The 55,487-nt window shown below is 71.3% G+C and carries 56 protein-coding genes (1 of these 56 running past the window's edge); 21 read left to right on the forward strand and 35 right to left on the reverse strand.

Annotated elements, in window-relative coordinates:
* Positions 1-208: 208 nt before the first annotated feature.
* Positions 209-1,984, forward strand: a complete 1,776-nt coding sequence (locus EIY87_RS12440) for an ATP-binding protein (protein ID WP_125307874.1) — start codon at positions 209-211, stop codon at positions 1,982-1,984.
* On the opposite strand, the gene EIY87_RS12445 is transcribed toward EIY87_RS12440, so the two are convergent.
* From EIY87_RS12445 to EIY87_RS12460, 4 genes are all read right to left on the reverse strand, one after another.
* Positions 1,964-2,485 (reverse strand): DUF4231 domain-containing protein, encoded by a 522-nt coding sequence (locus EIY87_RS12445; RefSeq protein WP_125307875.1) that lies wholly within the window; start codon positions 2,483-2,485, stop codon positions 1,964-1,966. The genes EIY87_RS12440 and EIY87_RS12445 overlap by 21 nt on opposite strands.
* Before the next feature lie 39 nt (positions 2,486-2,524).
* Entirely contained in the window at positions 2,525-3,583 is a 1,059-nt protein-coding gene (locus tag EIY87_RS12450; protein WP_125309669.1) for a glycosyltransferase family 4 protein, read from the reverse strand.
* Between the two features lie 83 nt (positions 3,584-3,666).
* Positions 3,667-5,133 (reverse strand): serine/threonine-protein kinase, encoded by a 1,467-nt coding sequence (locus tag EIY87_RS12455; RefSeq protein WP_125307876.1) that lies wholly within the window; start codon positions 5,131-5,133, stop codon positions 3,667-3,669.
* Positions 5,134-5,270: 137 nt separating this feature from the next.
* A complete protein-coding gene (locus EIY87_RS12460; protein ID WP_125307877.1) occupies positions 5,271-6,071 on the reverse strand; it encodes an inositol monophosphatase family protein in 801 nt (266 codons plus the stop codon).
* A gap of 29 nt (positions 6,072-6,100) precedes the next feature.
* On the opposite strand from EIY87_RS12460, the gene EIY87_RS12465 reads away from it, so the two are divergent.
* On the forward strand, positions 6,101-6,799 hold the full coding sequence (locus EIY87_RS12465) for a creatininase family protein (protein ID WP_125307878.1): 699 nt from the start codon (positions 6,101-6,103) through the stop codon (positions 6,797-6,799).
* Here EIY87_RS12465 and ribA read toward each other — a convergent pair.
* From ribA to EIY87_RS12495, 6 genes are read right to left on the reverse strand one after another with little or no spacing between them, the layout of a single operon-like run.
* A complete protein-coding gene (gene ribA / locus EIY87_RS12470; protein WP_191984068.1) occupies positions 6,788-7,420 on the reverse strand; it encodes a GTP cyclohydrolase II in 633 nt (210 codons plus the stop codon). The genes EIY87_RS12465 and ribA overlap by 12 nt on opposite strands.
* A 13-nt stretch (positions 7,421-7,433) precedes the next feature.
* The gene (locus tag EIY87_RS12475; protein WP_125307879.1) at positions 7,434-8,432 is read right to left on the reverse strand and encodes a lysylphosphatidylglycerol synthase transmembrane domain-containing protein; all 999 of its coding nucleotides are present in this window, start codon (positions 8,430-8,432) and stop codon (positions 7,434-7,436) included.
* A complete protein-coding gene (locus EIY87_RS12480; RefSeq protein ID WP_125307880.1) occupies positions 8,429-9,256 on the reverse strand; it encodes a class I SAM-dependent methyltransferase in 828 nt (275 codons plus the stop codon). Before EIY87_RS12480 ends, EIY87_RS12475 begins: the two co-directional genes overlap by 4 nt.
* A complete protein-coding gene (locus EIY87_RS12485; RefSeq protein WP_125307881.1) occupies positions 9,253-10,320 on the reverse strand; it encodes a glycosyltransferase family 4 protein in 1,068 nt (355 codons plus the stop codon). The genes EIY87_RS12480 and EIY87_RS12485 overlap by 4 nt, the downstream gene beginning before the upstream one ends.
* The gene (locus tag EIY87_RS12490) at positions 10,317-10,715 is read right to left on the reverse strand and encodes a 6-pyruvoyl trahydropterin synthase family protein (protein ID WP_125307882.1); all 399 of its coding nucleotides are present in this window, start codon (positions 10,713-10,715) and stop codon (positions 10,317-10,319) included. The genes EIY87_RS12485 and EIY87_RS12490 overlap by 4 nt, the downstream gene beginning before the upstream one ends.
* Before the next feature lie 31 nt (positions 10,716-10,746).
* Positions 10,747-11,709 carry a zinc-dependent alcohol dehydrogenase gene (locus tag EIY87_RS12495; protein WP_125307883.1) on the reverse strand — a complete coding sequence of 321 codons (963 nt, stop codon included), beginning with the start codon at positions 11,707-11,709 and terminating at the stop codon, positions 10,747-10,749.
* Between the two features lie 67 nt (positions 11,710-11,776).
* Here EIY87_RS12495 and EIY87_RS12500 point away from each other — a divergent pair, with 67 nt between their 5' ends.
* Entirely contained in the window at positions 11,777-12,520 is a 744-nt protein-coding gene (locus EIY87_RS12500; RefSeq protein WP_125307884.1) for a CDP-alcohol phosphatidyltransferase family protein, read from the forward strand.
* 181 nt (positions 12,521-12,701) lie between these two features.
* Here EIY87_RS12500 and EIY87_RS12505 read toward each other — a convergent pair whose 3' ends face one another.
* From EIY87_RS12505 to EIY87_RS12520, 4 genes are read right to left on the reverse strand one after another with little or no spacing between them, the layout of a single operon-like run.
* Positions 12,702-13,658 carry a DNA polymerase domain-containing protein gene (locus EIY87_RS12505; RefSeq protein WP_125307885.1) on the reverse strand — a complete coding sequence of 319 codons (957 nt, stop codon included), beginning with the start codon at positions 13,656-13,658 and terminating at the stop codon, positions 12,702-12,704.
* Positions 13,659-13,695: 37 nt separating this feature from the next.
* The gene (locus EIY87_RS12510; protein WP_225439846.1) at positions 13,696-15,270 is read right to left on the reverse strand and encodes a hypothetical protein; all 1,575 of its coding nucleotides are present in this window, start codon (positions 15,268-15,270) and stop codon (positions 13,696-13,698) included.
* Between the two features lie 49 nt (positions 15,271-15,319).
* On the reverse strand, positions 15,320-16,117 hold the full coding sequence (locus tag EIY87_RS12515; protein WP_125307886.1) for an oxygenase MpaB family protein: 798 nt from the start codon (positions 16,115-16,117) through the stop codon (positions 15,320-15,322).
* A 31-nt stretch (positions 16,118-16,148) separates the two neighbouring features.
* Entirely contained in the window at positions 16,149-17,030 is an 882-nt protein-coding gene (locus EIY87_RS12520) for a LysR family transcriptional regulator (RefSeq protein WP_125307887.1), read from the reverse strand.
* A gap of 90 nt (positions 17,031-17,120) precedes the next feature.
* On the opposite strand from EIY87_RS12520, the gene EIY87_RS12525 reads away from it, so the two are divergent.
* Positions 17,121-18,425 carry an FAD-binding oxidoreductase gene (locus tag EIY87_RS12525; RefSeq protein ID WP_125307888.1) on the forward strand — a complete coding sequence of 435 codons (1,305 nt, stop codon included), beginning with the start codon at positions 17,121-17,123 and terminating at the stop codon, positions 18,423-18,425.
* 58 nt (positions 18,426-18,483) lie between these two features.
* Positions 18,484-19,662 (forward strand): acyltransferase family protein, encoded by a 1,179-nt coding sequence (locus tag EIY87_RS12530; protein ID WP_191984153.1) that lies wholly within the window; start codon positions 18,484-18,486, stop codon positions 19,660-19,662.
* On the opposite strand, the gene EIY87_RS12535 is transcribed toward EIY87_RS12530, so the two are convergent.
* Complete coding sequence (locus EIY87_RS12535; protein WP_125307890.1) at positions 19,659-20,081, reverse strand: nitroreductase family deazaflavin-dependent oxidoreductase; 423 nt, start codon at positions 20,079-20,081, stop codon at positions 19,659-19,661. The two genes, EIY87_RS12530 and EIY87_RS12535, sit on opposite strands and share 4 nt — an antisense overlap.
* Positions 20,082-20,181: 100 nt before the next feature.
* Between EIY87_RS12535 and EIY87_RS12540 the strand changes: the two genes are divergently transcribed.
* Positions 20,182-20,646 carry a MarR family winged helix-turn-helix transcriptional regulator gene (locus tag EIY87_RS12540; protein WP_125307891.1) on the forward strand — a complete coding sequence of 155 codons (465 nt, stop codon included), beginning with the start codon at positions 20,182-20,184 and terminating at the stop codon, positions 20,644-20,646.
* 260 nt (positions 20,647-20,906) lie between these two features.
* On the opposite strand, the gene EIY87_RS12545 is transcribed toward EIY87_RS12540, so the two are convergent.
* From EIY87_RS12545 to EIY87_RS12555, 3 genes are read right to left on the reverse strand one after another with little or no spacing between them, the layout of a single operon-like run.
* Positions 20,907-21,263: a PLDc N-terminal domain-containing protein gene (locus EIY87_RS12545; protein WP_125307892.1), complete on the reverse strand. Its 357-nt coding sequence runs from the start codon at positions 21,261-21,263 to the stop codon at positions 20,907-20,909.
* A gap of 60 nt (positions 21,264-21,323) precedes the next feature.
* Positions 21,324-22,055 (reverse strand): hypothetical protein, encoded by a 732-nt coding sequence (locus EIY87_RS12550; protein ID WP_318531885.1) that lies wholly within the window; start codon positions 22,053-22,055, stop codon positions 21,324-21,326.
* Positions 22,056-22,098: 43 nt separating this feature from the next.
* Positions 22,099-22,773: a GNAT family N-acetyltransferase gene (locus EIY87_RS12555; protein ID WP_125307893.1), complete on the reverse strand. Its 675-nt coding sequence runs from the start codon at positions 22,771-22,773 to the stop codon at positions 22,099-22,101.
* 51 nt (positions 22,774-22,824) lie between these two features.
* On the opposite strand from EIY87_RS12555, the gene EIY87_RS12560 reads away from it, so the two are divergent.
* A complete protein-coding gene (locus EIY87_RS12560) occupies positions 22,825-23,679 on the forward strand; it encodes a PaaX family transcriptional regulator (RefSeq protein WP_125307894.1) in 855 nt (284 codons plus the stop codon).
* On the opposite strand, the gene EIY87_RS12565 is transcribed toward EIY87_RS12560, so the two are convergent.
* Positions 23,666-24,061 (reverse strand): RidA family protein, encoded by a 396-nt coding sequence (locus EIY87_RS12565; protein ID WP_125307895.1) that lies wholly within the window; start codon positions 24,059-24,061, stop codon positions 23,666-23,668. The genes EIY87_RS12560 and EIY87_RS12565 overlap by 14 nt on opposite strands.
* A gap of 66 nt (positions 24,062-24,127) precedes the next feature.
* On the opposite strand from EIY87_RS12565, the gene EIY87_RS12570 reads away from it, so the two are divergent.
* Together EIY87_RS12570 and EIY87_RS12575 are read left to right on the forward strand one after the other, a co-directional pair.
* Entirely contained in the window at positions 24,128-26,470 is a 2,343-nt protein-coding gene (locus EIY87_RS12570) for a bifunctional salicylyl-CoA 5-hydroxylase/oxidoreductase (RefSeq protein ID WP_125307896.1), read from the forward strand.
* Complete coding sequence (locus EIY87_RS12575; protein ID WP_125307897.1) at positions 26,467-27,633, forward strand: acyl-CoA dehydrogenase family protein; 1,167 nt, start codon at positions 26,467-26,469, stop codon at positions 27,631-27,633. The genes EIY87_RS12570 and EIY87_RS12575 overlap by 4 nt, the downstream gene beginning before the upstream one ends.
* On the opposite strand, the gene EIY87_RS12580 is transcribed toward EIY87_RS12575, so the two are convergent.
* The 8 genes from EIY87_RS12580 to EIY87_RS12615 form a co-directional block, all read right to left on the reverse strand.
* Positions 27,581-28,204 carry a DUF2306 domain-containing protein gene (locus EIY87_RS12580; RefSeq protein WP_125309677.1) on the reverse strand — a complete coding sequence of 208 codons (624 nt, stop codon included), beginning with the start codon at positions 28,202-28,204 and terminating at the stop codon, positions 27,581-27,583. The genes EIY87_RS12575 and EIY87_RS12580 overlap by 53 nt on opposite strands.
* Before the next feature lie 233 nt (positions 28,205-28,437).
* Positions 28,438-29,841: a GH1 family beta-glucosidase gene (locus EIY87_RS12585; RefSeq protein ID WP_125307898.1), complete on the reverse strand. Its 1,404-nt coding sequence runs from the start codon at positions 29,839-29,841 to the stop codon at positions 28,438-28,440.
* A gap of 31 nt (positions 29,842-29,872) precedes the next feature.
* Positions 29,873-30,865 carry an ABC transporter ATP-binding protein gene (locus EIY87_RS12590; RefSeq protein ID WP_125307899.1) on the reverse strand — a complete coding sequence of 331 codons (993 nt, stop codon included), beginning with the start codon at positions 30,863-30,865 and terminating at the stop codon, positions 29,873-29,875.
* Positions 30,862-31,845, reverse strand: coding sequence for an ABC transporter permease (locus EIY87_RS12595; RefSeq protein WP_125307900.1), 984 nt, complete (start codon positions 31,843-31,845; stop codon positions 30,862-30,864). The genes EIY87_RS12590 and EIY87_RS12595 overlap by 4 nt, the downstream gene beginning before the upstream one ends.
* A 1-nt stretch (position 31,846) precedes the next feature.
* The gene (locus tag EIY87_RS12600) at positions 31,847-32,827 is read right to left on the reverse strand and encodes an ABC transporter permease (protein ID WP_125307901.1); all 981 of its coding nucleotides are present in this window, start codon (positions 32,825-32,827) and stop codon (positions 31,847-31,849) included.
* Positions 32,824-33,930, reverse strand: a complete 1,107-nt coding sequence (locus EIY87_RS12605) for an ABC transporter ATP-binding protein (protein WP_125307902.1) — start codon at positions 33,928-33,930, stop codon at positions 32,824-32,826. The genes EIY87_RS12600 and EIY87_RS12605 overlap by 4 nt, the downstream gene beginning before the upstream one ends.
* 18 nt (positions 33,931-33,948) lie before the next feature.
* Positions 33,949-35,619 (reverse strand): ABC transporter substrate-binding protein, encoded by a 1,671-nt coding sequence (locus tag EIY87_RS12610; RefSeq protein ID WP_191984069.1) that lies wholly within the window; start codon positions 35,617-35,619, stop codon positions 33,949-33,951.
* A gap of 203 nt (positions 35,620-35,822) precedes the next feature.
* Complete coding sequence (locus EIY87_RS12615; RefSeq protein ID WP_125307903.1) at positions 35,823-37,010, reverse strand: ROK family transcriptional regulator; 1,188 nt, start codon at positions 37,008-37,010, stop codon at positions 35,823-35,825.
* A gap of 132 nt (positions 37,011-37,142) precedes the next feature.
* On the opposite strand from EIY87_RS12615, the gene EIY87_RS12620 reads away from it, so the two are divergent.
* From EIY87_RS12620 to EIY87_RS12645, 6 genes are all read left to right on the forward strand, one after another.
* Positions 37,143-38,387, forward strand: a complete 1,245-nt coding sequence (locus tag EIY87_RS12620) for an ROK family transcriptional regulator (RefSeq protein WP_125307904.1) — start codon at positions 37,143-37,145, stop codon at positions 38,385-38,387.
* Between the two features lie 712 nt (positions 38,388-39,099).
* On the forward strand, positions 39,100-40,314 hold the full coding sequence (locus EIY87_RS12625) for a glycoside hydrolase family 16 protein (protein WP_125307905.1): 1,215 nt from the start codon (positions 39,100-39,102) through the stop codon (positions 40,312-40,314).
* 24 nt (positions 40,315-40,338) lie between these two features.
* A complete protein-coding gene (locus EIY87_RS12630; protein ID WP_225439848.1) occupies positions 40,339-41,403 on the forward strand; it encodes a glycoside hydrolase family 75 protein in 1,065 nt (354 codons plus the stop codon).
* Positions 41,400-43,244 carry a ricin-type beta-trefoil lectin domain protein gene (locus EIY87_RS12635; protein ID WP_191984070.1) on the forward strand — a complete coding sequence of 615 codons (1,845 nt, stop codon included), beginning with the start codon at positions 41,400-41,402 and terminating at the stop codon, positions 43,242-43,244. The genes EIY87_RS12630 and EIY87_RS12635 overlap by 4 nt, the downstream gene beginning before the upstream one ends.
* Positions 43,241-44,593 carry a chitinase gene (locus EIY87_RS12640; protein WP_125307906.1) on the forward strand — a complete coding sequence of 451 codons (1,353 nt, stop codon included), beginning with the start codon at positions 43,241-43,243 and terminating at the stop codon, positions 44,591-44,593. Before EIY87_RS12635 ends, EIY87_RS12640 begins: the two co-directional genes overlap by 4 nt.
* Before the next feature lie 252 nt (positions 44,594-44,845).
* Positions 44,846-45,499, forward strand: coding sequence for a DNA alkylation repair protein (locus EIY87_RS12645; protein WP_125307907.1), 654 nt, complete (start codon positions 44,846-44,848; stop codon positions 45,497-45,499).
* Here the strand turns inward: EIY87_RS12645 and EIY87_RS12650 are convergent, their stop codons facing one another.
* The gene (locus EIY87_RS12650; protein WP_125307908.1) at positions 45,500-46,222 is read right to left on the reverse strand and encodes a GntR family transcriptional regulator; all 723 of its coding nucleotides are present in this window, start codon (positions 46,220-46,222) and stop codon (positions 45,500-45,502) included.
* 115 nt (positions 46,223-46,337) lie between these two features.
* Between EIY87_RS12650 and EIY87_RS12655 the strand changes: the two genes are divergently transcribed.
* The 5 genes from EIY87_RS12655 to EIY87_RS12675 are packed head-to-tail and all read left to right on the forward strand — an operon-like array spanning position 46,338 to position 50,579.
* Positions 46,338-47,582 (forward strand): MFS transporter, encoded by a 1,245-nt coding sequence (locus tag EIY87_RS12655; RefSeq protein ID WP_125307909.1) that lies wholly within the window; start codon positions 46,338-46,340, stop codon positions 47,580-47,582.
* Positions 47,583-47,592: 10 nt separating this feature from the next.
* Entirely contained in the window at positions 47,593-48,387 is a 795-nt protein-coding gene (locus EIY87_RS12660) for a putative hydro-lyase (protein ID WP_125307910.1), read from the forward strand.
* Position 48,388: 1 nt separating this feature from the next.
* Positions 48,389-49,138 (forward strand): LamB/YcsF family protein, encoded by a 750-nt coding sequence (locus tag EIY87_RS12665; protein WP_125307911.1) that lies wholly within the window; start codon positions 48,389-48,391, stop codon positions 49,136-49,138.
* Positions 49,135-49,746 carry a 5-oxoprolinase subunit B family protein gene (locus EIY87_RS12670; protein ID WP_125307912.1) on the forward strand — a complete coding sequence of 204 codons (612 nt, stop codon included), beginning with the start codon at positions 49,135-49,137 and terminating at the stop codon, positions 49,744-49,746. The genes EIY87_RS12665 and EIY87_RS12670 overlap by 4 nt, the downstream gene beginning before the upstream one ends.
* Positions 49,743-50,579 carry a 5-oxoprolinase subunit C family protein gene (locus tag EIY87_RS12675; RefSeq protein WP_125307913.1) on the forward strand — a complete coding sequence of 279 codons (837 nt, stop codon included), beginning with the start codon at positions 49,743-49,745 and terminating at the stop codon, positions 50,577-50,579. The genes EIY87_RS12670 and EIY87_RS12675 overlap by 4 nt, the downstream gene beginning before the upstream one ends.
* Here EIY87_RS12675 and EIY87_RS12680 read toward each other — a convergent pair.
* Both EIY87_RS12680 and EIY87_RS12685 read right to left on the reverse strand, forming a co-directional pair.
* A complete protein-coding gene (locus EIY87_RS12680; protein WP_125307914.1) occupies positions 50,576-50,749 on the reverse strand; it encodes a hypothetical protein in 174 nt (57 codons plus the stop codon). The two genes, EIY87_RS12675 and EIY87_RS12680, sit on opposite strands and share 4 nt — an antisense overlap.
* On the reverse strand, positions 50,742-51,098 hold the full coding sequence (locus EIY87_RS12685) for a hypothetical protein (protein WP_125307915.1): 357 nt from the start codon (positions 51,096-51,098) through the stop codon (positions 50,742-50,744). The genes EIY87_RS12680 and EIY87_RS12685 overlap by 8 nt, the downstream gene beginning before the upstream one ends.
* 78 nt (positions 51,099-51,176) lie before the next feature.
* On the opposite strand from EIY87_RS12685, the gene EIY87_RS12690 reads away from it, so the two are divergent.
* Positions 51,177-51,743, forward strand: coding sequence for an ArsR/SmtB family transcription factor (locus EIY87_RS12690; protein ID WP_125307916.1), 567 nt, complete (start codon positions 51,177-51,179; stop codon positions 51,741-51,743).
* On the opposite strand, the gene EIY87_RS12695 is transcribed toward EIY87_RS12690, so the two are convergent.
* From EIY87_RS12695 to EIY87_RS12715, 5 genes are all read right to left on the reverse strand, one after another.
* Positions 51,740-52,360, reverse strand: coding sequence for an alpha-ketoglutarate-dependent dioxygenase AlkB family protein (locus EIY87_RS12695; RefSeq protein WP_191984071.1), 621 nt, complete (start codon positions 52,358-52,360; stop codon positions 51,740-51,742). The genes EIY87_RS12690 and EIY87_RS12695 overlap by 4 nt on opposite strands.
* A gap of 249 nt (positions 52,361-52,609) precedes the next feature.
* The gene (locus EIY87_RS12700; RefSeq protein WP_125307918.1) at positions 52,610-53,668 is read right to left on the reverse strand and encodes a zinc-binding dehydrogenase; all 1,059 of its coding nucleotides are present in this window, start codon (positions 53,666-53,668) and stop codon (positions 52,610-52,612) included.
* Positions 53,669-53,693: 25 nt separating this feature from the next.
* Positions 53,694-54,038, reverse strand: a complete 345-nt coding sequence (locus tag EIY87_RS12705; protein ID WP_166640026.1) for a transcriptional regulator — start codon at positions 54,036-54,038, stop codon at positions 53,694-53,696.
* 72 nt (positions 54,039-54,110) lie between these two features.
* Positions 54,111-54,929: an LLM class flavin-dependent oxidoreductase gene (locus EIY87_RS12710; protein ID WP_125307919.1), complete on the reverse strand. Its 819-nt coding sequence runs from the start codon at positions 54,927-54,929 to the stop codon at positions 54,111-54,113.
* A 136-nt stretch (positions 54,930-55,065) separates the two neighbouring features.
* On the reverse strand, positions 55,066-55,487 hold the 3' portion of the coding sequence (locus EIY87_RS12715; RefSeq protein WP_086860186.1) for a metal-dependent transcriptional regulator. It continues 262 nt past the right edge of the window; only the last 422 of its 684 coding nucleotides appear in the window; the start codon falls outside the window, past its right edge; its stop codon occupies positions 55,066-55,068.

Genomic DNA, 55,487 nt, shown 5'->3' on the forward strand with positions numbered 1-55,487 from the left:
CTCGACAGGTCAGTACGCTACCAACGCCTCACCAACCACAAACTGTCCGAGAAGTCCTGAGACACATCTGTCCGTGAGGTCCTGAGACAGCACATCGGGTTAGAACCCGGCTGAACACTCACGACCACTTTCTGTACTCGTTCATCACGTGGCGTAGCATGCTAACTAGCATGTCAACTAGCATGCTGCCGACGCGATGGAGCACCGGGTGCAGGATGAAGAGCTCGCCGAGATCGTCGAGAACCTTCGGCTGCTCGGCAGCGACGTGACCGACGTCGAGGTCAAACGCGCGGAGGGCGGGCTGCCACGCTCGGCGCGCGACACCGTCGTGGCGTTCGCGAACACCCGCGGCGGCACGTTGATCCTCGGCCTGGACGAGCGTTCGGGCTTCACGGCGACCGGACTGGCCGACCCGGCGAAGATGTCGTCGGACCTGGCCGCCATGTGCGCGGCCGACGTGGAACCGCCGGTGCGGCCGCACATCGGCATCCACGACTTCGAAGGCACCCGTGTCCTGGTCGCCGAGGTTCCGGAACTGCCGCCGCACCTCAAACCGTGCTTCAGCCGAGGCGCGGGAATGAGCCAAGGGAGCTTCGTCCGAGTCGGCGACGGGGACCGCAAGCTCACCAGCTACGAGGTCCAGCTCCTGGTGTCGAACCGGGGCCAGCCGCGCGAAGACGAGGCCCCGGTTCCCGGCACCGGCCTCGCCGACCTCGACCCGGCACTGGTGACAGCGTTCCTGACCAGGCTGCGGACCCGCCGGCCCTACGCGTTCGGCGAACTCGACGACGTCCCCGCGCTCAAGCGGGCCAAGGCTTTGGTCGTCGACGACGACGGCGCCGCGGTCGCCAGCGTCGGTGGTCTGCTCGCGCTCGGCAGCTACCCGCAGGAGCACTTCCCCCAGCTGATGCTGACCTTCGTCCACTACCCGACCCCCGATGGCTCCGACACCGCGACCGGCGAACGCTTCGTCGACAACGTCGTCGCCGAGGGACCGATCCCGGTGATCGTTCGCGACGCGCTCCTCGCCGTGCGAAAGAACATGACCCGGCGGTCGGTTGTGCGCGGAGCCGGCCGCGCGGACGTCTGGCAGTACCCCGAGGCGGCAGTGCGCGAAGCCGTCGTGAACGCGCTCGTCCACCGCGACCTCTCACCCGCGGCGCGGGGTACGCAGGTGCAGATCGAGATGTACCCGGATCGGCTCACCATCCGGAATCCCGGCGGGCTCTTCGGACCGGTGACCGAAGACCGGCTGGGCGAGGAGGGCGTCTCGTCGGCGAGGAACGCCAGTCTCCTGCGCGTCCTCGAAGACGTGCCGCTGCCCGGAAGTACGCACGCGGTCTGCGAGAACCGCGGCTCGGGGATCCGGACGATGATCAACGCCCTGCGCGCGGCACGGATGAGCTTGCCCGAGTTCAAGAACCGCGTGAGCACGTTCAGCGTCACGTTCCCGAACCACACGCTCCTCGGCGAAGAAACCGTCGACTGGCTCAGCTCGCTGGGCGAGCACGGGCTGACCGAGAGCCAGTGCGTCGGCCTCGCGATCCTGCGGGACGGCGGCCACCTCGACAACCAGACCTACCGGACGGAGACCCGCGTCGACTCGCGCGTCGCGACCCAGGAGCTGCGTGATCTGATCGCTCGCGAGCTGGTGGTGCAGACCGGGAACCGGCGCTGGGCGCGCGACCGGCTCGCGCCGGCCCTGCTGCCGTCGTCCGGCCCCGGCTCTGCTTCGCCGGCACGGCGGGCAGATCGCCGTCAGGAGATCTTGGACGCGTTGAGCCGCGGCGAGCGATCGCGGCTGGAACTCGCCGTGGCCACCGGCCTCACCGACCAGACCGTGGCGCGGTGGCTTCGGATCCTCCGGAGCGAAGGTCTCGTGGAAACGACGGAGGAAAACGTGCGGAACCCGGCCACGCGGTATCGCCGCACCGGCAAGATCGCGCTGGGGGAAGCGCCCGCCTCACGACCGGATCTCGGGTGACTGCGGTGGCCGGTCCAGCCGCCGGAACTCGACCCACTGGCGGCTCGCGTCGGCCCACGTCACCTGGTGGCGGTCGAAGAACTCCTGCAGCCGCGTGCGGCTCAGCTCGGCTGTCGGCGTTCCCACGAGGTAGTAGTCCAGCTCGTCGCGGATCCGGTTGAGGTTGTAGCGGGTCTCCTCCATCAGCACCCACCGCGACCGCCAGTTGAAGAACGTCTCCAGCCCGCCGAGCACGGTGACCAGCGCGACCATCGGCAGGGCGATCGACGCGCGGGCCGGGATCTCCTGGATGCCGAGCACCACCGTCGACGCCGCCGTGAGCAGGAGCGCGGCCACTCGGACGACCGACGCGCGGCGGCGGAAACGGCGTTTGCGGGAATCCGCCCAGTCCATGTCGGCCGAGACGAGGTCGCGGAAGCCCAGGAGCTGGTCGCGCAGCGGGCGGTCCGGCTCTCGCCCGGCTACTTCGAGGAAGCCGCGTTCGGAATCAAGGGACGACATCGCGTCAGGTTGGCGGAGGGCCGCCCGCGGCGGCAAGCGTCAGACGACGATGCGGGGTTCGGACGCCAGCCGCGAGAGCACGTGCGTCAGCCGGCGCGCGGCGACGTCCCACTCCTCCAGCGCGCTGCCGCGGCCCAGGGCCGCCGTGCGCAGGGAGCGCCGGAGCTCCGGGTCGGCGTACCAGCGGTGCAGCGCGTCCGCGAGCGAGAACGGGTCGTCCGGCGCCACCAGCAGGCCGGGGACCTCGCCGTCCGCGTCGACGCCGAGTGCGTCGTACACGCCGCCGACCTCGGTCGCCAGCACCGGGATGCCCCGGGCCAGCGCCTGGGCGACGGACATGCCGGACGTCGCCGCGCGGGACGGGATGACCAGGAGGTCCGCCGCGTTGTAGGCGGCGCCGAGGTCGACCGCGTCGCCGGCCAGGGTGATCCGGCCGCCGAGGCCGAGGCGCTCGATCGACCAGTGCAGCTCGTCGACGTACGCCGGGTCCGCCGCCAGCGAGCCGGCGAAAACGCACGAGAGCGCGAGGTGGTCGATCTCGCCGAGGGCCTGGACCAGCACGTCCTGGCCGTTGCGGCGGGTCACGTCGCCGACGCAGAGCAGCCGGGACACGCCGTCGGCGCCCGCCGCGAGCGGGGCCGCGTCGGTGCCGGGCTTGGCGACGTAGACGCGGCCGGGGTCCAGGTCGTGGCGGTCGATCAGCAGCCGGGCGAGCCACGGGCTGGTCGCGACGACCATCCCGGCCATCCGCAGCGTCTCGCGCTCGCACGCGTCGAGCTCCGCGGCGTGCGCCGGGTCGAGGCCGGGCTCGTCGGCCAGCGCCTGGTGCACCAGCACGGCCAGCCGCAGCCGCCGCGCGTGCGGGACGACGATCTCCGGGACGCCCGAGGCGATCATGCCGTCGAGCAGCACCACCGTGCGATCGGGCAACGCCGCCAGCGACCGCGCGAGCCGGCGTCTCGACATCGCGTCGGGCTCCGGCCAGTCGCCGGTGATCGGCAGTTCGAGCACCGGCTGCCCGACGGCGGGCAGGTTCTGGCACATGCGCTTGTCGTACGTGTCGGAGCCCGGTGGGGCGGCCGGGAGGATGAACACCATCGGGTCGGCAGGCCTCATCGCGCAACCTCCAGCGTGGATCGACGGACGCCTCATCCGTCACACGCGGCCGGAGCCGGGAAGGTTCAGCTCTGGGCGTCGATCTTCCAGACGCCGTTCTCCTGGACCAGGGTGAACGTGTCGGTCTCCCCCTTGCCGCCGTCGTAGAGGACGTGCGCGGTGACCCGGCCGGGACCGATCTCCTTCACGCTTTCCGCCTTCACCGACTTGTACTGGCCCCAGAAGTTCTGGTACGTCGCCAGCGTCTGCTTGCGCGACGCCTTGAAGCGGTCCGTGAGCAGGTTCCACGCTTCCGCTGTGTTGTTCGGGAGCAACGCGTAGTAGGCGGCGAGGGCGTCGGCGGCGGTCTTCGACGAAGCCACGCTCGACACCGGCGGCGAGGTCGGCGGGGCCGACGTCGTGGGTGTCTCCGACGCGGACGACGGTGCCGGGGGCGGTGCCGCCGACTGCGTGACCGAAGCCGACGGCGACGAAGACGCGGGCGGGGCGGCGTTGTCGGTCGGTGGCTTCTGGCGGACGACCAGCAGGATCGCCACCACGACCGCGACGCACAGCAGCGCCGCGCCCGCCCCGACGGCGATCAGGCCCTTGCGCGCGCCCGGCGACACCGCGGCGACCTCGCCCACGGGCACGGTGACCGCGGCGGGCACCGGCGGCAGCGCGGGCGGTTCGGTCTCGGGGAGCGTCGCCGCGAGCACCGACTCGCCCGGCTCGGCGTCCGGCAGCAGCGCGACCAGCTCCCGCTCGACCTCGTCCATCGACGGCCGCTCGGCCGGGTCGGTGGCGAGCATCCGCAGCAGCAGCGGCGTCAGCCTGCCCGACTTCTCCGGCGGCTCGATCTCGCCGCTGGACGCCTTGTAGAGCAAGGCGATCGGGTTGTCCGCCGTGCCGTACGGCGGCTTCCCCTCGACCGCCGCGTACAGCGTCGCACCGAGGGAGAAGACGTCGGCGGCGAAGCTCGCGTCCTCCCCGCGGGCCACTTCCGGCGCGAGGTACGCGGGCGTGCCGGCGATCTCGCCGGTGGCCGTCAGCTTGACGTCACCGATCGCGCGGGAAATGCCGAAGTCGGTGATCTTCGCCGTGCCGTCCTCGGAGACCAGGATGTTGGCCGGCTTCACGTCGCGGTGCACGACCCCGGCGCGGTGCGCGCCGGCCAGCGCGGAACTGATCTGCGCGCCGACGCGGATGGCGTCGTCCACCGTCGTCGGCTCCTCGCGGACCAGGACGGCGAAACTCTTCGACGGCAGGTATTCCATGATCAACCACGGCCGGTCCTCCTCTTCGAGGACGGCGAACACGGTGATCGCGTGGGAATGCTGCAACCGAGCGGCGATCCGCGCCTCGCGCATCGCGCGGTTCTTCGCTTCTTCCGTGCGGTGCTCGTCGTGGTCGTGAGGCAGCAGGAGTTCCTTGATCGCCACGGTGCGGTCGAGCTTTTCGTCCTGGGCCCGCCACACCGTGCCCATCGCGCCGCCGCCGATCGGCTCGAGCAGCCGGTACCGATCGCGGATCCGGCGACTTTCCACGAGCATCCACCATTCTCCGAAGTGGCCGAGAGATCCGGTCAGCATGCCAGCCGCGGCGGCCGACCGGTACCAACCTAACCGAAAACCTTGCGCGGGCAGTGCAATCGCGCGCTGTGGCGCCGCCCACCCGGATACCCCGAATACTAACGAACAACCCCGAACGCGCGATCAAGTGCGTCCACGATCTCCTTGCGCAGCCCGGCGCCGACGGCGATCGTCGCCGCGGAACCGACCGTGTGCTCGCTGCCGTCGCGGTCGACGACGGCGCCGCCGGCCTCGCGCACGAGCAGCACACCGGCCATGGTGTCCCACGGGTTGTTGGACAGGATCAGTGCGGCGTCGAGCTTTCCGTCCGCCACCCACGAGAGGTCGACCGCCGCGGTGCCCAGCATCCGGATCTTCTGCGCCCGCGCGCCGAGGTCGGTCAGCAGCGTCAGCCGCGCGCGGTTCTTCTCTTCGGCGAGTTCGCCGATCGCGAAGTCACCCACCGCGATCATCGCGTCGGACATTTCCGTCGCCGTCGACGCGGCGACCCGCTCCCCGTTCGCGAAAGCACCTTCGCCGCGCGCGGCGGTGTAGGTGACACCGAGGTACGGCAGGGCGATCGCGGCGACCGTGCTGTGCTCGCCGTCCACGAGTGCCAGGGAAATCCCGCAGAGCGGAATCCCGCGGGCGAAGTTCGCCGTCCCGTCGATCGGGTCGAGCGCCCACCAGCGCCCGCCCGCCGCGCCGCTGCGGCCGCGCTCCTCGCCGAGGAACCCGAATTCCGGGGTTTCGGCGGCGAGGAACTCCCGCAGCGCGTCCTCGACGGCGGTGTCGACGTCGGTCACCAGGTCGCGATCGCCTTTCGCGGAAACGGAAAAGGTCGGGCGCGACCGGACGATCCCGGTCGCCTTCGCCACGGCTTCGCGCGCGACGGCCAACAGTGCGGCATGCTCGGTCATGCCACCCAACATAGAGAAGGGCCGCGCTCATGACCGATCTGTTCCCGCTCTCGACCACCGCCGACGAGCAGGCGCGGCGGGCGTCGGTCGCGGTGCTGCCGGTCGGCAGCTTCGAGCAGCACGGCGCGCACCTCCCCCTGGCCACCGACGCGGTGATCGCGGCGACCCTCGCGACCGCCGTCGCCGCCGCGTACCCGGTGCTCCACCTGCCGCCGATCACGATCTCGTGCTCGCACGAACACGCGGGGTGGGCCGGCACGGTGAGCATTTCGGCGCGCACGCTGCACGCCGTGGTCACCGACGTCGCCGAGTCGCTTCGCGCGTCGGGCGTGCACCGGCTCGTGCTGGTCAACGGGCACGGCGGCAACTACGTACTGTCCAATGTGGTCCAGGAGTCCGGCGGCGCGATGGCGCTGTTCCCCGGCGTCGCGGACTGGCAGGCGGCGCACACCGCGGCCGGCCTGCGGACCTCGCTGGACGACGACATGCACGCGGGCGAGCTGGAGACGTCCATCCTGCTGCACGCGCACCCGCACCTCGTCCGGCCCGGCTACGAGGCGGCCGACCACCTGACCGACCGGGAGCACCTGCTGACGCGGGGCCTGCGGGCGTACACGGAGTCGGGGGTCGTCGGCCGTCCCTCGCTGGCGACCGCGGCCAAGGGGCACGTCCTGCTGGACACGCTGGTCCAGCGCTTCGCCGGGGTGCTCGACGCGTTAGGCGCCTGAGAACGCGCCGTCCAGGTGCGGGAGCAGGTGGGCCATCCGCTCGGCCTTGGTGCGCAGGTAGCGCAGGCTCTCCGGGTTCGGCGGAACCAGCAGCGGGACCCGCTCCCTGATCCGGATTCCGTAGCGCGTCAGCTGTTCGACCTTCGCCGGGTTGTTCGACAGCAGCCGCACCGACCGGACCCCCAGGTCCTGCAGGATGCCCGCCGCCGCGTGGTAGTCGCGGGCGTCGATCGGCAGGCCGAGCGCGACGTTCGCGTCGACCGTGTCGAGGCCTTCGTCCTGCAGCCGCATCGCCTTCAGCTTCGCGAGCAGGCCGATCCCGCGGCCCTCGTGGCCCTGGACGTAGACCAGCACGCCCGAGCCCTCCTCGACGATCCGGTCCAGCGCCGCCGCCAGCTGGTCGCCGCACTCGCAGTGCGTCGAGGCGAAGACGTCGCCGGTCAGGCACTCGCTGTGCACGCGGGTCAGCGTCCCCAGCTCGCTGATCTCGCCGTACACCAGCGCGACCTGCTCGGTGCCCGCCCGGTCGAGGTACCCGACCGCGCGGAACGTCCCGTGCCGGGTCGGCAGCCGGGTCTCGACGACCCGCTCGACCACGGCCCGGTGCGTGCTTGCTGTCATCGTCTCCACCTCTCTATCCCCGCACTTTCACGTGAAAGTGCGGGGTTGTTCGTGCGGCACTTTCACGTGAAAGTGCCGTCCGGCGCACCCCGGCGACGCTCCGGACGAGCAGGACGCCGGCGCCGGGCAGGCTCGCGAAGAGCGTGAGCACGCCGTAGACGACAGCGACGGTGACACCTTGGGCGGCGCCAAGGCCGGCCGCGCCGAAGAGCAGGGCGCAGACGCCCTCGCGCGGGCCGAAGCCACCGATGTTGAGCGGGAGACCCATCGCGAGCAGCGCGAGGATCATCAGCGGCACGAGCTGCCCGGCCGGCGCGGTCACGCCGGCGACGCGGGCGGCGACGACGAACAGCGCCAGGTGCCCGGCCAGCGTCGCGATCGACAGGAAGCCCACGCCGGGCCAGGTCTCGCGGGTGAACAGGCCGAGCCGCAGGTCGGCGAGGGTGACGGCGAAGCCGCGCCGGACCTTCGACGGGCTGTGGATCCAGCGCCCGCCGAACAGCCGTCCGGCGACGACCGCGGCGACGGCGGCCAGCACGACGACCACGCCGGTGGCCGTCACGACCTCGCGGAACGCCTCGGGCACGACATCCGGGACGAAGAGCACGACACCCACGGCGGACGCGATCAGCACGAGCTGGCCCGCCGTGCGCTCCAGGACGACGGCGCGCACGCCGCGCGGCACGTCCCGCGACTCGCGGCCGTGCTGCACCGCGCGGTGGACGTCGCCGAGGACACCCGCGGGGAGCACGCCGTTGAGGAACAGTGCGCGGTAGTAGTCGGCGACCGCGGCGCGCAGCGAAAGCCGCAGGCCGAGCCGGGTGGCGACGATCTGCCAGCGGCCCGCGCTGAACACCGTCGTCGCGAAGCCGATGGCCAGCGCGGCGAGCACGCCGGGCGTGCTGATCCGGCCGAGGCCGTCGAGGAAGGCGGCGCTGCCGAGCTGCCAGACGAGGACCGCGAGGATGCCGGCCGCGCCGAGGACGCGCAGCCACGCGAACAGGCGCTTCACGCCGCCGCCCCCAGGCTCGGCGGCAGGACCAGCAGGTCGCCGTGGTGGACCACCGCGTGCAGCTCGCCGGCCGCGGCCATTTCGACCCGGCGCTGCAGGTAGACGTCGGAGACCGGACGCAGCTCGGGCAGCTGCTCGACGGCGGCGCCGACCCAGCCTTCGAGCCATTGCCGCTGCAGTTCCGCCTGGTCCGGCCCGAGCCGCCACGCGCTCTCCGCGCGGACGACCGTGGCGCCGAGCCTGCCGAACGCCGTCGCGGCGACGTCCACCGCGGTCGGGCCGAGCAGCCGCCGTCCGCCGGTGAGCCGCCGCTGGTGGGCGTTGAACGCGGCCGAGAGCGCCGGGTCAAGCGGGTCGGCGGGCGAGAGCTCCACCTTGCCGGTGACCGACAGCATCAGCAGCGCCGCGCAGCCCGCTTCGGCGATGGCCGTGGCCAGCGCCGTGACCTCGGCCTTGGTCAGCAGGTCGAGCAGCGCGGACGCGGTGACCAGCGACGTCCCGGCGAGGTCGGCCGCGCGCAGGGCGGTGACGTCCCCCTGCTCGGCTTCCACGGCGACCGGGCTCCCGTCGAGTGCCGCCGACGGCAGCGAGGTGCGGGCGCGTTCGAGCAGCCCGGCGTCGCTGTCGTGCAGGATCCAGCGCTGGGCGCCGGGCAGCCGGCCGGCCAGCCAGCGGCCGAGCGAGCCGGTGCCGCAGCCGAGGTCGCGGACGACGAGGTCGCCGCCGGGCAGGTGCGCGCGCAGCGTGTCGACGAGGTCGGCGGCGCGGGCCGCGGCGTCGGCGGGTTCCCGCAGGGCGAGCCAGTCCGGGGCGAACGCGGTCATGCCGCCGCCTCCTGCCGCTGCACGATGTCGGCGATCCGGCGGGCGGTGTCGTCCCAGCCGGTCAGGGTCTCGCGGCGCAGCTTCGCCGCGGCCCGCAGCCGCGTCCGCAGCTCGGGCTCGGTGAGCCAGCGGCGCAGCGCGGCCCCGAGCGCTTCGACGTCGTCGCCGGGGACGAGCATCCCGGGCACCGAGCCGTCGGGCGCGACGCCGAGCGTGTCCGGCAGCGCGTCGACGTCGGTGGTGAGCACCGGCACGCCGCGGGCGAGGGCTTCGGTGACCACCATGCCGTACGTCTCGGCGCGCGAAGGCAGCACGAGCAGGTCGGCGGTGTGGTAGGTCGCGTCCAGCGCCGCGCCGGTCCGGGGGCCGGTGAGGGTGAAGCGGGCGCCGAGCCGGTGCTCGCGCAGCCGCTCGACGTACTTGGTCTCCCGCCGGATGCCGCCGACGCATTCGCAGGTCCAGCGCAGGTCGGCGACGGTTTCCAGGGCCTGGGCGAGCACGCCCTGGCCCTTGCGCGGGGTCACGTTCGCGACGCAGACCAGCCGGGACACGCCGTCGGTGCCGATGGCCGGCGGCGCCGGGTCGACGCCCGGCGGCACGGCGTGCACGCGGTGCGGCGCCAGCCCGTGGTGGCCGATCAGCCGGCGCGCGGCCCACTCGCTGGTCGCGACGACCGAGCTCGCGGCCCGCAGCGTCTCGCGCTCCAGCGCGTCGAGCTCGGCGGCGAGCGCGGGCGGCAGGCCGGTCTCGTCGGCCAGCGGCAGGTGCACCAGCACCGAGAGCGAAAGGCGCCGGGCCTGCGGCACGACGACCTCGGGCACGCCGCACGCGACCAGGCCGTCGAGCAGCACGGCGGACCCGGTGGGCAGCGCGGCGAGCAGGTGGCCGAGGACCGCGCGGGCCTCGGTGTCCGGCCGCGGCCAGGCACCGGCGACGGCGATCTCGTGCACGTCGATCCCGGCGGCGGCGAGCCGGTCGCACAGCCGGCGGTCGTAGGTGTTGCCCCCGCTGGGCACGGACGCGTCGTCGACGTCCCCGGGCAGGACCACGTAAACGCTGGTCACAGCGCACGCTCGTAACTCGCCCAGGCGACGTGCGACTCCTTCAGCGAGACGGTGATGCCTTCGAGGCCGCGCGCGCCTTCGCCGAGGCGTCCGGCGTGGACGGCGTCGGCGAGGCGGTCGGCGACGACCTTCGCGAGGAACTCGGTGGAGGTGTTGACGCCCTTGAACTCCGGCTCGTCGTCGAGGTTGCGGTAGTTCAGGTCGCTCAGCACCGCCTTGAGCTCTTCCGTGGCCTTGCCGATGTCGACGACGATGTTGTCCTCGTCGAGCTCGGCGCGGCGGAAAGTCGCGTCCACCACGAAGGTCGCGCCGTGCAGGCGTTGCGCGGGACCGAAGACTTCCCCGCGGAAGCTGTGGGCGACCATCATGTGGTCACGGACGGTGATGCTGAACACCAAGACCTCCGATGCGTTCGGGTGGACGTGGTCACTGCGGCTGATACACAACACGGAGGCACAGCGCGGAAAGTTCATTCCCGGCCAACCGGGGTAGCACGGACGGCAGATCTTCAAACGCGCACTCGCCGCTGACCAGTGCTTCGAACGCCGGATCGGCCAGCAGCTCCAGCGCGACGGCCATCCGCTGGGCGTAGCTGCGGTCCGGCCGCGCGACCGTCCCGACCTGGCTGCCGCGGATGGCCAGGCGCCGCGAATGGAAGTGCTCGCCGAGCGGGACGCTCACCTTCCGGTCGCCGTACCAGGACATCTCGACGACCTCGCCTTCCGGCGCGAGCAGCTCCAGCGCGCGGGTGAGCCCGGCTTCGCTCGCGCTGGCGTGCACGACGAGGTCGCAGTCGCCGTGGGCGCGCTCCGGGGTCGAGAAGTCGACACCGAGCGCTTCGGCGACGTCCGCGCGCGACGGGTCGACGTCGACGAGCTGCACCCGCGTCGCCGGGAAGCCGCTGAGGAGCTTCGCGACGCTGGCACCGACCATCCCGGCGCCGATGACGGCGATCCGGTCGCCGAGCCGCGGCCGCGCGTCCCACACGGCGTTGACGGCGGTCTCGACGGTGCCGGCCAGGACCGCCCGGCCGGGTGGGACGTTGTCGGGCACCGGCGTCACGGCGCTCGCAGGGACGACGTAGGCGGTCTGGTGCGGGTAGAGGCAGAAGACGATCCGGCCCGCGAGGTGGGCCGGGCCGCGTTCGACGACGCCGACGTTGAGGTACCCGTACTTGACCGGGCCGGGGAAGCCGCCGTCCTGGAAGGGCGCGCGCATGACGTCGTGCTGGCTCGCCGGGACCCCGCCGCGGAAGACGAGCGCTTCGGTGCCGCGGCTGACGCCGGAGCAGAGCGTGCGGACGAGCACGTCGTCCGGTCCGGGCTCGGGCAGCACCACCTCCCGCAGCTCGCCGACACCGGGCCGTTGAACCCAGAAAGCCTGTTCCACGTGTTTCTCCTCAGCGGGCGACCGGAGGCTGGTGTCGCCACCCTATGAGCAATTCGCGGAGTCGACGATGATCAAACAGGACCTTCTCCTGCGCGCGGTGGTGCCGGCGTGGGTGCTCGCCGCGGGGGTCGTCGCGGGGCTGTCCCCCCTCGCCTGGGCCACCGGGCTCACGTTCGGGACCGCCCTCGTGCTGCTGACGGAGTGGGGCCTGCGCCGCGCCGGCCGCGCCGCCTTCGGCCCGGCGGACTGGATCACGTTCGCCCGCGCGACGCTCGTCGGGTGCGCCGCGGAACTCATCGCCGACGGCGGCCTGTCCGTCGCGTGGCTGGTCGGGCTGACCGGCGTCGCGCTCCTGCTGGACGGCCTCGACGGCCAGGTGGCCCGCCGCACCGGCACGACGTCGGAGTTCGGCGCGCGCTTCGACATGGAGGTCGACGCGTTCCTGATCCTCCTGCTGTGCGTCCAGGTGTCCCGGACGCTGGGGCTGTGGGTGCTGGCGATCGGCCTGATGCGGTACGTGTTCGTCGCGGCGTCGTGGGCGATGCCGTGGCTGACCGCGCCGCTGTACCCGAGCATGGCGCGCAAGACGGTGGCCGCGGTGCAGGGCGTGGTGCTGGTGGTCGCGGTGTCCGGTCTGCTGCCGGCGGCGGCTTCACTGGTGCTGGTGGCTCTCGCGCTGGGCACGCTGACGTGGTCGTTCGGCCGCGACGTCGTGTGGCTGGCCCGGCACCGGGTGGCCGAGCCGAGCCGGATCGTCCAGTTCCCGCGGCCGTTCCAGGCGCCGGCTTGGCGCGGCGACCAGGCGGCCTGAGACGACATGAAAGGGTCTTTCACCTCGTCGGACGACATGAACGACCCTTTCATGACATCCCTGCGGCGCCGGGCACCCGCTCGCCGACGTCTTGAATGAGTCATTCAGGTCTTCGGAGGTCCTGAATGACTCATTCAAGACACCACAGGCCGCCCGGCGCGGCGGCCAGGCGGCTTGAGCCTCAGCTCGATTCGCGAGCCGCCCGCGCCCGCCGTTTGCCCTCGTGCATCGCCACCACCCGGGCGATCGGGATCGTGTGCCCCTCCGCCACCAAGTCCTCGGGCAGCACGAACGGCTCCGGCATCTCCGCCGTCCACGGATCACCGGCGTCGAGCAGCCCCGGCGCCGTGCGCACCGTGAAGTCGCCGGGCTTGACGCCGTCGAGATCGCCCCACGCGACCGGGAACGACACCGGCACCCCCGGCCGATGCCGGGGGCTGTAGACGGAGATGACCGTCGCCCCTCCCGCCCGCGTCGAATCCAGGAACACCTTGCCTTCCCGCCGTTCGCGCACGAACTCCGTGGTGCCGAGCGCCGGGTCGAGCCGCTCGGCCCGCGCCGCGACCGCGCGCGTGGCCGCGGCGATGTCCTCCGTCGACTGCCCGGGCGCCAGCGGCACGAAGACGTGCACGCCCTTGGAGCCGCTCGTCTTCACCGCGCCGTCGAGGCCGTCGTTGCGCAATGCCTCCCGCACCAGCTTCGCGGCGCCGATGGCCAGCGAGAACGGGCCGTCCTCGGGCGGGTCGAGGTCGAGGATCAGGTGCGTCGGGCCGTGCTCGGGGCCGCCGCGGTAGAGCGACGTGTGGTACTCGATGGCCCGCTGGTTGCCGAACCAGATCAGCGTGCGGAGGTCGTTGCACAGCGCGTAGGAGACGTCCCGCTTGGACGTCTCGGCCCACACCGACACCCGCTCGACCCAGTCCGGCGTGTACTTCGGCAGGTTCTTCTGCATGAACGGCCCCTGCCCGCGCAGCACCCGCAGCACGGTCAGCAGCCGGTCGCGCAACTCGGGCAGCATCCGCTCGGACACGGCTTCGAGGTAGTCGAGCAGTTCCCGCTTGGTCACCCCGGCGTCCGGGAAGACCTCCTGGTCGAGACTGCTCAGCTTGACGCCGTGCCGTACTTCGTCGCCGCTCATCGGCCTACCCTCGCGGTCGGACGCGAGGTGGTCAACCTCAGAACGGCAGCTGCGAGCGGAGCCGGTCGAGCCAGCGGTCGACGGTGTCCTCGGCGCGGTCGTAGTCGTTGGCCTTGCGGGCCGCGTCCGCGCGCTGCTGGACGTGCTGGCCGATCGTCGCCGCGTACTGCGGCAGCGCGTAGACGTTCTGCCAGTACCCGGCGCGCATCTCGACCGTGGACACCTTCTCGTAGCCCGCGGTCGCCTTCGCGAAGTCGAAGCCGTAGCGCGTCCCGGACGGGTCCGGGCCGTTCGCCGTCACGACGATCACCGTCGGCCGCGCCTTCATGACGACCTCGGTCGGGTCGGCGCCGCGGGCGATGGCCGCGTCGTTGAGCCCGATGTAGTCGATCGAGTTCCAGCCGCTGTAGTACGGGATGGCGCCCGCGTCGGTGACGGCGAGGGTGCGCGCGGCCGGCGGGACGTCGGCCTCGGCCAGGCCCTTGCCGATCGCGACGTGCGCGCGCTGCAGGTCCGGGCCGTAGTTCGCGATCACGCCGAGGTCGGGCGCGGTCGCGCCACCGACGGCCGACCAGCCGACCGCCACCAGCCCGAGCAGCGCGCCCACGAGACGCGGCTTCAGCGTCCCGGCCGCGATCCCGGCGCCCAGGCAGAGGACGGGGATCGCGTGGTCGGCGAAGCGGTCGAGGTAGTCCATGGTCGGGCCGGACACCGCGTACGTCACGTACGTGACCGCGACGGTGACCACCAGCAGCACGCCCATCCCGCGCGTCGCCTTGCGGACGACCAGCGACAACGTCAGCAGCAGGAGCGGGAGCAGCAGGACCGCCGTGTGCTTGGTCCACAGCCAGCCGGAGTCGAGGTGGCCGAACTTGACGTAGAAGGTGTTCGGCAGCAGCTGGCCGTAGAACCGCCAGCGCCAGACGAAGTAGCCCGCGCCGACGACGACCGCGGCCCCGCTCCACAGCCAGCGCGCCCGCCCCTCCGACCGGACGAACCAGAGCAGGAACACCGGCAGCGCGGCCAGCACGCCCTCGGGCCGCAGCATGCCGAGCAGGAGCAGCAGCACCGGCGGTTCCCAGGTCCGGACCCGCTCGTTCGCCAGCACGCGCACGCCGAGCACGACGATCCGCAGCAGCACGGCGGCGAAGGCGGCCGTCTCGAGGCCGGCGGTGATGTGGAAGTACGTCGGCAGGAACACGACGTACGCGCCCGCGCCGACCAGCACGCCGGTGAGCCCGGCGCGGCGGTGGCCTTCCCGGATCAGCAGGTACAGCGTGCCGAGGCCGAGGACCAGCGACGTCACCTTGGTGAACAGCGGCAGCGCCAGGCCGAGCCACGCGCCCAGCCCCGACCAGACCACCCAGGCGAAGTTCGTGAAGCCTTCGACGCGCGGGCCGTCGACGTTCCACACCGGCCCGTGCCCGTCGGCGAGGTTCGCCGAGTAGCGGAAGCTGATGAACGCGTCGTCGATCGTGAAGAACCAGGCCGCCCACGCGCCCACGAGGAACAGCGCGAGCAGCACCAGCGAGACCACGATCAGCGGCGCGCGGCGGGTGGTCCGGGCGGGCGCGGTCTCTTCGGGCCGGGCGTCAGCCTCGATCGCCGTCATGGAATCCCCTCGGGTGGCTTTGCCGACCCGACACTGTAGCCGGGGCCGCTCAGACCAGCGGACGCCCGGTGCGCAGCCGGCGGCGCAGGTCCCACAGGCAGAGGTTGAACGGGAACCGCCGCACCGGCGCGGGCAGCACCCGCACGACCCGGCCGATCGCGCCGAGCAGCGCGTCGAACCGCCGCTGGTCGGCGCCGGTCCACGGCAGCCGCATCTCGTCGCGGAAACGCTGCGGGAGGAAGCCGGTGGTGACGAAGCGGTGGAACCGCCGTCCCAGCGCGGCGAGGACCGGGTGCAGGAACCGGAGGTCGACGATGGCCGTGAGGTAGCGGCGGACGGTGTCGTCGATACCGATCTTCTCGAGCCCGGCCGTCCAGTACTCCTCGAAGGCCTCGCGGTCGGCGGGCCACATCTCGGCACGCACCTGCAGCGTCGTGCCGAGCGAAGCGGCTTCGCGGTAGAAGCGCTCCGGCTCGCCGCCGACGAACGCGAGGTAGACGTCTTCGAAGCCCTTGTAGAGGCACGCCGCGACCCACAGCTGGAGGTCGGTGTCGAAGGCGTTGTAGGCGACCGGGCTCTCGCCGGTCGAGTGGACCTGCGCGTGGGCCGCGTTGACCGCACGGCGGTAGGCGGCCCGCTCGGCGTCGGTGCCCAGGGTCGCGACGGCGAGGTAGGTGAGCGTCGTCCGCGTCCGCTTCGCCGGGTGGCGGAAGAGGTTGCCGCTGTCGACCCGGCTTTCCAGCACGCCGTACCCGACGGGCGCGCGGGCGAGCTGCATGATCACGTTCGCGCTGCCGGCCAGCAGCCCGGCGCCGACGACGGCGTCGCGGAGGGCGGTCTCGGTCACGCCTCCAGGGAACGACACTGTTGACGAGGTGTCAAGAGCGGTAGTTCGCCCGGGCGAACGCGATCAACGCGCGTGCGGCCGGGCTCAGCGGGCCCTCCGTCCGCCACGCCAGCGCGAGCACCCCGCGCAGGCCCGGGCCGGTGATTTCGATGATCCGCAGCTCCGCCTGGTGGTAGCGGCCCAGCGACTCCGGCACGATCGCCACGCCGAGGCCGCGCGTCGCCAGCTGCACCAGGACGTTCGGGTCGGCCGCCTCGAACGCGATCCGCGGCGTCAGCCCTTCGCGCGCGAACGCGGCGTCGAGCGCGGTACGCAGACCCGTGCCCTTCGGCAGCGCCATCAGCGGCAGGCCGTCGAGGTCCCGGATCCCGACCTCGGCCCGGTCGAGCGGGCCGTCGGGCGCCGTGACGGCCAGGAACGGCTCGTCGAGCAGCACCTGCGTCGCGATGCCCGGCGGCGGATCGGTCGAGAGGCCGACGACCGCGAGGTCCAGGCGTCCTTCGCGCAGCGCCGCGAGCATCGTGTCGGAGTTGGCTTCCGACAGCGTGATCTCGACGGCCGGGTAGCGCTCGTGGAAGCCGGCCAGCAGGTCCGGCAGCTTGACCGGGCCCGCCGACGTCACGGCGCCGATCGCGACCTGCCCGCGGACCAGCCCGGCCAGCTCGTCGACGGCTTCGCGCACGCCCTGCACCGCCGCCAGCGCGGCCCGGGCATGCGGGAGCGCCGCGGCGCCGACGTCGGTGAGCCGGACGGTCCGGCCGGAGCGGTCCAGCAGCTCCTGCCCCAGTTCCCGTTCCAGCCGCCGGACCTGCGCGCTCACCCCGGGCTGGGCGACGTGCAGCCGTTCAGCCGCGCGCGTGAAGTTGCCCTCCTCCGCGACCGCGACGAAGTAGGCGAGCTGATGCAGTTCCATAAGCACTGATTCTAACTGGCAGACAAACCAGATCTTGGACTTCTGATCAGCTTCACCCCAGGCTGGAGGCAGCGAACGAAAGGAGCCGAGATGAACACCCTCCGCCCAGGTCAGGACGGTTACGCCGAAGAAGTCGCCGGGTTCCAGACGGCGGTACCCAGCTCGCCCGCGGTCGTCGTCCCCGCCGAAAGCGCCGAGGACGTCGCCGCCGCCGTTCGGTACGCCGCCGAGCACGGGCTGCCGGTCGCCGTCCAGTCCACCGGCCACGGCCTCACCGCGGGCACCGACGGCCTCCTGATCAGCACCCGCCGGATGACCGGCGTGGAGATCGACGCCGCAGCCCGGACCGCCCGGGTGGAGGCGGGCGCGCGCTGGGGCGCCGTCATCGAAGCCGCGGGCGAGCACGGCCTCGCGCCGCTCAGCGGCTCGTCGCCGGACGTCGGCGTCGTCGGCTACACGCTCGCGGGCGGCTTCGGGCTGATGGCCCGCCGGTACGGCCGCGCCGCCGACCACGTCCGCGCCCTCGACGTTGTCACCGCCGACGGCGAGCTCCACCGCGTCGAGCCCGGCTCGGACCTGTTCTGGGCCCTGCGCGGCGGCCGCGACAGCTTCGGCGTCGTCACGGCGATGGAGTTCGACCTCTTCCCCGTCTCGCACCTCTACGGCGGTGGCCTCTACTTCGCCCCCGAAGACGTGCCTGCGGCGCTGCGGGCCTGGCGCACGTGGTCGGCGGCCGCGCCGGACGCGCTGACGACGTCGCTGGCCATGGTCGAGTACCCCGACCTCCCGGTCCTGCCGGCGCCCCTGCGCGGGCGGCACATCGCGCAGATCCGCGTCGCCTACCTGGGCGAGGACGGCGACGAGCTGGTCGCGCCGCTGCGGGCCGCGGCGCCGGTGCTCATGGACACGCTGAAGGTCATGCCGTTCACCGAGTCGGGCTCGATCGCGGCCGAGCCGCGGCAGCCGCACGGCTACCACGGCACCAACGCGACCGTCTCGCAGCTGAACGACGCCATGCTCGACGCCGTCGTCGAGCACGCGGGCCCGGGCGCGGCCACGCCGCCGGTGCTCATCATCGACCGGCTCGGCGGCGCGCTCGCCCGGCCGGCGGCGGTCACGGGAGTCGGCTGGGACAGCTCGGCCGAGTTCGTCGTCCGGGCGCTCTCGCTGGTCGGCGACGGCGGGGTCGCGGCGGTCCGGACCGCGCACGCGAAGCTGTTCGACGCGCTGGCGCCGTGGACGACCGGGCGGCTGCTGCCCTTCGTGTACGGCGAGCACGCTGCGATCGAGGGCGTCCATCCGGCCGCGGACCTGCGACGACTCGGGGAGCTGAAGCGCCGCTACGACGTCCGGAGCACCTTCCGGGCGCTCGGACCGGAGGCAAAGGCGAGGTAAGCCGACGGCCTATACTCGCCCGGACGATCACACCGACGGGGGAACCGACTTGCGCACGATGAGCCACGAGGACTACCTCGGCATGCGGCGGTTCCCCGGTCTGGACGGCCTTCGCGCGATCGCCGCGACCATGGTGATCTTCTTCCACTTCGGCGGCCGGAACTGGACGTGGCTGTCGGGCTGGGTCGGCGTCTACCTGTTCTTCGTGCTGTCCGGCTTCCTGATCACGACGCTGCTGCTGCGCGAGCAGGACCGGACCGGCCGGATCTCGCTGTCGAACTTCTACATCCGGCGCGTGTTCCGGATCCTGCCGCCGTACCTGGTGATCCTGGGCGGGATCGTCGCGTTCGTGGCGCTGCGCGGCGAATTCCACGCCCGCGACTTCCCGAACGCGCTGAAGTTCTACCTGACGTTCCTCAACGAGTTCCTGCCGTCGTTCACCAACGGCACGGACAACTTCTTCAGCGGCTCGTGGACGCTGGGGATCGAGGAGAAGTTCTACCTGGTCTGGCCGTTCCTGCTGGTGTTCCTCGGGATCGGCGCGGCGAAGCGCAAGTTCCTGCTGGTCGGCGCGGCGATGGTCGTCCTGCTGGCCCTGGTCCCGCTGACCACCGGCGGCTGGCTGCTGCACGGCGCGAACGTGCCGATCTACCGCTCGACGGTGCACTACTTCATCCTGGCGGCGGGCTGCCTGCTGGCGATCCTGCTGCACTACCGCCGCGGTTACGCGCTGCTGAAGCCGCTGACGCACCCGCTGGCGGCGATCCCGATCGTGGTGGGGTTCGTGGTGTTCCACACGAACCTCGACACGCTGTGGAACGAAACGGGCCAGAACCTCTGGCTGCTGGTGGCGTACGCGTTCGCGGCGATGCTGCTGCTGATCGTCCTGGTCAGCCCGGGCCCGGCCCGCTGGCTGATGGGCACCGCCCCGCTGCGCTTCGTCGGCGAGCGGTCGTACTCGCTGTACCTGCTGCAGGGCCCGGTGCACTTCGTGGTGATCCAGGCGGTCCCGGGCCTGGCCCGCAACCACACGACGAGCGCGGTGGTGGTCTTCCTGGTCGGCCTGGCGATCGCGGACCTGATCCACCGATGGGTGGAGAAGCCGCTGATCGACGTGGGCAAGCGGATCATCGCGCGGAAGGAGGCGCGGCGGGCGGAGCGGGAGGCGGCTCGGCGGCCGGCCGAGCCGCGCGTGGAAGCCGAGCCCGCTCCCGCCGCCGCGACTTCCGCTCCTTAGCGCTCGAAGACGACGATCGGGATCAGCCGGTCCGTCTTCTTCTCGTAGTCCGCGAAGCCCTCCGCGTGCGCGACCATCCCCGCGTACAGGCGGTCCCGCTCGGCGCGGTCGGCGATCACCGTCGCCGTGGCCTCGAACTTCTCCGTGCCGACCTCGAGCGTGACCTTCGGGTTCGCCACCAGGTTGTGGTACCAGGCCGGGTTCTTCGGGGCGCCACCCATGGACGCCGCGACGACGTAGCGGTCGCCGTCGGTGGTGTACACCAGCGGGGACAGGCGGGGTTCGCCGCTCTTCGCGCCGGTCGTCGTGAGGAGGAGCACGTTCTTGCCCTCGAAGTAGCCGCCGACCACGCCGTCGTTGGCGCGGAACTCGTCCACGACCTGCTTGTTGAAGTCGTTCATGTCGGCTGGTGCGGTCATGGGGATCCCCTGTTCTGGCCGGTACGCTCGACTCGCGAGGTAGGCTCAGACGAGCCGAAGAGTTTGCTTTGCAAACAAAGCTACCGACCGGAGGTGAGCGGTGTCAACGCAGCCCGGCCTGAGCGTCGAGGACGGCGTGCGACAGCTCCTGCTGCTCATGCCCCGCCTGGTCGGCCGCGCGAAGCGGACGCCGGTGCCCGCGGAGCTCGACGGCTGCGCGCTCGCGCCGCGGCACCTGTCGCTGCTTTCCTACCTGCTCTTCGACGGCCCCATGACGGTCACCGAGCTGGCCACCCGCCTCCAGGTCGCCCCGACGACGGCGAGCCTGATGGTCGGCGACCTCAGCCGCCAGGGCGTGCTGAACCGCGACGAGGACCCCGCCGACCGCCGCCGCACGATCGTCAGCATCACCCCGGACAAGCGCCCGGCGGTCGACGCCTGGCTGGCCCGCGGCGCGCAGGCGTGGAGCAACGCGCTGACACCGCTGAGCCCGGCCGAGCGCCAGCTGGTGATCGCGACACTGGAGGCCTACGAACGCGGCACCTGCGAAGGCCCCGGCTGCTAGCGCCCCAAGGCCACATTGAGGTTTCTCAGTAGCGGCTGGGCAAGCGCGGGCGTGCCAGTCGGCTCGGTCGGCTGTGGCTGCGCTCGCGTCTTGAATGACCCATTCAGGTCTTCGGAGGTCCTGAATGACTCATTCAAGACATCACCACCCACCGCGATGCCGCCGATGGGGTGAGCGGTCGCGAGGCAGCGCGGGCCCGACCGGACCTCAACGTGGCAACCAGCGCGGCTACTGAGAAACCCCAGTGGGGCGCTTGAGGCTCAATCCTCGCGCTTTTCGCGGGCCAGCTTCCGCTGTGCCTCGGCGCGTTCCCGGCACTTGCGCAGGAACTCCTCGTCGTCCTCCGCGCTCGTCGCCGCGAAGCGCCCGGGGCGGTCGTACTCCGGGTACGCCGGCGCGTCGCGCTCGTACGGCCCGCGCGCCCGCGTCACCTGCTGCGGCCGGCCCGCGACCAGCCAGATGATCGACCCCACCAGCGGCACCACCAGCACGAGCAGCAGCCACAGGCCCTTCGGCAGATTGCGGCAGGACGACTCGTCCGTCGTGATCACGTCGGCCAGGCAGAAGATCCACAGCCCGAGCGTCACGATCCCGAGCAGTCCGTCCAGGTACAGCACGTTCCGCGCCTTTCCCCCGAGAAATGAACGCGGTAAGTCTTAGCAGAACCCCTTTCCGGTTCAGCCGCGGGTCACCCACAGCCGCGCGGGCATCCGGAGATTCGGCGACGACACCCACTCCGTCTTCGTTTCTGTCAGGCGAAACCCCTGCAGCGCCTGGAGAACGCCGGTCGCGAGCTCCGTCGCCTGCCGCGAACCCGGGCAAGCGCGGGGGCCGGCGCCGAACGGCGTCCCCGCCAGCGAGACCGAAACGTCGGTGCCGTCGATCCGGCGGCGGGTCGACAGCACCGGCTGCCCGGCGGGTTTTCCGGTCAGCCACGCGGAAACCTCGTTGCCGATGAGCCCCGCGGTGGCGTCGCACGCCTGGACGAGCACGCCGATCCGCGCGGCCGCCCGCTCGTCCGCCCCGCCGCACTCGGCGACCAGCCGGCCCAGCGCGGCTTCCGCGGCCGCGTCCGGCGTCACGTGCGGGTGGTACGCGGCCGCGACCAGCGCCACGTCCGCCGAGACGTCGGGGAGGCCGAGCGCCGAAGCCAGCACCCCGACCGGCACCGGCCGCGCGACCTCCGCCATCACGTCGAAATCGCCGAGCGCGGCCACGATCCCTTGCGTGCGCTCGAAAGCCTCGTCGCGCAGCTCGCCAACGGACTCCAAAAGGGACACCGCCAGCCCCCGCCGCCGGACGTGGTCGGGACCATTGCTGAACCGGGCCACCGAAGCGCGCAGCCACGCGACGCTCCCCTGCGGAACGTCGACGGCAACGGGCGGGACGGGAGCGGAAAGCGAAGTCATGCGGCGAACGTAGCCGCGGGAAACGTCGGCGACCGCCGAAGCTTCAGAGCAGCGAGGCCGGGAACCACGTCGCCTGCGGACCGGCGCACCGCACCGGCCGCGGGGCGGCGTGCTCGAACCACCACGCCTCGGTGACGCGGCCGTCCGGCAGCCGGTACGTCGGCGGCCCGGCCACCCGCGCGAGCCCGGCGGCCTGCAGCGAACGCGCGCTCGCGACGTTGCCGACCTCGGCGCCGGCCCGCACCCGCGGCAGGCCGAGGTGGTCGTGCGCCAGGACGAGCCCGGCCGCGAAGAGCGCCCGGCCGTGGCCGTGGCCGCGGTAGTCCGGCGCGAGGTAGCCGCCGGTCTCCGGGCCGCCGTCCTCGCCGGTGTGCACGCTCACCAGCCCGACGCAGCGGTTGGCCTCGACGTCGATCATCACCAGGTCGACGGACTGCGGGTCGGGCGACGCCCAGTCCGGGCCGGTGCCGGGCACCACCCGCAGCGCGTCGGCCCGCGAGAGCTCGTCGACGATCGAGCCGGGCTGCCAGCCCAGCCACCGCTGGGCGGCCGGATCGCTGCCGCACGCGACCGCGGCGGCGTACTCCCACGCGGTCGGGGTGCGGAAGAGGAAGCGCCCGTCGCGCACGACGTGGCCCTGCCGGTCGCAGGTCCGCTTGGTCATCAGGCGGCCGCGGCGGGTGAGCCGGTCGAAGATCCCCTTGGTGGCTGGCAGCATCGCGGCGAAATCGTAGCGGAGCGGCCGGGACGCGAGTTGTATTGTGGCCCGATGACGGCCGTACCCGACGCAACCGAACTGGACGGCTCCGGCCGGGCGGCCCAGCCGCGTCAGCTCATCGTGACGGTGTACGGCCTCTATTCGCGCACCGAAGGCGGCTGGCTGTCGGTCGCTTCGCTGATCGACCTGCTCGCGGCCGTCGGCGTCGACGAGCCCGCCGTGCGCTCGTCGATCTCCCGGCTGAAGCGCCGCGGCATCCTCGAAGCGGTCCGCCGGGACGCGACGGCGGGCTACGAGCTGTCCGCCGAAGCCCGCGAGATCCTGCGCGAAGGCGACGAGCGGATCTTCCGCCGCGACCGCGCGACCCCGGCCGACGGCTGGCTGCTCGCCGTGTTCTCGGTGCCGGAGACCGAACGCCACAAGCGCCACCTCCTGCGCACCCAGCTCGCCCGGATGGGCTTCGGGACGGCGGCGTCCGGTGTCTGGATCGCGCCGGCCCACCTCCACGGGGCAGCCGCCGAGGCGCTCACCCGGCTCGGCCTGGCCGGGTACGCCGACCTGTTCCGCGCCGACCACCTGGCGTTCGGCGACGTCGCCGCGAAGGTCCGCGACTGGTGGGACCTCGACCGGCTGGACGAGCTGTACACGACGTTCCTCGACGAGCACGGCCCGGCGTTGCGCCGCTGGCAGCGCCGTGAGCCGGCCGCCGGCGAGGAGGCGTTCGCCGACTACGTCCGCGTGCTGACCGGCTGGCGGCGGATGCCCTACCTCGACCCCGGCCTGCCCGCGGAGTTCCTGCCCGCCGGCTGGTCCGGGATCCGCGCGGCCGAGCTGTTCTTCGAGCTGCACGCCCGCCTTGAAACCCCGGCCCGCGCCTACGTCGCCAAGTCGATCAACCTCGGCTGAGCACCGCGAAACCCTGCACCTCGACGAGCGCTTCCTCGTCCCAGAGCCGCGCGACGCCGATGCCCGCCATCGCCGGGTACTCCGTGCCCGCGAGCCGCTTCCAGACCCGGCCGATCTCGCGCGCGTGGGCGCGGTAGTCCGGCATGTCGACGATGTAGATCGTGACGCTGCAGAGGTCTTCCGGGGACCCGCCGGCCGCGCGCAGCGACGCCAGCAGGTTGCCCAGCGCGCGCTCGAACTGCTCGACCACGCCGTCGCCGACGATCTTGTTCGACGCGTCCAGCGCCGTCTGGCCGGCCAGGAAGACGACCCGGCCCTCGGCCACCACCGCGTGCGAGAACCCGGACGGCTTGCCCAGCTCCGGCGGGTTGATGCGTTCCATGCGCACACCGTACGCCATCTTTCGCCTTATTGACGGTCGTAGTGGTGACGACATACCCTGGACGGCGTGCGTATCGCGGTCATCGGCGGCGGCCCGGCGGGCCTGTACTTCGCCGCGCTGGCGAAACAGCTCGGCCCCGGCCACGAAATCACGGTCTGGGAGCGCAACGCCCCGGACGACACGTTCGGCTTCGGCGTCGTCTTCTCCGACGAGACGCTCGGCGGCATCGAGCACGCCGACCCGGCGGTGCACGAGGCCATGAAGGCCGAGTTCGCGCGGTGGGACGACATCGACGTCCACTACCGCGGCACGGTGACCACCTCGGGCGGCCACGGCTTCGCGGCGATGAGCCGCAAGCGCCTTCTCGGCATCCTGCAGAGCCGCTGCGGCGAACTCGGCGTCGGGCTGCACTTCCGCGAGGAGGCGCCCGCGGACCTCTCGGGGTACGACCTCGTCGTCGCCGCCGACGGCCTCAACTCCGCGATCCGGAACCGGTACGCCGAGACCTTCCGGCCGAGCGTCGAAACCCGCCGGTGCCGCTACATCTGGCTGGGCACGGACCTCGTGTTCGACGCCTTCAAGTTCTACGTCCTCGACACGCCGGCCGGGATCATGCAGATCCACGGCTACCCGTACGGCCGCGACGGCAGCACGTTCATCCTCGAGGTCCAGGAAGACGTTTGGCAGCGGACATTCGGTCCCGTCGCGGCGACCTCACTCAAGCCGGGCGAGAGCGACGAGAAGTCCATCGCACTGATCCGCGAGCTGTGCGCCGACGTCCTCGACGGCCACCAGGTCATGGCGAACAACTCGAAGTGGGTTTCGTTCGGCACGGTCCGCTGCGAGACGTGGGTGCACGAGAACGTCGTTCTCCTCGGCGACGCGGCGCACACCGCGCACTTCTCGATCGGCTCCGGCACGAAGCTGGCGATGGAGGACGCGCTCGCGCTCGCCGCCTGCCTGCACGAAAACGACGGCGTCGCGGCGGCGCTCAAGGCGTACGAACTGGAACGGCGGCCGGTCGTCACGTCGACGCAGCGCGCCGCGCAGGCGAGCCTGGAGTGGTTCGAGAACATCGCGCAGTACACCCACCAGGAGCCGCCGCAGTTCGCGTTCAACATCCTCACGCGCAGCCGCCGCGTCACCTACGACAACCTCCGACTGCGCGACCCGGAGTTCGCCACCGAGCTGGACCACTGGTTCGCGCGGTCGCTCGGGACGACGTCGCGGCCGCCGATGTTCCAGCCCTACCGGCTGGGTTCGCTGGAGCTGCCGAACCGGATCGTCGTGTCCCCGATGGACATGTACTCGGCGGTCGACGGCGTGGCGGGCGACTTCCACCTGGTGCACCTGGGCAGCAAGGCGCTGGGCGGGGCCGGGCTGGTGATGACCGAGATGGTCTGCGTCTCCCCCGAAGGCCGGATCACCCCCGGCTGTGGCGGGCTGTACACGCCGGAACAGGAAGCCGCCTGGAAGCGGGTGGTGGACTTCGTGCACGCGCAGTCGCCCGCGCGCATCGGCGTCCAATTGGGACACTCCGGCCGCAAGGGCTCGACGAAACTCATGTGGGACGGCATCGACGAGCCGCTCCCGTCGGGCAACTGGGAGGTCTGCGCCCCTTCCGCCCTGCCGTACTCCGCGCGGAACCAGGTCCCGCGCGAACTGTCCACAACGGAGCTTTCCGAGATCCGGGACCAGTTCGTCGCGTGTGCTCGGGCCGCCGCCCGTGCCGGGTTCGACGTCCTCGAACTGCACTGCGCGCACGGCTACCTGCTGTCGTCGTTCCTGTCGCCGCTGACCAACCGGCGGACCGACGCCTACGGCGGCTCGCTCGAGAACCGGTTGCGCTTCCCGCTGGAAGTCTTCGACGCGGTCCGCGCCGCGTGGCCCGCCGAGCGGCCGATGACCGTCCGGATCTCGGCGACCGACTGGTGCGAGGGCGGCATCGACGCCGACGACGCCGTCGAGATCGCGCGCGCGTTCGCCTCCCACGGCGCCGCGGGGATCGACGTCTCCACCGGGCAGGTCGTCAGCGAGGAACGCCCGCAGTACGGCCGCAGCTACCAGACGCCGTACGCCGACCGGATCCGCAACGAGATCGGCGAGGAGTACGGGATCGCGGTGATCGCGGTCGGCGCGATCTCGTCGTACGACGACGTGAACTCGCTGATCCTGGCCGGGCGCGCGGACCTCTGCGCGCTGGGCCGAACGCACCTCTATGATCCACAGTGGACGCTGCACGCGGCGGCCGAGCAGGATTACCCGCTGCCGTGGCCGAAGCCGTTCGCCGCGGGCAGCCGCAAACCCCAGACCGGCCGCAGCGACGGCCCGGAACCACGCCTCGACCTCGTCCGCTCCGGGCCGGCGGGGACTGCCCATGCCCGCTGGCGACCGGGAGCTTCACAATGACCGCTTTCGCTTTGACCGCCGAGCAGCAGGCTTTCGCCGCCGAGGTCCGGCGGCTGGCCGAAGACCAGCTGCGCCCGCTCGCCGAGTCCGGTGTGGAGGGTACGGTCAACCGTCCGCTGCTCAAGGCGATGGGCACACTTGGCCTGCTCGCGCGGTTGTTCCCCGGCGTCGCGTCGGGCACGCCGTCGAGGCAGGCGGCCGCGACGGACCTGTGCATCCTGCGCGAGAACCTCGCCATGGTGAACACCGAAGCCGAGACAGCGCTGGCGTTGCAGGGCTTGGGAAGTTACCCGGTCCTGCAGTCCGGACAGGACGAACAGGTCGCGAAGTGGCTGCCCGCGGTGGCGGCAGGCGACGCGGTGGCGGCGTTCGCGCTGACCGAGCCGGACGCCGGCTCGGACGCGGCGGCGTTGTCGCTGTCCGCGGAGCCCGACGGCGACGGCTGGCGGCTCACCGGCTCGAAGATGTGGATCTCGAACGCGCCGGAAGCGGACTTCTACACGGTGTTCGCGCGCACCACCCCGGACGCGGGTTCCCGCGGCGTCAGCGCGTTCGTCGTCCCGGCCGACCGCCCCAGCCTCGGCGGCGAGCACCTCGACCTGGTCAGCCCGCACCCGATCGGCACGGTGACGTTCGACGGTGTCGAGGTCCGGCGCGACGAACTCCTCGGCGAAGAGAACCGCGGCTTCGCGGTGGCGATGCGGACGCTGGACCTGTTCCGCCCGAGCGTCGGCGCGTTCGCCGTCGGCATGGCGCAGGCGGCGCTGGACGCCACCGTTTCCCACACCGGCCAACGAGAAGCGTTCGGCGGCCCGTTGATCAAGCAGCAGGCGGTGGCCCACACGCTGGCGGAGATGGCGACCCGCACGGAAGCCGCGCGGCTGCTGGTCTACGCGGCGGCGGGCGCGTACGACGCGGGCGAGCCGAACCTCGGCGGCCGCGCGGCGATGGCGAAGCTGTTCGCGACCGAGGCCGCGCAGTTCGTCGTCGACTCCGCCGTCCAGCTGCACGGTGCCCGCGCCCTGCGCCGCGGGCACCTGCTGGAGCACCTCTACCGCGAGGTCCGCGCCCCACGCATCTACGAAGGCGCGTCGGAGATCCAGCGGACGATCATCGCGCGCTGGCTGGCGTCTTCGGCTTCCGGTCGAGCCACCACTGGCTGAGCAGCAACAGCGTCAGGATGCTCAGCGCGCCGGAAACCGTCGCGGCGCTGAGGATCATGTTGTCCTTGTCCCCGCCCCTGGGCAGGACCAGCAGGAACCCGAGTGGCGACAGGGCACGGCTCATCAGGGTGTTCATGCACATGGCGAAGCTGCGGATCATCCACTTGCGGTGGTCGGCGAAGCGCCGTTGCCGGACCGCCCGCCACCCGGCGATCGTGAACCCGAGCCACAGCAAGGCCGCCACGACGTCCAGCGCGGCGACGACCGGCCCGAACGGGCTGACCGCCCCGATCGTCGCCGCCATCACGGCGGAGGGAATGGCCCCGGCGAAGACGTAGACCCGCCCGACCCGCCGGTGCACGACGGGGTGCGTCCGCCGCAGCCACGGCCAGATCTGCAGGATGACGCCGACGATGGCGACCGTCCCGAAGGCGATGTGGACGACGAGGAACCAGTAGTGCGCGGCGAACCCGGCCGGCGCGGGCACGCGCGACCGCGCCGGATCGAGCGTGAGGTACGGCGGCACGGAGTACGCCAGGAAGACCGCGACGACGAGCGCCAGCGGCACCACCCACGGCCGCCGCCACCACGTCGGTTTCCCCTGCGCGGGTGCGGGTCTGAGCTCCGTCCGAACGGTCATGGCTACCCCCAGGTCGGCTACCCATCCGACGCTAGAAGCTTCTCCCGCCCGCCCCCATCCGGCCCACCACCGTCCCCCCGGTAGGGCCCGCCCTACCGCCAAAAGCCGTGAAGGCCACCATGAGGAACTTGACCTTCCTCATGGTGGCCTTCACGAAGTCTGGCTCAGCTGCCGCGCACCCGCCGGACGGTGTCGCGGTAGAAGTACCCGCTCTGCTTGATCGTCCGCTCCTGAGTCTCGTAGTCCACCCGGATCAGCCCGAACCGCTTCGCGTACCCGTACGCCCACTCGAAGTTGTCCAAAAGGGACCAAGCGAAGTACCCCCGCACGTCCGCCCCCGCCTCACGCGCCGCCGCCACCGCTGCGATGTGCGAGGCCAGGTAAGCCGTCCGCTGCTCGTCGCGGACGAAGCCGGAAGAGTCCGGGTCGTCGTCGAAGGCCGAGCCGTTCTCCGTGATGTACATCGGGAGGCCCGGGTAGTCGCGGCCCAGGCGGGTCAGCAGCTCGGTGAACTTGCCCGGGAGGATCTCCCAGCCCATCGCCGTCGTCGGTTCGCCGAACGGGATCACTCGGGAAGCCGGCGCCCCATCCTCGTCCACGGACGAGCCGTTCTCGTCCACGCCCGAGAACTGCTGGCCGAAGTAGTAGTTCACGCCGAGGAAGTCCAGCGGCGCCGAAATGACCGACAGGTCGCCGTCCTGGACCGGGAGCTTCACCCCGCGGGCGGCCAGGTCCTCCACCACGTCCTCCGGGTATCGCCCGTGGACCAGCGGGTCCAGGTAGATGCGGACGCCGAGGCCGTCCGCCTGGCGGGCCGCGCGGACGTCCTCCTCGGAGTCAGTCGCCGGGTCGGCCGTGCACATGTTGAGCGTGATGCCGAACTGCGTGTCCGCCGGCGCGGCCTCGCGCATCCGCTGCGTCGCGAGCCCGTGGCCGAGCAGCAGGTGGTGCACCGCGTGCAGGCCGGCCGCGTAGTCGCGCCGCCCGGGCGCCATCACGCCGTGCACGTACCCGTGCATCGCCGAGCACCACGGCTCGTTCAACGTCGTCCAGTGCCGGACGCGATCCTTCAACCGGTCGAACACCAGCATCGCGTAGTCGGCGAACCGGTACGCCGTGTCGCGCGCCGGCCAGCCGCCCGCGTCCTCCAGCTCCTGCGGCAGGTCCCAGTGGTACAGCGTGAGCCACGGCGTGATCCCGCGGCTCAGCGTCTCGTCGACCAGCCGGTCGTAGAAGCCGAGGCCCGCCTCGTTGACGCCGCCGCGGCCGCGCGGCTGGACCCGGGGCCACGCCACGGAAAAGCGGTACGTGTCCGCGCCCAGTTCGCCGACCAGCGCGATGTCGGACGGCATCCGGTGGTAGTGGTCGCACGCGACCTCACCGGTGTCGTTGTTGTCGATCGCCCACGGCACCTCGCAGAAAGTGTCCCAGATGGACGGTGTGCGCCCGTCTTCGGCGACCGCCCCTTCGATCTGGTACGCGGCGGTGGCCACGCCCCAGCGGAAGTCCGGCGGCAGGGTGTCGATCAACGCCTGCTGCTCGGCGGTCGCGGCGGTGGTCTCGGTCAAGGCTCTCCTCCAGAGGTACCGGACAGGGCGTTCAGGAAGTGGCGACGGGATGCAGCCAGCACGCCACTTCACGCGCCGGATCACCGGGCGTTCCCAACAGCGGCACGCGGTCGGGGCAGGGCTCGAAAGCCTTGGGACAGCGCGGGTGGAAGGCGCAGCCGGACGGCATCCCCCGCGTGTCCGGCGGCGACCCGGGGATCCCGGACAGCTCGCGCCGCGGCCCGCGCAGCGCGGGGAACGAGTTCAGCAGGCCGTGGCTGTACGGGTGCAGCGCGTCCCGGTAGAGGTCCGCGGCCGGCGCCTGCTCGACGATCCGGCCGCCGTACATGATCGCGATCCGGTCCGAGAACTCCACCAGCAGCGAAAGGTCGTGCGTGATGAACAGGACCGAGAACCCCAGCCGTTCGCGCAGTTCCACCAGCTGGCCGAGGATCTGCCGCTGCATCACGACGTCGAGCGCGGTCGTCGGCTCGTCCATGATGACGATCCGCGGCTCCAGCGCGAGCGCCATCGCGATCATCACGCGCTGCCGCATGCCACCGGAGAGCTGGTGCGGGCACGCCTCCAGGCGGTCGGCCGAAATCCCGACCAGCCGCAGCAGGTCCCGCGCCCGCGCCACCCGGCCCGGGCGGGACGTGCCCGGCTCGTGCGCCTTGATGACGTCGACGAGCTGCGTGACGACCTTGTGCACCGGGTTCAGCGAGTTCATCGCCCCCTGGAACACGATGGACGTCTCCGCCCACCGGAAGTCCCGCAGTTGCCTGTCGGTCAGCCGAAGGACGTCGTAGGGCTCGCCATCGGCGGGGTGGTAGATCACCTCGCCGCCGCGGATGACGCCCGGCGGCGCGAGCAGCCGCGTCAGCCCGTAGGCCAAAGTGGACTTCCCGCTGCCGCTTTCCCCGGCCAGGCCGAGCACTTCGCCGCGGTGCAGCGTCAGGTGCACATCCCGGACCGCGCGCACGGCCTCGTCGCCGACGCCGTAGTCGACGTCGAGGCCCTTGATCTCCAGTACCGGGTCCGTCATGGCGTTTCCTCTCGCCCGAGCACGGGCGTGAAGCCCACCCGCATGCGGTGCGTCTTCCCGTCGGCGCCGCGCACGCGCGCCTTGCCGCTGCCGCGCAGCCGCGGGCTGACGAACTCGTCGATGCCGAAGTTGAGCAGGGACAGCGCGGTGCCGAGGATCGCGATCGCCAGCCCGGCGGGCACGAACCACCACCACGCGCCCTGCGCGAGGGCCTGCTGGCTCTGCGCCCAGAACAGGATCGTGCCCCAGTTCCAGTTGGACAGCCCGGAGACGCCGACGAACGCCAGCGTGATCTCGGACATCACGGCGAAGATCACCGTGCCCACGAAGCTGGACGCGATCACCGCGGTCAGGTTCGGCAGGATCTCGAAGAAGATGATCCGCCACGTCGACTCGCCGGTCGCCCGCGCGGCTTCGACGTATTCCCGGCCGCGCAACGAAAGCGTCTGCGCCCGGAGGACGCGCGCGCCCCACGCCCACGACGTGAACCCGATGATCACCGCCACCAGGATGTCGCCGCCGGTCGGCACCGCACTGCCGATGATGATGATCAACGGAAGCGCCGGGATCACCAGGAAAACATTGGACAGTGCGGAGAGGCCTTCCCCGGTGTTGCCGCCGAGGTAGCCCGACGCCACGCCGACGACGACGGCGAGGATCGTCGCCACCACCCCGGCGGCCAGCCCGACCAGCATGACGCTGCGCGTGCCGACCACGACCTGGCTGAAGATGTCCTGGCCGAGGTGGGTGGTGCCGAACCAGTGCCGCCCGGACGGCGCCTCCAGCAGATCGCTGCTGCGCGCCGACGGGTCGTACGGCGCGATCCAGTCGCCGATGACCGCGAGCACCAGGAAGAACACGATGACGGCCAGGCCGGTGCCGGTCTTGCCGCCGGTCAGGAACCGGAACCGGCGCCGCCGCGCGACCGCGTCGACGGGGAGGGCTTGGGCGGCTTTGACGTCCGCCGCGGGTACGGCCATGTCAGCCCTCCTTCCGGGTACGCGGGTCGAGCGCGAGGTAGGCGACGTCGGCGAACAGGTTCGCCACGAGCACGGACAGCGTGATGATCAGGAAGATGCCCTGCATCAGCGGGTAGTCCTGGGAGCCGACCGCCTGGAACAGCTGGAAGCCGACGCCGGGGTAGGAGAAGACGATCTCCACCAGCAGCGTGCCGCCGACGATGAAGCCCAGGGCCAGCGCGAAGCCGGACACGCTCGGCAGCAGCGCGTTGCGCGCCGCGTACCCGACCATCACGCGGCGCTCGGGCAGGCCCTTGGCGTGCGCGACCGTCACGTAGTCCTCGGAGGCGACGGTGACCATCATGTTGCGCATGCCCAGGATCCAGCTGCCCATCGAGCTGATCAGGATGGTGAGCGCGGGCAGCAGGCTGTGCTGGATCGCGCTGCCGATGAACGTGCCGTCCCAGCCGGGCACCGTGCCCGGGTCGTAGCCGCCGGACGACGGGAAGAAGCTGCCCGGGCCGGCCAGCAGCGTCAGCGCGATCAGGCCGAGCCAGAAGTACGGGATCGACGAGAGGAACGTCGTCACCGGCAGCAGGCCGTCGACCCACGAGCCGCGCTTCCACCCGGCGACCACGCCGAGGCCGGTGCCGATGGCGAAGCCGACGACCGTGGTGATGCCGACCAGGATGATCGTCCACGGCAGGCTGTCGCCGAGCAGCTCGGACACCGGCGTCGGGAAGAACGTGAACGAGATCCCGAGGTCGCCGCGGAAGAGCTGGCCCCAGTAGTCGAAGTACTGGGAGAGCAGGCTTTCGTTCTTGTCGAGTCCGAACAGGACGTACAGCGACTGGACCGCGTCCTGGCTGATCATGCCCTGGTTCTTCGCGATCAGCGACTGCACCGGGTCGCCCGGGATCAGCCGCGGGATGAAGAAGTTGATGGTGACGGCGGCCCACGCGGTGAAGACGTAGAAGGCCAGCCGTTGCAGCAGGTACCTCATCCGGCGGCCCCGTCGTACAGCCAGCACGCGGCCCAGTGCCCGGGCGCGTCGTCGACCTCGAACCGCGGCGGCAGCTCGGTCCGGCACCGCTCCATCGCCACCGGACAACGCGGGTGGAACCGGCACCCGGACGGCGGATCGATCAAGCTCGGCGGCTCCCCCTCCGGCACTTTCACGTGAAAGCTCCGGTTGTCCACACCCGGGTCCGGCACTTTCACGTGAAAGTGCCGGTTGTCCACAGGGCCGAGGCGGTCGGGGTCGGGCGCGGAGTCGATGAGCAGACGCGTGTACGGGTGCGCCGGCCGCTGCGTGATGGTCTCGCTGTCGCCGCCTTCGACCATCCGGCCGGCGTACATCACCATCGTCTCGTCGGCGAAGTAGCGCGCCGACGCGATGTCGTGCGTGATGTACAGGATCGCCAGGTGCAGGCGTTCCTTGAGGTCCCGCAACAGGTTCAGCACGCCGAGCCGGATGGAGACGTCCAACATGGACACCGGCTCGTCGGCCAGCAGCGCCTCCGGGTCGGCGCCGAGCGCCCGCGCGATCGCGACGCGCTGGCGCTGGCCACCGGACAGCTCGTGCGGGAACTTGTCGACGTACCGCTCGGGCGGGGTCAGCTGGACGCGGGAAAGCAGCTCGTGCAACGACTTTTCGAGGTCGTCGCCGGCCCGGCCGTGGATCTTCAGCGCCCGCGTCAGGTGGTAGCGCACGGTGTGCACCGGGTTCAGCGACGCGAACGGGTCCTGGAAGATCATCTGCACCCGGCGCGCGTAGGCGCGGAACGCCTTGCCGTGCTTGACGTTCACTTCCTCGCCGTGCAGCCGGATGTCGCCGCCGGTCCGCGGGTAGATCCCCGCGAGCAGGCGCGCGACCGTCGACTTGCCCGAACCGGACTCGCCGACCAGCGCGGTGACCCGGCCCCGCCGCAGCGTCAGGGTCACGTCGTCGACGGCCTGGATGCTGCGCTTCGGGCCGGTCAGCGCGGCCCGGCCGCGCCGTCGCACCGGGAAGTGCTTGGTGAGCCCGGCCGCCTCGAGGACAACGGGGAGGTCCCCCTCCGACCCGACGGCGACGGGGTCGGAGGGGGACTGCTCGGTCGTCACAGCTGAATCCGCCATCGCTCAGGCCGACGGCTTCAGGTGCAGGACGATGTCGAGCGCGTTGCGCAGCGTCGGCTGGGCCGGCGCGTACGGGTTGGCCTCGTCCGGCCAGCCCGTCCAGTTCTTCGTGCTGTACTCGCCGCCGGAGTTGGCCGCCGACGTCGGGATCATCGGCTGCTGGTCGATCATGATCTTCTGCAGCGTCGCCATCGCGGCGGTGCGGGCGGCGTCGTCCTCGGCGTTGGCGTAGGTCTCGAGCGCCTTGGTGGCCTCGTCGTTCTTGAAGCGGCCGTAGTTGCCGTTGATGCCACCCTGGCCGGTCGGCTTGTAGCGGTTGCCGTCCATCACGTCGCGGTACATGTCGTACGGCGTCGCGCCGTCGTTGGTCCAGTGCATCAGGCCTTCGAAGTCACCGGTGTCGACCGACTTGATCCACGCATCCTGGTTCATCTTCTCGACCGTGGCGGTGATGCCGATCTGCGCCAGGTTGTCCTTGATGATCTCCAGGTCGGTGATGTAGTCCGACCAGCCGGACGGGACGGTGAGCTTGATGGCGACCGGCTTGCCGCTCGGGTCGGCCAGCTTGTCACCGGTGAACTTGTAGCCCGCGCCGGTCAGCAGCGCCTTGGCACCCGGGACGTCGACCTGCACCGTCTGCCCCTTGTACTGCGGCGCGATGAACGGGTCGCCCGCCGGCGTGGGGATGCCGGTGACCTGGTCGTTCTTCGGGTAGAAGTAGCCGGCCTCGCCCTGGTTGAAGATGTCGTCGCGGTTGATCACCTTGCTGACCGCCTGCCGCAGCTTCGCGTCGTTCCACGGCGCCTTCTCGGTGTTGAACCACAGGCCGTGCACGGCGAGCTGCGCGGGGAACCACAGCTTGTAGTGCTGCGGGTCCTTGCTGGTGTAGACCGCCTTGTAGTTCGGGATGAAGACGAAGCTCCACTCCGAAGCGCCGCTGACCAGCGCGTTCACCTGCGCGTTGTTGTCGGTGTAGGAGGTGTAGCGGATCTCCTTGACCTTCGGCGCTTCCTGCCAGTAGCCGTCGCGGCGGACGACGATCATCGTCTGCGGCGTGGCCGACTTCAGCGTGTACGGGCCGGTGCCGATCGGGTTCTTCACGGTGTCGAGCGCCGGGTCCTTGATGCCCTGCCAGACGTGCTTGGGCACGACGAGGGTCTGCAGGATCTTGAGCTGGTTGACGAACTGGGAGCTCTCGAAGCCCAGCGTCACCTGGTTGCCGGCCGCGGCGATGTCCTTGTACGGCACGGCGTCGACGTTCAGCGCCTTGTTGTCGCGCAGCAGCTGGAAGGTGTAGGCGACGTCCTCGGCGGTCATCGGCTGGCCGTCGGAGAACTTGACGCCGTCGCGGATGGTGAGGACGAGCTTCTTGTAGTTGTCCGCCCAGTCCCACTTCGTCGCCAGCCACGGCTTGCCGGGCTCCTGCGGCTTGACGCGGTTGTGCATGACCAGGGGCTCGTAGATCATCCAGCGGTAGCCCATGTTGGACAGCGCGGACGTCTCGAGGAACGGGTTGTTGTTCTCCGACTGCGGGCCGTCGGGCTTGCCGACGTTGAGCACGGCGTCGGGGTTGCCCTGTGCGGCGTTCGAGCTGCCGCTGCCCCCGCACGCGGTCAGGCCGCCCACGGCCATGACGGCTACCAGCGCTGCGACGATGGAGCGCTTGACTCGCATCGGTCCTCCTAGCTATCGACGGCTTCCTGTGTCGACTGGTAGCGAGCCCCGACCGCCGGCGACCGAACGACGTCGAGAAGTCAACCCGGGTGACTCGGGTCACGTCAATAACACGGCGGTAACGTTTTGTGCCTAAGTTTAAGTACTGAAAGAACTGGCGGTCTAGACCTGCTGTTCGAACTACTCCTTGCGACGCAAGGGAATCAGCCGGTCCGGCCCCCACTGGCCAGCAACTGCGCGATCGGCAGCGTCGCCGCGCCGAGCGCGACCGCCTCCGGTCCGAGCCTGCCGAGGACGACCTCGGTGCGCCCGGCGAGGTAGTCGAGCGCGTGGCGGCCGACGGCGTCGCGGACGGCGGGCAGGATCGCCGGGCCCATGATCGCGCCCGCCGAACCGGCGAGCACGACCCGGTCCGGGCTGAGCAAGTTGATCAGGTTGGCGATGCCGATCCCCAGGTATTCGCCGGTTTCGGCGAGCACGTCGGCGGCCGGGCCGGGTTCGGCGGCCGCCGCCACGATGTGCGCGAGTTCGACGTCGCTTTCGTCCCCGATGACCGGTTGCTTGCCGACGCGGGCGGCGTAGTGCCGGACGACCGCCTCGGTGCCGACGTAGGCCTCCAGGCAGCCGTGCGAGCCGCACCGGCAGGGCGCGCCGGCCGCCTTCACGACGGTGTGGCCCCACTCGCTGGTCGTGATGCCGGGGTGCGACCGCCCGGCCGTGGCGACGGCGGCCCCGACCCCGACGCCGAGCAGGGCGACGATGGCGCGTTCGGCACCCCGGCCGGCGCCGCGCCAGGTCTCCGCCTGCCCGAGCGTGCGGGCCCGGTTGTCCAGGTGGAGGGGCGCGTCGATGTGCGGGTGGACGAGGTCGCCGAAGGCCACGCCGCGCCAGCCGAGGGTGGGCGCGTGCACGACCCCGCCGTCGCGGACCGCGCCGGGCACCCCGATGCCGACGCCGAAGACCTTGTGCGGTTCGCCGCCTTCGAGCACTTCGGCGATGCCGGTGCGCACCAGCCCGGCCACTTCGCCCGGGTCGAGCCGGGTGCCGACGAGCGGGTGGCGCACCGTGCCGAGGGTGCCGAGCGCGCAGTCGAAGAGGCCGACCTCGACGTGCGTTTCGCCGACGTCGACGCCCACGACGTGCCCGAAGTCGGGCCGCACGGCGAGCAGCGTCCGCGGCCGCCCGCCGTCCGATTCGACCGAGCCGGCCTCGGCGACGACGCCATCGGCGATGAGTTCGGAGACGACGTTGGTAACGGTGGCGGCCGAAAGTCCCGATTCAGCTACTAGTTCCAGCCTGCTGACGGGACCGCGGAGGTACAGGGAGGAGAGGAGTGCCGCGCGGTTGTGCCGTCGGAGGTCTCGGGTCGTCTGACGCACCACCTGGGTCACCTGGGGGATTGTGCCAGAGACCGTCCGTGCGACCATCGGTTCGGGACTTAGTTCACCACTTAATACATAGCCACAACTTACGGTGATCAGGCATCCTGGTCGACAGCCGGTAAGTTTTCAGATGGGTTGCCCATGGCGAGCAAGCGCACCACCGTCCGTGATCTGCGGCGGCACAACCGTTCCCTGCTGCTGTCGAAACTGTACTTCGACGGCCCGCTGTCGCGGCACGAACTCAGCCAGCTCACCGGATTGAGCGCCGCGACGGTCAGCAACGTGACCGCGGAACTGGGCGAAGAACGCCTCATCACGGAGGCCGGCCAGGTGGAGTCCGACGGCGGCCGCCCGCGCGTGCTGCTGCGCGTCGACCCGGCGTACGGGCACGTGGCCGGCGTCGACATCGGCGAAACCGGCGTCAAGGTGGAGCTGTTCGACCTGGCGATGAACCGGCTGGCGACGGTCGAGCACCCGCTCCCGAAGGCCCCGGACGCGGCGACGGCGGTCGAGCAGGTGACGTCCGGGCTGCGCGAGGTGTTCGCGACAGCGGGCATCGACGAATCGGCGGTCCTGGGCGTGGGCATCGGCGTCCCGGGCACGGTCGAGCAGGGCGCGCGGGTGCTGGTGCACGCGCCGACGGTGGGCTGGGACGCGGTCCCGCTGGTGTCGCTGCTGCGCGACGCCGGCGTCGGACTGCCGCTGTTCGTGGACAACGGCGCGAAGACCCAGGGCCAGGCGGAAATGTGGTTCGGCGCGGGCCGCGGCGCCCGCCACGCGGTGATCGCCCTGATCGGCTCGGGCGTCGGCGCGGCGGTGGTGACGGACGGGACGACCTACCGCGGCTCGACGAGCAGCGCGGGCGAATGGGGCCACACGACGATCGCGTACGGCGGCCAGGAGTGCCGCTGCGGCGCGCGCGGCTGCCTGGAGGCGTACATCGGCGCGGGCGGGGTGCTGGCGCGGTACCGCCGGGCGCGGGGCAAGGACGTCACGGGCGAGGACGAGCAGGCCCAGTTCACGGCGTTGCTGGAGGCGGCGGCCCGCTCGAAGACGGCGGCGAAGGTCCTCGACGAGACGGCCGGGTACCTGGGCGCGGGGATCGCGAACCTGATCAACCTGTTCAACCCCGAGCGGATCGTGATCGGCGGATGGGCCGGGCTGGCGCTGGGCGAGCAGCTGCTCCCGCGGATCCGATCCGCGGCCGGCGAACACGCGCTGCGGCACCCGTTCAGCCAGACGTCGATCCAGCTGGGGTCGCTGGGCTTGGACGCGGTGGCGACCGGAGCGGCGACGTTGCCGGTGGCGGATCTGCTGGAGCAGGGTGCGACGTCCCGGCTGGCGAAGCCGGGCACCCCGGGAGCGCCGGACTCCGACGCGGCCTGAGCCGGGGCCGCCGGGCCCGTCCGCACGGCCGCCTCCGCAGGGCCTCCCCGCGCGGCCGCCTCCGCAGGGGCTCCAAGCGGCCTCCCCGCGCACAGCCCGCCTCCGCAGGGCCCGCACCCGCACAGCTTGCCGCCGCCCAGCCACGGCCCGCCCGCACACGGCCCGCCTCCGAACGGCCGCACAGCCCGCCGCCGCACGACCGCACAGCCCGCCGCCGCACAGCCCGCCGCCGCACAGCCCGCCGCCGCACAGCCCGCCCTCCCTAGGGGGACCGCCCCGCTCCAGCGTATCGAGGCGCCCCGACAATCCCGGCCGAATTCACGCCGCAACGCCCAGTTGTCCACACCCCGCACGAGTTGTGGACAACCGGCCGACACACACCGCACCACGCCGCACCAGAGCCACCCCTCCGAGCACGAGCCAAAGCACGGGTGCCCCGCTCACCGGGACCCCGGGTCACCGCAGCTCACCGTCACCCACCCACCCTTAATTCGGGTTGAAAAAAAATGACCGGCCGACTGTTGCCCGGCTTGTCTGGACCATGCATACTTTGTTGCCAGGCACAACAAAGCGCCCGTCCCCGAGCCACCCCGCCCCGGCTCGAGGGCCCCGCCGCGCCTGCCGCCGCCCCGGCATGCGAGGCACCTCCCCCTCCCCGCGTTCCGTGCTGCGCGCGGAACGCCGTCCCCCAACGGTGAGAGAGGCGACAACGATGTCCACCTCGAAACTCCGCAAGAGATGGGCGGCGCTCTTCGCCGCCTGTTCGCTCCTCCTCCTCGGGCAGCAAGCGCTGACCGCGCCGGCCGCCGAAGCCGCGGCCACCTTCACCGATGACTTCAACGGGCCCGCCGGGTCCGCCGTCGACGGGTCGAAGTGGCAGCTCGAGACCGGCGACAACGTCAACAACCACGAGCGGCAGTACTACACCTCCGGCACGAACAACGCCCAGCTCGACGGGCAGGGCCACCTCGTCATCACGGCCAAGAAGGAAAACCCCGGCAACTACAACTGCTGGTACGGCCGCTGCGAGTACACCTCCGCCCGGCTCAACACCGCCGGCAGGTTCAGCCAGGCCTACGGCCACTTCGAGACGCGCATGAAACTCCCGCGCGGCCAAGGGATGTGGCCCGCGTTCTGGATGCTCGGCGGCGGGAACTGGCCCACCGACGGCGAAATCGACGTCATGGAGAACGTCGGGTTCGAGCCGAACACCGTGCACGGCACCATCCACGGCCCCGGCTACTCCGGCTCCGGTGGCATCGGCGCGGCCTACACCGGCCCGAACTTCTCCGACGACTTCCACACCTACGCCGTCGACTGGGCGCCCAACCAGATCAAGTGGTACGTCGACGGGAACCTCTACCAGACGCGCACGCCGGCCGACCTGAACGGCAACCGCTGGGTCTACGACCACAGCTTCTTCCTCATCCTGAACCTCGCCGTCGGCGGGTACTGGCCCGGCGATCCCAACAGCAGCACGCAGTTCCCGCAGCAGCTGGTCGTCGACTACGTCCACGTCACCAACACCTCGGGCGGCGGCAGCGGCCGGACCGGCACCATCACCGGCATCGGTGGCAAGTGCGTCGACGTCGCGGGCGCGAGCAGCGCCAACGGGACGCCGATCCAGATCACCGACTGCAACGGGAACGCCGCGCAGAGCTGGACGATCGGCACCGACGGCACCATCCGCGCGCTCGGCAAGTGCATGGACGTCGCCGCCGCGGGCACCGCGGACGGGACGCCGGTGCAGCTCTACGACTGCAACGGAACCGGCGCCCAGCAATGGGTCGTCACCGGGGCGCGCGACATCGTGAACCCCAACGCGAACAAGTGCCTCGACGCGACGGGCAACAGCTCCGCGAACGGCACCCGGCTGCAGATCTGGACCTGCACCGGCGGCGCCAACCAGAAGTGGACCACTCCCTGAGCTTTGCCCCATAAGGAGAATCAAGTGCGGCGAATCCTCGTCGCGCTAATGGGGTGCGCCCTGTTAGCGCTTTCCCTCACCACCGGCTCCGCCCAAGCGGCGGTCGAAGCGGGTCCGTCCGCGAGCCAGCTGCTCGCCAAAACGCAGAACTGCCAACAGATCTCCAACGGCAAGTATTCCTTCGACGAAGGTGGCGCGGCCACCGTGCCGGTCTGCCAGACCAACGGCGCCGTGTTCTTCACCGCCGACATGGACATCGACTGCGACGGCGTCCGCACCACGCAGTGCAACGAGAACACCGACTGCTGCTTCTACCCCGACACCGCGTTCCACACCTCGACCGACCAGCCGCTCAACGCGGCACAGCTGCCGTACATCGTCCTCCCGCAACCGACGTCCACATGGGACTACCGCAACTACGGGATCGACGGCGGCTCGGTCGTGGCGGTGATCTACAACAACCAGGTCACCTACGCGGTCGTCGGCGACACCGGCCCGACGAGCATCATCGGCGAAGCGTCCTACGCCACCGCCGTCAGCCTCGGCATCAACCCCGACCCGAAGAACGGCGGCACCGAAGGGCCGGTCACGTACGTCGTGTTCCCGAACACGCACGTGAACCCGATCGAAAACCACGCGAACGCGGTCAGTCTCGGCGAACAGGTCGCCACGCAGTTCGTCGGCGGCACCACACCGCCGCCCGCCGGGACCGCCGGGCCGATCAAGGGCATCGGCGGCAAGTGCGTCGACGTCGCGGGCGCGAACAACGCCAACGGCACCGCCGTCCAGCTCTACGACTGCAACGGGACCAACGCTCAACAGTGGACGGTCGGCACCGACGGAACAGTGAAGGCACTCGGCAAGTGCCTCGACGTCACCAGCGCGGGCACCGCGAACGGCACGCCGACCCAGCTGTGGGACTGCAACGGCTCGGGCGCCCAGAAGTGGACGGCCAACGCGGCGAAGAACCTCGTCAACACCGGCTCGGGCAAGTGCCTCGACGCCACCGGCAACTCCAGCGCCAACGGCACCCGGTTGCAGATCTGGACCTGCGGGACCGGCGCGAACCAGAAGTGGACGCTCCCATGAGAAAACTGCTCACGCTGCTCGGCGTGACCGCGCTCGCCGCGGCCGCCTTCGCCGCGCCCGCGCAGGCCGCGGGCGAAACCGTCAACATCTGGCTCACCACCACCAGCGACTCCGGCGGCCGGACGGTCACCCGCGGTCTCCAGCAGCAGACGCCGGTCACGTTCGCCTCGGGCACCGGCACCGGTGGCGTGACCATCAACGTCAACGAAGGCACCACCTACCAACAGTTCGAGGGCGGCGGCGCGTCCTTCACGGACACCGCGGCGTGGCTGATGAACTCCAGCGGCGCGCTTTCCCAGGCGACCCGCGACGACACGATGCGCAAACTGTTCGACCCGAACAGCGGCATCGGGCTGAGCTTCATCCGCAACCCGCTCGGCGCGTCCGACCTGGCCCGCTACAGCTACACCTTCGACGACATGCCGGCCGGGCAGACCGACCCGAACCTGACGCACTTCTCGATCGCGCACGACCAGGCCGACGTGCTGCCGCTCACCAAGCAGGCCAAGCAGCTCAACCCGCAGGCCAAGGTGATGGCGTCGCCGTGGAGCGCGCCGCCGTGGATGAAGGACAACGACAGCTACCTGCTCGGCTGGGTCGAATCGCAGTACTACCCCGCCTACGCGCAGTACTTCGTCAAGTACCTCCAGGCCTACCGGGACGCGGGCGTGCCGATCGACTACGTCTCGATGCAGAACGAGCCGACGTGCTGCGCGAGCTACCCGTCGACCAACTGGAACGGTACCGGGCTCGCGTACTTCGCGAAGAACAACCTGCTGCCCGCGCTGCAGAACGCGGGTCTGTCCACAAAGGTCCTCGCGCTCGACTGGAACTGGGACACCTACGCGTCCTACGGCGCGCCGACCCTGGACGACTCGGCTATCCGCAACCACCCCAACTTCGGCGGCGTCGCCTGGCACGGCTACGGCGGTGACATCGCGCAGCAGACGACCACGCACAACCAGTACCCGAACGTCAACGCCTACTCGACCGAGCACTCCGGCGGCACCTGGATCTCCAACCAGCAGGCCGAAGACATGAACAACATCGTGGACTACACCCGGAACTGGTCGAAGAGCTTCGTCAAGTGGAGCCTCGGCGTCGACCAGAACATGGGCCCGCACAACGGCGGCTGCGGCACCTGCACCGGCCTGATCACCGTCCACAACGGAGACTCGCGCAGCGGGCAGGTCGACTACACCGTCGAGTACTACACGATGGGCCACCTGACCAAGTTCGTGAAGCCGGGCGCGTACCGGATCGACTCGAACGACAACTCGACCGTCCGCAACGTCGCCTGGAAGAACCCGGACGGCTCGAAGGCGCTGATCGCGTACAACTCGAGCACCGGCAACCAGAGCGTCCGCGTGAACTGGGGCAATTCGTCGTTCACCTACACGCTCCCGGGCCACACGTCGGCGACCTTCACGTGGAGCGGTAACCAAGGCAACAGCGGCAAGACCGGCCCGATCACCGGAATCGGCGGCAAGTGCGTCGACGTCGCGGGCGCGAACAGCGCCAACGGCACCGCCGTCCAGCTCTACGACTGCAACGGCACCAACGCTCAACAATGGACGGTCGGCACCGACGGAACCCTGAAGGCGCTCGGCAAGTGCCTCGACGTCACCGGCCAGTCCACAGCGGACGGAGCGCAACTGCAGCTCTGGGACTGCGGCGGGACCGCCAACCAGAGATGGGCGGCCACCGCGGCCAAGGACATCGTCGGTGCCGGGTCGAACAAGTGCGTCGACGCCACCGGCAACTCCAGCGCCAACGGCACCCGGCTGCAGATCTGGACCTGCACCGGCGCCGCCAACCAGAAGTGGAACGTGCCCGCATGAGGAAACGAGCAGCATTCGGCGCCCTGATCGCCGCTTCCGCGCTGGTGTTCGCCCCGAGCGTCGCGCACGCGGCTACCGGCCCGATCACCGGTATCGGCGGCAAGTGCGTCGACGTCAACGCGGCGAGCACCGCCAACGGCACGGCCATCCAGCTCTACGACTGCAACGGCACCGGCGCTCAACAGTGGACGGTCGGCAGCGACGGATCCCTGCAGGCGCTGGGCAAGTGCCTCGACGTGACGAGCGCCGGCACCGCGAACGGCACGCAGATCCAGCTCTGGGACTGCAACGGCTCGGGCGCCCAGAAGTGGACGGCCAACGCGGCGAAGAACCTCGTCAACACCGGCTCCGGCAAGTGCCTCGACGCCACCGGCAACTCCAGCGCCAACGGCACGCGGCTGCAGATCTGGACGTGCGCGAGCACGGCCAACCAGCAGTGGACGCTCCCGAGCGGGAACACGACGCCGTCGCCGGGCCTGATGGCCGTCGCGCCGTACCTCTACAACGGCTGGGGCGACCCGCCGAGCCCGCAGACGATCCAGAATGCCACCGGCGTCAAGTGGTTCACGCTCGCGTTCATCCTGTCCAACGGCTACTGCAACCCGCAGTGGGACGGCGGACGGGCACTCACCGGCGGCGTCGACCAGAACACGATCAACGCGGTCCGGGCGGGCGGCGGCGACGTCATCCCGTCGTTCGGCGGCTACTCCGGCAACAAGCTGGAGTCGTCGTGCGGCAGCGCGGGCGAGCTGGCGGCGGGCTACCAGAAGGTGATCAACGCCTACGGCCTCAAGGCGATCGACATCGACATCGAGGCCGACGCGTACAGCAACCCGACGGTGCAGCAGCGCACGGTCGACGCGCTGAAGACGGTCCGGGCGAACAACCCGGGCATCAAGATCTACGTCACGTTCGGCACCGGGCAGTCCGGACCGGACAACAGCCTGGTCAACCGCGCGGCGCAGTCCGGCCTCACGGTCGACGGCTGGGTCATCATGCCGTTCGACTTCGGCGGCGCCGGCCAGAACATGGGCACGCTGACGCAGCGGGCCGCCGAGGGCCTCAAGAACGTCGTCAAGAGCGCGTACGGCTACGACGACGACACCGCCTACCGGCACATGGGCATCTCGTCGATGAACGGCATCACGGACAACAACGAGACGGTCACCCTGGCCGACTTCACCACCATCCTGGGCTACGCCAGCCAGCACCACCTGGCCCGGTTGACGTTCTGGTCGGCCAACCGCGACCGCCCCTGCCCGGGCGCCTACCCGAACAACGACACCTGTTCGGGTGTTTCCCAGCAGGCGTGGGACTTCACCCGCACCTTCGCCCGCTACACCGGCTGATCCCTCGAGAAAGTCCGTGAAGGCCTCCTTACCGGTCATAAAAGCCGGTAAGGAGGCCTTCACGGCTTTGGGGAGCGGGACTGCCGGGCCGCGGCACTGGGGATGCGGCGGCCCGGCAGCGTGGCCCGCCTGCCGCTGGGGGTCTCCGGCGGCGGAACCGAACCGAGGTTATCCAGCGGCACCGGAGCCGGGCCGGGGCTCGGCCCGTCCGGCCGCCAAGCGTGCCCGAACGCGCACCGTAAGCTGGCCGCCATGGCGGAGACCGTGGACGAAGTGCTGGCCGACCTGGCCGCCCTCGAAGACCCCAAAGCCCGTGCGGTCAACGAAAAGCACGGTGACGACCACGGCGTGAACCTGAGCAAGCTGCGAGCCGTCGCGAAACGGCTGAAAACGCAGCAGGACCTCGCCCGCGAGCTGTGGCGGACCGACGACACCGCGGCCAAGCTGCTCGCGACGCTGATCTGCCGCCCGAAGGCCTTCGAGCGCGACGAGCTGGACGCCATGCTCCGGACCGCGCGCACGCCGAAGGTGCACGACTGGCTCGTCAACTACGTGGTCAAGAAGAGCACGCACGCCGAAGAACTCCGCCAGGCCTGGTTCGCCGACCCGGACCCGGTGGTCGCGAGCGCCGGCTGGGCGTTGACGACCGCCCGCGTACCCAAGATGACCGAAGGCCTCGACGAGCTCCTCGACGTCATCGAGAAGGAGATGAAGGACGCCCCGGACCGCCTGCAGTGGGCGATGAACCACTGCCTGGCCCAGATCGGCATCGAGCACGCCGGGCTCCGCGCGCGGGCCATCGCCATCGGCGAGCGCCTGGAAGTGCTCAAGGACTACCCGACGCCGCCGAACTGCACGTCCCCGTTCGCGCCGGTCTGGATCGCCGAGATGGTGCGGCGGAAGTAGCTACTCCGCCGCGATCGCCGCGCGGGCCGCCTCCGCGCGGTCGGCGTACGCCTCGACGAGCTGCTCCTCCGCGTCCGCGAGGTACTTCAGCAGCAGCTGCTCCGCGCCCGGCCCGTCGCCCGCCTCGATGCGGTCGAGGATCTCGTGGTTGCGCGGCAAGTAGCGCTCGTGGAACCGGCGCGGCTCGGCCATGATGTGGAAGACCAGCCGCAGTTCGGCGGTCAGCCTGCCGACCAGCTCGTTGACGCGCTCGCTGCCCGACAGCGCGGCCAGCTCCTGGTGGAACCAGACGTTCGCGGTGCCGAGGTCCTTCCAGTTGCCGGAGCGGGCGGCCTCGTCGCCGATGTCGACCTTCTCCTTGATCCGCGCGAACGTCGGCGGCTTGGCCGTCACCCCGCGGACCGCCGCGCACTCGATGATCTTGCGGACGCGGTAGATGTCGACGACGTCCTCGACGCTCGGGATGCGGACGAAGACCCCGCGGTTGAGCTCGTGGGCCAGCAGCCGCTCGTGCGTGAGCAGCCGGAACGCCTCGCGCAGCGTGTTGCGCGAGACGCCGAGCGCGGTGCCGATGTCCTGCTCCGACAGCCGGCCGCCGGGCAGGAAGAAGCCCTCCGCGATGCGCTTGCGGAGGACGCCGGCGACCCGCTCGGCCGTGCTCTTGCGGCTGACCAGGCCGCGGTCCGCCGCCAGGCCCGGTAACCCGCTGTCTTCGATGATCACGCTCCGATGATACCCGTCACACAGGGGACGATCCAATTGCCGTCTTGTGGAATTGTTCAACAATCCCTACCGTGTGAGGCACGCCACGATGAGAGACACTGGCCAGGAGGTGCCCATGACCGCGACCACTGCAACCGAGGCCCGGCCGTTCGACTGGTTCCGCACGCTCGGGAAACGCGGACGGCGCGCCTTCGTCGGCGCGTTCGGCGGCTACGGCCTGGACTCGTTCGACTACCAGACGCTGCCGCTCGGCCTGGCCGCCATCACGGCCTACTTCGGCATTTCGAGCGGCGAAGCCGGCCTGCTCGGCACGACGACGCTGGTCGTGTCGGCCGTCGGCGGCGTCGGCGCGGGCATGCTCGCCGACCGGATCGGCCGCGTGCGCACCCTCCAGATCACCATCGCGATGTACACGATCTTCACCGTGCTCTGCGGGTTCGCGCCGAACTTCGAGACGCTGCTGGTCTTCCGCGCGCTGCAGGGCCTGGGCTTCGGCGGCGAGTGGGCGGCGGGCGCGGCGCTGGTCGCGGAGTACTCCTCGGCGCGCTACCGCGGCCGGACCGTGGCGTTCGTGCAGAGCGCGTGGGCGGTCGGCTGGGGCCTGTCGGTGATCGTCTACACCGTGGTGTTCAGCGTCGCGAGCGACGACGTCGCCTGGCGGATCATGTTCTGGACCGGCGTCATCCCGGCGCTGCTCGTGCTGTGGGTCCGCAAGAGCGTCAAGGATGCCCCGCGTGCGGAGGAACGCCTCAAGACCGAACGCCCGAAGGGCACCCTCGTCCAGATCTTCAAGGGCGACCTCGTGCGCACGACGTTCTTCGCCGCGCTGCTCGCGACCGGCGTCCAGGGCGGGTACTACACGATCTCGACGTGGCTGCCGTCCTACCTGAAGAAGACGCGCGAGCTGACCGTGATCGGCACCGGCGGCTACCTCGCGTTCCTCATCACCGGCGCCTTCGTCGGGTACGTCTGCGGCGGCTACCTCACGGACCTGCTGGGGCGCAAGAAAACCTTCCTGACGTTCGCGCTGCTCTCGGCCGCGCTGATCGTCGCGTACACGCAGATCCCCAAGGGCGCCAACGGGCTCGTGCTCGTCCTCGGCTTCCCGCTCGGCTTCTCGATGTCCGCGATCTTCAGCGGCTTCGGGGCGTTCCTCGCCGAGCTGTACCCGACGGCGCTGCGCGGAACCGGTCAGGGCTTCACGTACAACTTCGGCCGCGCGGTCGGGGCGATCTTCCCGACCATCGTGGGCTTCCTCGGGGCAGGCGGGGCGATCGTGTTCGGCGCGCTCGGCTACGGCATCGCGGTGCTCGCGCTGCTCGGCCTCCCGGAAACCCGGGGCATCGAACTCGTCGACTGAGGGGGAACTCATGACGACCACGGACGAACCGGCCACCTTCACCCCGGCACAGGCGCGCGCGGTGTTCCGCCGCGGCACCGCACGGCCGACGACGGGCTGGGCCAACGGCTTCACCCAGACCAACCTGATCGCCGTGCCGGAAGACTGGGCGTACGACGTCCTGCTCTTCTGCACCCGCAACCCGCAGCCGTGCCCGCTGCTCGACGTCACCGACCCCGGCGACCCGGCCACCCGGCTCGCCGAGGGCGCGGACCTGCGCACCGACCTGCCGCGCTACCGGATCTGGCAGAACGGCGCGCTCGCCGGCGAGGTGCCGGACGCGACCGGGCTGTGGCGCAGCGACATGGTCGCGTTCTCCATCGGCTGCAGCTTCACGTTCGAGACGGCGCTGGCCGCCGAGGGCGTCCCGCTGCGGCACGTCGACCAGGGCCGCAACGTCGCGATGTACGTGACGAACCGGCAGTGCGAGCCCGCCGGAAGGCTGTTCGGCCCGATGGTGGTGTCGATGCGGCAGATCCCGGAGGACCGCGTCGACGACGCCATCCGGATCACCCGCGCGATGCCCGCCGTGCACGGCGCTCCCGTGCACATCGGCGACCCGCGGGCGCTGGGGATCGAGGACCTCTCGCGGCCGGACTTCGGCGACCCGGTGGACGCGCACCCCGGCGACGTCCCGGTGTTCTGGGCCTGCGGCGTCACCCCGCAGGCGGCGCTGATGGCGTCGCGGCCTCCCTTTGCGATCACCCACGCGCCGGGGTACATGTTCATCACCGACCGCCACGACAGCGAATACCGGGTGGGCTGAAATGGACCTGAACAGCGATCTCGGCGAGGGCTTCGGCGCCTGGAGAATGGGCGACGACGAAGCCATGCTCGACATCGTGACCAGCGCGAACATCGCGTGCGGCTTCCACGCCGGCGACCCGTCGGTGATGCGCCGGGTGTGCGAAATGGCGGCCGAGCGCGACGTCGCGATCGGCGCGCACGTCGGGTACCGCGATCTGGCCGGGTTCGGCAGGCGCGCGCTCGACATCGCGCCGGACGAGCTGGCCGACGAAGTGCTCTACCAGATCGGCGCGCTCGACGCGTTCGCCCGCGCGGCCGGCAGCCGCGTGACGTACGTGAAGCCGCACGGCGCGCTGTACAACACCGCGGCGGCGGACGCTGAGCAGGCCGCGGCGATCGTCGCCGGCCTGCGCCGGTACGACCCCGCGCTCGCGCTGCTCTGCCTGCCGAACTCGGAAATGCAGCGACAGGCGGAGCTCGCGGGGGTGGTGGCGTACGCGGAGGCGTTCGCGGACCGGGCGTACACCGCCGACGGCAAGCTGGTCTCGCGCAAGAAGCCGGGCGCGGTGCTGCACGACCCCGATCTGGTCGCCGAGCGGGCGGTCGGCATGGCGACCGGCGGCGTCGTGACCGAGGACGGCACCAAGCTCGACGTGCGCCCGGATTCCCTGTGCGTGCACGGGGACACGCCGGGCGCGGTGGAGCTGGCCCGGCGGATCGAGGCGGCGCTGACCGACGCCGGCGTGCCGCTCGGCGCGTTCACGGGATGACCGTGCGGTTGCTGCCGTGCGGGCGGCGCGCGGTGCTGGTGGAGACCGCCGACGTGCTGGGTTACCAGGCGGCCGTGGCGGAACTGGCGCCGGACGGCGTCGAGGAGCTGGTCCCGGCGGCGCGGACGCTGCTGGTCCGCTTCGACCCGTCGGTGACCGACGCCGGCCGGCTGGGCGCGGTGCTGCGGCAGGTGTCCCCTGTGGACAGTGCGGCGGCCGACGCGGGCGAGGTGGTGATCCCGGTGGTGTACGACGGCGAAGACCTGGCCGAGGTCGCCGCGGAAACGGGGTTGAGCGTGGGTGCGCTGATCGCCCGCCACAGCGGCGGTTCGTACGTCTCGGCGTTCTGCGGCTTCGCACCGGGGTTCGCCTACCTGTCCGGATCGGACCCCGCGCTGCACGTGGCCCGCCGTTCGTCGCCGCGCACCCGGATCCCGCCGGGTTCGGTGGCGATCGCCGGCGAGTACAGCGCGGTCTACCCGAGCGCGTCCCCCGGCGGCTGGCGGCTGCTGGGCCGCACCGACGTGCCGGTGTGGGACGTCGAGCGCGACCCGCCGAACCTGCTGCCGCCCGGCACCCGCGTCCGGTTCACGGTGGTGGCGTCGTGAAGCTGGAGGTCGTCCGGCCGGGCTTCACGACGACGGTGCAGGACCTCGGCCGTCCCGGGCACGCGGCCCTCGGCGTCGGGCGGTCCGGGGCGGCCGACCGCTCGTCGTTCCGGCTGGCGAACCGGCTCGTCGGGAACCCCGCCGGCGCGGCCGCTTTGGAGGTGACGCTGGGCGGGCTGGTGCTGCGCGCGTCCGCCGTCACGACGGTCGCCGTCACCGGAGCCGCTTGCCCACTCTCGAAAGGCGGCCTGAACGGGCCGATCACGTTGTGGCCCGGCGAAGAACTCGCGCTGGGCACGGCGATTTCGGGCTTGCGGTGCTACGTGGCGGTGCGCGGCGGCATCGACGTCCCGCCGGTGCTCGGTTCGCGGGCGACGGACACCCTCGGGAAGCTGGGGCCGCCACCGCTGGCCGCCGGCATGCTGCTGCCGATCGGCCCGGCGCCACGGGAGTTCCCCGCCGTGGACCTCGCGCCCCGCGCGGCTTTGCCGTCGTCGCCGGTGTTGCGGGTGACGCCGGGTCCGCGCCGGGACTGGTTCGCCGCACCGGACGAGCTGCTGTCCACTGTGTACACGGTGTCCCCGGACTCGGACCGCGTCGGCATCCGTTTCACCGGCCCGCCGCTTTCCCGGGTGCGGCACGACGAACTCCCGTCCGAAGCGTGCGTCCCGGGGTCGCTGCAGGTCCCGCCGTCCGGCCGGCCCATCCTGTTCCACGCCGACCACCCGACGACCGGCGGCTACCCGGTGCTCGCCGTCGTCGAGGAGGACGACCTCGACCTCGCGGCCCAGCTGCGCCCCGGGCAGACGGTCCGCTTCCGTCCCGCGCGCTAACCCGGTTTCCCGCTCACGACCACCAGCCACGCGATGTTCGTGAGCGCGATCGCGAGCCACAGCGGCCAGCTGCGGGCTCGGCGGGGGCGCCACTCGGCGAGGTAGGCGTCGAGGGCCTCCGCGACCTGGTCGTCGATCTCGTCCCGCAGCCGCGGGCTCAGCTCAGACATGAGCGGGCACCGCCGGTCGCGGCAGGGCGACGGACAGGCACGCGAGCGCCAGCGGCACCTCAAGACCAGCCATGAGCAGGGAAAACACCACGTCGTCGCCGGCCGTGACGACGTCGAACCAGGCGTCGGCGAGCAGCAGCGTCGCCGTGCCGATCGCCGCGAACGGCGTCCGCGCGTCGCCGCGCCCGAGCAGCCAGGCGGTGGCCAGCAGGCCGAACGCCTCCGCCGCGTCGAACCCCGTCCAGGCCAGCCGCCAGTGCTGTGCTTGCACGACGTCCGGCAGCGTCGACCCCAGTACCGCGATCCACGGCAGCAGGCCCAAACCCGCCGCCCAGAACAGCTTCTTCATCGTGACCCCCGATCTCCCGACCCAAGGTAGCCGATTGCAGAGATTTTTTGCAAACAGCCTCTGTAGTACGCTGCGGCCATGGTCCAACGTCCCGAGAGGCGCGTGCTCACCGGCGCGGATCTCAAGGCCTTTCACAAGGCCCTCGCGAACCCGGTGCGCCGCGACATCCTGTCTTACCTGGGCAAACACGGCGAAGCGAACTCGACCAGCGTCGCGAAGGCCCTCGGCGAAAGCACCGGGACGACGAGCTACCACCTGCGCAAGCTCGCCGACCTCGACCTGATCGCGGAGATCGAGGACCGCGGCGACGGCCGCGAGCGCTGGTGGAAGTCGCTGCCGAAGGACATCTACACCCCACCGGGCCTCGAACTGACGCCGGACGAGCGCGAAGCCGCGCTGAAGCTGGGCGCATTGAAGATGAGCCACGACCTCAGCCTGGTCACGCGCGCGTACGCCGGCTACGACAGCGCCGGCGGCTGGAACCAGATCCACCGCTCGGGGCTGCACCTGACGAAGGAGCAGGCCGCCTCGTTCGTCGAGGAGTACCAGAACCTCGTCTGGAAGTACGTCAGCGAGCCGGGGCAGCACCCCGAGGGCTCACGCGCCCTCGCCGTCCGGCTCATCATCGTGCCGGAGGAAGACTAGAGCCCGGACACCCGCAGTGTGATGTTCAGCCGCCCGGTCAGCCCCAGCGCCGGGTCCGCCGTACCCGGCAACGTCTTCGGCACGCCGTGGTACGCCAGCCGGGACGGGCCGCCGAACACGAAGACGTCGCCTGACCGGAGTTCGACGTCGGTGTACGGCTTGCCGCGCGTCTCGGTGTTGCCGAAGCGGAACACGCAGGCGTCGCCGAGGCTGAACGAGACCACCGGGGCCGGGCTGCGCTCGTCCTTGTCCTGGTGCAGTCCCATCTTCGCGGTGGCGTCGTAGAAGTTGACCAGCGCGACGTCCGGCTCGTAGTCCCGCTCACCGGTCGCGGCGGCCAGCGCGCGGCGGCCGAGGTCGCCCAGCCAGTCCGGGAACGGCAGCACCGGCGTCCCCTCCCCGGTGGTGCGCGAGTAGCCGTACGGGTACCAGTGCCAACCGAGGCAAACGGACTTCACCGACATCACCCCGCCGTTCGGCAGGCGGGTGTGGCGGTAGCCGGACCAGCCGCGGCAGGCCGCCACGAACGCGCGCTGCTCGTCGAAACCGAGCCAGTCGGGCAGGTGCACCGCGCCGGGCGCGATCTCGGTGCGCGGGCGCGGCAGGAGGGCGTCCATCACCTCGATTGTGCCGGAAGCTCCCGCCGGGCACGCTCGGTGATCGTCGAAGGCACGAGCCGGTGACCGCGGAACGTGACACCCGCGGCGGCGAACTGCCGCAGGAGACGTCCCAACGGACCAACGGGACGCTCCTGCGGCCGAAACCCCTCGCCGTGGGCCACCATGAACTAGACGTTGCCACACCTGAATGTCACAAGGCCAGCGTGGATCAGCTACGAACGGGTCACTTGACCACGGCGCGGCGGATCAGTCACCGAAAGTCACGACGGTGACGCCCGCGCGCGCTGGAACGGGGTCGTTCATCTCGGTCAGCGCCGCCGGGACGTCGCCGAGCCCGATCCGCCGCCCGATCAGCGCGGCGAGGTCGATCCCCGCCGTCTCGACGACGCGCAGCAGCTCCGGGTACTCGTGGGCCTGGAGCCCGTGGATGCCGACCAGCTCCAGCTCACCGCCGATCACCCGGTGCATCGGGATCGGCGCGACGCCCTGCGCGGGCGGCATCAGCCCGGCCTGGACGTGGCGCCCGCGCTTGCGGAGGCTGCCCACGGACGCGGCGCAGGTCGACGGCGAGCCGAGGCAGTCCAGCGAGACGTGCGTGCCGCCCCCGGTCAGCTCGCGCACGTGCTCGGCGACGGCTTCCGGGCCGTCGAACGCCGACGCGTCGACGGTCAGCACCGCACCCGACTTCGCCGCGAGCTCCAGCGCCGCCGTCGAGACGTCGACGGCGACCACCTTCGCGCCCGCCGCGACGGCCAGCAGGACGGCGGAGATCCCGACGCCGCCGCAGCCGTACACCGAAACCCACTGCCCCGCGGTGACCCGGCCCTGCCGCAGCACCGCGCGGAACGCCGTCCCGAACCGGCAGCCGAGGGCGGCGGCCTCGGCGGCGCCCATCGAGTCCGGCAGCGCGACCAGGTTCGTCTCGGCGTGCTCGATGGCGACGCGCTCGGCGAAGGAACCCCAGTGCGTCGCGCCGGGCTGGAACTCGCGGTCGCAGATCTGCTGGTCGCCGCGCGCGCACTGGGCGCAGCTCCCGCACGCGCAGACGAACGGCACGGTGACGCGTGCGCCGAGCGCCCACCCGCGCACGCCGGCACCGAGCGCGACGACCCGGCCGGCGAGCTCGTGCCCGGCGACGTGCGGCAGCGTCACGGCGGCGTCGTGGCCCTGCCAGGTGTGCCAGTCGCTGCGGCACACGCCGGTCGCGTCGACCTCGATCACCGCACCACCCGGCGGCGCCACCGGCTCCGGCACGTCCCGCACGACGGGCGGGGCGCAGAACTCTTCGATCACGACGGCTCGCATGGCCGCGAGCCTACGTTGCGGCGGCTCAGTTGAGCGGCGGCGGCTGCGCGTGGAAGCGGGTTCTTCCCCGCGGCGGCCCGAGGAGCTTGCTGAGCGAGCCGTCCGGCACGTTCAGGATGTCCTCGAGATTCCGCAAGGCCTCCAACGATTCCGCGCGTTCCGGGCGGCACCGCCCGGACTGCCAGTGGCTGAGGGTGGCCAGGCTGACCGTGGTTCCCCTGCCGCGCAAGCGATAGCGGATCCGATCGAGCCCGAGCCCGCGGGCGCGGATCGCCGCCCGCAGGGCCACGTCGAACGGGCCCGCGGCGAGCAGCTGGCTCAGCTCCGCCTGTTCCCCCCGGTCGATCGTGCGTGTTCGCTGACCGGTCATCACAACGCTCCGAAGCACTCCCGAATACGAACATTGGAGCGTAGGCGCCGGTTCGCAAGATCGGAAGACCACTCACCCACCTGCCGTGCGCGCCTCCGCGGCGATCGCGGCGAACGGTTCGGCGTAGCCCGAGTTGATGGTGACGTAGGAAATCCCCCACCGCTCCCGCCACCGGAGAAGCCTTTCCGCGGCCCGCTTCGGGTCCTCGGGCAGCACGGTGACCGCACCGGCGGCGGCCAGCTCGGGCACGTCGACCCCGGCCCACCGCGCGATTCCCGGCGACGGCGCCTCCCCGACGGCCATCAGGTTCAGCCCCAGCTCGATGTCCGGCAGCCGGGCACCGGCGAGCGCCCGGAATCGATCCACAATGGACTCAGCCTCGGCCTCGGTCGTTTTCGGCGCCCAGGTGAACGTGACGGTGTCGGCTTCTTGCGCGGCGAGCGCGAGCATTTTCGGCCCACCGCCGGCGAGCACCAGCCGCGGCCGATCGTCGGTGCGCTTGAGGTGCGCGATGGTCTCCGCCATCCGTGTGACGCGCTCACCCGGTGAGGGGAACTCCCGGCCGAGCTGCCGCGCGTGGCCCTCCGCGCCGGGCCTGCCGACGCCGAGCCCGAGTTCGAAGCGTCCGCCGGTCTGCCGGTGGAGGGTTTGCGCCTGCCAGTCGAGAGCCCGGGCGTCCCGGAAGGGATCGGCGAGCACGAAGGTGCCGAGGCGGAGGCTGCGGGTGACCGCGGCGGTGGCGCCCAGGAGGACGAAGGGGTCGGCGGTGCCGACGGGATCGGTCGCGAGGAGGGTGTCGTAGCCGAGGTCCTCGATCCGCTCGGCCTGGGCGGTCCAGGTGGGGAGATCGGGCGCGTAACCGGCGACGATGCCGAAGCGGAAAGGTTTCATGCGGCCCATGGTGCGGCGGGTGGGCGGGTCACCACATCCGCTTCACGACGTCATCCGCGCGTACGCCCCTCAGCGCACGGACGTCATGAAAGGGTCTTTCACCTCGCCAGACGACATGAACGACCCTTTCATGACATCAGCGCAGGGTGACCGACAACGCCTGGGCGATCTCCTTGCCGATCGCGTGCGTAGCCGCATCCGGCGGCGAGCCCACCTTCACCACCATCGGCCCCCCGAACGGCTGGCGCTCCATGACCTCGATGCGCTCGCCCAGGTTGATCGCGTGTTCCGTCAGGTACCGCAGCAGCTCCGGGTCGGTGTCCCACACCCGGACGATCTCGCCCACCGCGCCCGGCTCGAGGTCGTCCAGGATCCGGACCGACAGCTCCTCCACGCTCCCGTCGGGCGCCGGGATCGGGTCGCCGTGGGGGTCGCGGACCGGGTTGCCGAGCTTCGCCGCGATGCGCTCGACCAGGCGGTCCGACACCGCGTGCTCCAGCGCGTCGGCCTCCGCGTGGACCTCGTCCCACGTGTAGCCGAGCTCCGAGACCAGGTACG

The sequence above is a fragment of the Amycolatopsis eburnea genome (assembly GCF_003937945.1).
Taxonomy (GTDB): domain Bacteria; phylum Actinomycetota; class Actinomycetes; order Mycobacteriales; family Pseudonocardiaceae; genus Amycolatopsis; species Amycolatopsis eburnea.

Bases quoted from the DNA above. Each gene is read 5' to 3' on its own strand.
- EIY87_RS12530 (WP_191984153.1), top strand. From the start codon at position 18,484: ATGAGCCACGAGGACTACCTCGGCATGCGGCGGTTCCCCGGTCTGGAC.
- EIY87_RS12445 (WP_125307875.1), bottom strand. From the start codon at position 2,485: ATGTCGTCCCTTGATTCCGAACGCGGCTTCCTCGAAGTAGCCGGGCGA.
- EIY87_RS12595 (WP_125307900.1), bottom strand. From the start codon at position 31,845: ATGGCCGTACCCGCGGCGGACGTCAAAGCCGCCCAAGCCCTCCCCGTC.
- EIY87_RS12550 (WP_318531885.1), bottom strand. From the start codon at position 22,055: ATGACTTCGCTTTCCGCTCCCGTCCCGCCCGTTGCCGTCGACGTTCCG.
- EIY87_RS12460 (WP_125307877.1), bottom strand. From the start codon at position 6,071: ATGACCGAGCATGCCGCACTGTTGGCCGTCGCGCGCGAAGCCGTGGCG.
- EIY87_RS12590 (WP_125307899.1), bottom strand. From the start codon at position 30,865: ATGACGGACCCGGTACTGGAGATCAAGGGCCTCGACGTCGACTACGGC.
- EIY87_RS12665 (WP_125307911.1), top strand. From the start codon at position 48,389: ATGGACCTGAACAGCGATCTCGGCGAGGGCTTCGGCGCCTGGAGAATG.
- EIY87_RS12555 (WP_125307893.1), bottom strand. From the start codon at position 22,773: ATGCTGCCAGCCACCAAGGGGATCTTCGACCGGCTCACCCGCCGCGGC.
- EIY87_RS12600 (WP_125307901.1), bottom strand. From the start codon at position 32,827: ATGAGGTACCTGCTGCAACGGCTGGCCTTCTACGTCTTCACCGCGTGG.
- EIY87_RS12680 (WP_125307914.1), bottom strand. From the start codon at position 50,749: ATGTCTGAGCTGAGCCCGCGGCTGCGGGACGAGATCGACGACCAGGTC.
- EIY87_RS12455 (WP_125307876.1), bottom strand. From the start codon at position 5,133: ATGCTCGTGGAAAGTCGCCGGATCCGCGATCGGTACCGGCTGCTCGAG.
- EIY87_RS12520 (WP_125307887.1), bottom strand. From the start codon at position 17,030: ATGGAACTGCATCAGCTCGCCTACTTCGTCGCGGTCGCGGAGGAGGGC.
- EIY87_RS12505 (WP_125307885.1), bottom strand. From the start codon at position 13,658: ATGAGCGGCGACGAAGTACGGCACGGCGTCAAGCTGAGCAGTCTCGAC.
- EIY87_RS12700 (WP_125307918.1), bottom strand. From the start codon at position 53,668: ATGCGAGCCGTCGTGATCGAAGAGTTCTGCGCCCCGCCCGTCGTGCGG.
- EIY87_RS12635 (WP_191984070.1), top strand. From the start codon at position 41,400: ATGAGAAAACTGCTCACGCTGCTCGGCGTGACCGCGCTCGCCGCGGCC.
- EIY87_RS12655 (WP_125307909.1), top strand. From the start codon at position 46,338: ATGACCGCGACCACTGCAACCGAGGCCCGGCCGTTCGACTGGTTCCGC.
- EIY87_RS12685 (WP_125307915.1), bottom strand. From the start codon at position 51,098: ATGAAGAAGCTGTTCTGGGCGGCGGGTTTGGGCCTGCTGCCGTGGATC.
- EIY87_RS12565 (WP_125307895.1), bottom strand. From the start codon at position 24,061: ATGGAACGCATCAACCCGCCGGAGCTGGGCAAGCCGTCCGGGTTCTCG.
- EIY87_RS12510 (WP_225439846.1), bottom strand. From the start codon at position 15,270: ATGACGGCGATCGAGGCTGACGCCCGGCCCGAAGAGACCGCGCCCGCC.
- EIY87_RS12690 (WP_125307916.1), top strand. From the start codon at position 51,177: ATGGTCCAACGTCCCGAGAGGCGCGTGCTCACCGGCGCGGATCTCAAG.
- EIY87_RS12525 (WP_125307888.1), top strand. From the start codon at position 17,121: ATGAACACCCTCCGCCCAGGTCAGGACGGTTACGCCGAAGAAGTCGCC.
- EIY87_RS12535 (WP_125307890.1), bottom strand. From the start codon at position 20,081: ATGACCGCACCAGCCGACATGAACGACTTCAACAAGCAGGTCGTGGAC.
- EIY87_RS12560 (WP_125307894.1), top strand. From the start codon at position 22,825: ATGACGGCCGTACCCGACGCAACCGAACTGGACGGCTCCGGCCGGGCG.
- EIY87_RS12710 (WP_125307919.1), bottom strand. From the start codon at position 54,929: ATGAAACCTTTCCGCTTCGGCATCGTCGCCGGTTACGCGCCCGATCTC.
- EIY87_RS12625 (WP_125307905.1), top strand. From the start codon at position 39,100: ATGTCCACCTCGAAACTCCGCAAGAGATGGGCGGCGCTCTTCGCCGCC.
- EIY87_RS12640 (WP_125307906.1), top strand. From the start codon at position 43,241: ATGAGGAAACGAGCAGCATTCGGCGCCCTGATCGCCGCTTCCGCGCTG.
- EIY87_RS12645 (WP_125307907.1), top strand. From the start codon at position 44,846: ATGGCGGAGACCGTGGACGAAGTGCTGGCCGACCTGGCCGCCCTCGAA.
- EIY87_RS12695 (WP_191984071.1), bottom strand. From the start codon at position 52,360: ATGGACGCCCTCCTGCCGCGCCCGCGCACCGAGATCGCGCCCGGCGCG.
- EIY87_RS12705 (WP_166640026.1), bottom strand. From the start codon at position 54,038: ATGACCGGTCAGCGAACACGCACGATCGACCGGGGGGAACAGGCGGAG.
- EIY87_RS12465 (WP_125307878.1), top strand. From the start codon at position 6,101: ATGACCGATCTGTTCCCGCTCTCGACCACCGCCGACGAGCAGGCGCGG.
- EIY87_RS12660 (WP_125307910.1), top strand. From the start codon at position 47,593: ATGACGACCACGGACGAACCGGCCACCTTCACCCCGGCACAGGCGCGC.
- EIY87_RS12575 (WP_125307897.1), top strand. From the start codon at position 26,467: ATGACCGCTTTCGCTTTGACCGCCGAGCAGCAGGCTTTCGCCGCCGAG.
- EIY87_RS12450 (WP_125309669.1), bottom strand. From the start codon at position 3,583: ATGGTGTTCATCCTCCCGGCCGCCCCACCGGGCTCCGACACGTACGAC.
- EIY87_RS12610 (WP_191984069.1), bottom strand. From the start codon at position 35,619: ATGCGAGTCAAGCGCTCCATCGTCGCAGCGCTGGTAGCCGTCATGGCC.
- ribA (WP_191984068.1), bottom strand. From the start codon at position 7,420: ATGACAGCAAGCACGCACCGGGCCGTGGTCGAGCGGGTCGTCGAGACC.
- EIY87_RS12500 (WP_125307884.1), top strand. From the start codon at position 11,777: ATGATCAAACAGGACCTTCTCCTGCGCGCGGTGGTGCCGGCGTGGGTG.
- EIY87_RS12480 (WP_125307880.1), bottom strand. From the start codon at position 9,256: ATGACCGCGTTCGCCCCGGACTGGCTCGCCCTGCGGGAACCCGCCGAC.
- EIY87_RS12670 (WP_125307912.1), top strand. From the start codon at position 49,135: ATGACCGTGCGGTTGCTGCCGTGCGGGCGGCGCGCGGTGCTGGTGGAG.
- EIY87_RS12620 (WP_125307904.1), top strand. From the start codon at position 37,143: ATGGCGAGCAAGCGCACCACCGTCCGTGATCTGCGGCGGCACAACCGT.